Source organism: Raineyella antarctica, assembly GCF_900092135.1.
In the GTDB taxonomy this organism is placed as follows: domain Bacteria; phylum Actinomycetota; class Actinomycetes; order Propionibacteriales; family Propionibacteriaceae; genus Raineyella; species Raineyella antarctica.
Genome location: NZ_FMYF01000003.1, coordinates 280,339 through 335,538 on the forward strand (window position 1 = coordinate 280,339; position 55,200 = coordinate 335,538).

Here is a 55,200-nt window from a genome sequence, read left to right on the forward strand (position 1 = left end):
CCTGGACCCGCGGCACTACAAGCGGATCGCCGACTTCGACGCCCGCTTCCCGGCCGGGGCCCCCTCGCTGCGGAACGCGCGCCGGCTGGTGGTGGAGGGCGACTGGACGTTCGGGGCCGGGGTCGTCGCTACCGGTGACGTACGCCTGAGGGACCCGGGCGAACCGGCCACGATCCCCGACGGGACCGACCTGGCCGAGTTCGCCGCCGGGCAGCGCCGGGACGCTGACGGCACGGACGACACGGTCGAGCAGGACGAGGACGGGAGCACGGCATGATCACCCCCAGCCCCACCGGGCGCCAGTTCACCCTCTCCCACGGCGACCAGGAGGCCGTCGTGACCGAACGCGGCGCCGGGCTGCGCGAGTACCGGGTCGGCGGCCGCGACGTGGTGGTGCCGTACGAGGCGGACGAGGAACCGCCGGCGATGCACGGCGCCATCCTCGCGCCCTGGCCCAACCGGCTCGCCGACGGGCGGTACACGTTCGACGGGGCCACCCACCAGCTGCCGATCGACGAGCCGGAGCGCCAGGTGGCCATCCACGGCTTCGTCCACAAGGAGACCTGGCAGCTGCTCGGCCACTCCGCCGACCAGGCCGAGCTGGGCCTGCAACTCACCGGCCGCCCGGGCTACCCCTTCGCGCTCCACCTGCGGGTGCACTACCAACTGGATGCCGGCGGCCTGACCATCCGGCTGGCGACGAGCAACACCGGCGACGACCGGGCGCCGTACGGGGTGGGCTTCCACCCCTGGCTCTCCCCCGGCGCCGCCGCTGTCGACGACTGCCGGCTGGCGGTGGACGCAGGCTCGTGGATCCGCACGAACGAGCGGCTGTTGCCGGTGGATACCGTGCCGATCCCCGCGGAGATGGACTTCACCAGGTCGCGGCGGATCAGCACCGCGTCGCTGGATGAGGGGTACGCCGACGCCACGTACCGGCGGGGTCGCTCCTGGGTGCGGCTGGCTGCGCCGGACGGGTCGGTCGCGGCGGTCTGGATGGAGCCGCCGCTGGCGTTCTGGCAGGTGTGCACCGGCGACTTCCCGGAGACGGGCAGCTACGAGCGCACCGGAGTGGCCGGTGAGCCGATGTCGTGCCCGGCGAACGCCTTCGTCAGCGGTGACCACCTGGCCGTGATCGAGCCCGGCGCGACCCATACGGTGACGTGGGGGCTGCGGCTCGAGCGCGAGGGCACGAACGACCCGGCGTCGGAGGGGGACTCCGAGGAGACGGAGGTGGGGTGATTCCGGATCCAGTCCCGCCCCGGGGCTCGGTGTCGATGGGTGACGTCGCCAAGCTTGCCGGGGTGTCCGCCCAGACCGTCTCGCGGGTGGCGCGAGGCGAGGCTTCGGTGCGGCCGGAAACGGCCGAGCGGGTACGCCGGGCGATGCTCCAGCTCAGCTACGTGCCGAACCGGGCGGCGCGCGCCCTGCGGTACGGGGCGTTCCGGACCATCGGGGTGGTCGGCCACCGGATCGCGCGCACCGGCGAGGCGCACATCATCGAGGCGATCATCACGGCACTGCGAGCTGTCGACTACGAGGTGATGCTGATCGACACCCCGACCTCCAGCGCCGAGCACCTGGTCGAGGCGTTCAGCAAGCTGGGCCGTTCGGTCGACGGGATGGTGGTGCTGCGGTTGGAGACCCCCGTGCCGGCACAGGTGGCGCTTCCCCCCGGGATGCCGATCGTGGTGGGCGACTTCCGCTTCGCCGACAGCCACACCGCCGTCGGCACCGACCAGGCCGGAGGCACTCGGCAGGCGGTCGAGCACCTCCTGGGCCTGGGCCACCGGACCGTGCACCACGTCTCCGGCCCGACCACCTCGGTCCAGGCCGCGGCCCGCGAGCGCGCCTGGGCCGCCTGCCTGGCCCGGGCCGACCGGCCGGTCCCCGAGGTCCTGCGCGGGGACTGGACGCCGAGATCGGGCTACGCGGCCGGACAACTGCTGGCCGCCGACCCCGACGTGACTGCCGTGTTCTGCGCCAACGACGAGATGGCCCTGGGGCTGCTGCGGGCCTTCCACGAGGCCGGTCGACGGGTGCCGGACGAGGTGTCCGTGGTCGGCTTCGACGACATCATGGCGGAGTGGCTGTGGCCACCGCTGACCACGATCGCGCAGGACTTCGCCGCGATCGGGCGCGAGCTCGTCTCAGCGCTGATGGGCCAGCTGGCCGAGCCCGAGCGGGCCAGCACCGAGCGCGTCCTGGTCTCGACCCGGCTGGTGGTCCGGCGGAGCACCGGCCCGGCGAGGTGAGGGCCTTCATGACCACAGCCGAAGGCAACCTGACCTGGACGCCCGCCAGCACGCCGGAGGCGACCGCCCTGCTGGCCGGCGCGACCGCCTCCGTGATCACCGACTATCCCTCGGCGAAGGTGGCCCCGATCGATGCCGCCCTGGCCGACACCGCCGCGTTCTGCGAGGCGTACGACTCCCCGCCCAGCCACTCCGCCAACTGTGTGGTCGTGGCCGGCAAGCGGGCCGGGGCCGTGACGTACGCCGCGGTCCTGGTACTGGCCAGCGACCGGGCCGACATCAACGGCGTCGTCCGCCGGCACCTGGGGGTGCGCAAGATCAGCTTCGCCCCGCAGGAGGAGGCGGTGGAGCTGACCGGGATGGAGTTCGGCGGCATCACGCCGATCGGGCTGCCGACCGAGTGGCCGCTGCTGATCGACGCCGCGGTGATGGATCGCGACCAGGTGGTGATCGGTTCAGGGATCCGGGGCAGCAAGATCGTCGTCGCACCGGGTGACCTGGCGGCGCGGAACGGCGCGCTGGTGCTGGAGCTGACGAAGGCGGAGTGAGGGCAGGCGCGCTGGCGCCAGCGCGAGGGGCGTCGGCTAGGGCAGGTCGCCGATCGAGCTGATGTCGTCGGGCACGTCCGCCGCGACGCCGGCAAGCTCCTCCAGGGTCACGTACTGCAGGGCCGCCTCATGGGTGGCGGCCAGCACCACCGGCGCGATCACACCGGCCCGGTAGGCGTGCACCCAGCGCGGGGCGACGACGCACCAGGGGTCCCCCGGGTGCAGGCCCGGGAACCCGTACTGCGGCATCGGGTCGACCAGGTTGTTGCCGGTCTGCCGCTGGAACTCCAGGAACTCCGCCGTCATCAGCGCGCAGATCGTGTGGCTGCCGACGTCCTCCGGGGACGTGGCACAGTACCCGTCACGGAAGAAGCCGGTGACCGGGTCGGTGCCACACGGCACGAGGGGTTCGCCGAGAACGTTGCGGGCCTCCATGCCGCAAACTCTAGGGCCGACGGGCCCGGGTGACCAGAGGCCACCCGGGCCGGCGTCGCGACCTAGTCGTCGGGGCCGGCCGGCGCCAGCGGGCCGAGCACCTCGACGTGCGCCGCAGCCTCGCGGCCGAAGGCGTACAGGGCGAGTTCCGTGGGGGTTCCGGTGACCGTGACCACTCCACCCTGGCCGGCCTCCACCTTGCGACCGGTCTTCGCATCCACCAGCACCGTACGGACACCCCGGCGGCCGAGCTGGAGCATGGCGACCTGCCGCAGCCGGTCCATGATCTCGGCGTCGTCCTCGGCCGACATCTCGCGCGCGGCGATCGATGCGTCGGCGCCGCGGCGGACGTCCTCGTGGTGGACCAGGTACTCCAGGGTGTTGGCGACGGCGTCCATCGGCCGCGCCCAGGAGACCTTCGGCGGCCCGGAGCGGACCATCCCGACCAGCTCGGCGAACGGGTGCTGCTTCTTCGCCTTGGCGATCCTGGCCTCGGTCACGCCGGCGAGCGGCGGCACGGCGATACCGACGGCACCGACCGGGTCGGCTTCGCGGACCCACAGGTGGGCGGCGAGGTCGTAAGCGGTCCACCCCTTGCAGAGGGTGGGTGCATCGGGGCCGACCTCGAGCATCAGGTCGGCCATGGCGTGGCGTTCGCGCTGGGCAAGCGTGCTGGTGTCCATGCTGCACGCTAACCCGGCCGGGCCCGGTTGGGTAGCCCCGACGGACGACTCCCTGCGGACCATGTGTCGGGGTTCCGGGGCGGGCCATAACCTGTCAGGCTGGGACCGACGGACGACACCACCACCTGGAGGCGGCATGCCCACCACTGCTTGGACCTACATCTCCTTCCCCGGCAACGCCCGCGAGGCCATGACCCTGTACCAGGACGTGTTCGGCGGCGAGCTGCGCATCATGTCGTACGGCGACATGCCGATGGAGGGAATGCCCTTCGAGCCGGACCCGACGTCGGTCGCGCACGCCTCGCTGGAGTCCGGAAACATCCGGATCGCCGGCGGCGACAACCCCGGCCAGGAGCAGGACTCGCTGCGCAGCGACGTCTACTCGATGCTCGTCGGCACCGACACCGCCGAGGAGGGCCAGCGGCTGATCGACGCGCTGACCTCCCGCGGCGGCGAGGTCACCATGCCCTTCGTCCGCGCCCCCTGGGGCGACACGTACGGCCAGGTCCGCGACAGGTTCGGGGTGATCTGGGCGTTCGCGGCCCCGGGCACCGAGGCCGCGGGCTCGGAGGCGCCTGGCTCCGACGCCTGACGTACGGCTCAGGCGCCCGTCGGCCACCGGTTCCACGGTGTCGGCGGCGCCGGGGTGGGCGGCAGGGCGCTGCTGACGTGGCCGAACCGCTCGGCGCGGCGCTCCGGGTCGTTCCAGATCTCGGTGGCCTCGTCCATCTCCTCGCGGGTACGGCCGACGAAGTTCCACGCCATCTGCACCGGCGAGTCGAAGGGCACACCGCCCAGCAGGATCGCGCGGGACAGCTCGTCCACGCTGATCCCCAGCTCGTCGCGCCCGGGCGCCAGGTAGCCGAGGTGGCCGGGGGTGAGGGACTCCCCGTCGGCACCGGCGCGGCCGCGCAGCACGATCAGCGCGTACTCGTAGTCGGGCCGCAGCGGTAGCGTCGTCTGCCGCTGCAGGTCGAGTTCGAGCCCGACCAGGTCGGTGTCGCGGCGGGCCGGACTCGTACGCCCCAGGAACTCGCCGGTGATCACCGTCGCCGCTCCCCCGTCCAGGTCGACGACCGGCAGGTCCGCGTGGTGCGCGAAGTCCTGGTCGCCGTCCCGGGTGGCGTCGGGCTGGGCGATCCACAGCTGGATGCCCTCGAGGGTTCCGGCGTAGTGTCCGGTGGCCTCCTCGGAGTGGGAGATGCCGCGGCCGGCCGTCATCAGGTTGAGCTGGCCGGGGGCGATCACCTGCTCCGAGCCGAGCGAGTCCTTGTGCAGGATCTGACCGTCGAGCAGCCAGGTCGCGGTCTGCAGGCCCATGTGGGGGTGCGGGGCCACGTCGATGCCGTGCTCCTCGGTGACCAGGGCCGGACCCATGTGGTCGGCGAAGCACCAGGCCCCGACCGTACGCAGGCTGCCATGGCGCTGCGGCAGGATGCGGCGCACCTCGAACGAGCCCAGGTTGGCGGTGCGTGCGTCGAAGAGTTCCATGATCAGGTCCTTCCGGAGGTGTTGACGACCCCGGAACCATCATGCACCCGAGGAGTTGAAAGATCAATCATCCATTGCGGGGTCAACCCCGCGATCCGGCCAGGCATCAGCCATCCGGCTCGCGCCTGGCTCATCTGGGCAGGACGATGCCGAGCCGGGCCACCCGCCGGTAGATGGTCGCCCGGCTGAGGCCCAGTTCCGCGGCCGCGGCGCTCATGGTCACGCCGGGCCGGGAGAGGCAGCGGACGATCTCGTCCCGCTCGACCGCCTCGATCCGGGTCAGGGTGCGGTTGCTGCGCCCGATCAATGCCGAGGGCAGGTCCCGTACGTCGATGGTCTCCGAGCGCAGCGCTGCGGCCTGGACCATGCTGAAGAGTTCGTCGACGTTGCCGGGCCAGTCGTAGGTGGTCAGCGCATGCTCGGCCGCCGACGTGAAGTCCACCTCACGCAGCCGGGTCTGGCGGGCGGCGAAGCGGGCCAGGGGCAGGACGTCTGCGACGCGTTCCCGCAGCGCGGGGACCGGCACCACGGTCTCGACCATGGCCGCGAGCGGCTGCGGGATGCCGCCGAACCCCTCGGCCGTGACGGCCCAGACCAGGGCCGGAGGGTTGCCGGAGGACGCGAGCAGTGCCCGCAGGGCGTGATCCGCTCGGGCACGCAGTTCCTCGGCCGCCCAGGCGGGCAGGGTATCGACGTTCTCGACGATGACAGCGGTCCCGGGCTTGGCCAGTTCGGGGGTCCACAGGGCCAGCCAGTCGTCGACGTCGTCGGGCGCGGGGACGGCCGCGGAGAGGATGCGGCTCCTCGGGTGGGCCCGGCGCAGCGCTTGTGCCAGGAGGGTGGCACGTCCGGCCCCGTCCTCGCCGACGGCAGCGACCATCCGGCCGGTCGCCAGCGCTTGCGCCGCCCGTTCGAGTGCTTCGGTCCACCCAGATGACAGGTCCCGCAGGGTGCCGGCCCCGGGTTCGAGGCCGCCGGACTGCACCCGGAACACCCCGCCCTTCGGGGTTCGTTTCGCCCTCCGCCCCTGCGATCGGGCCAGCATGAGCGCCGAGGTGTTGGCCGCCGCGGACTGCGCCAGCGCCAGCAGCAGGCCGGAGGAGGAACGGGACCAGGTCGTGATGTTGATGCTGCCCTCGATCCGGCCACTGAAGGGGTCGAGCACCGGTACCGCGGCGCAGGTATAGGTGCGCAAGCAGGCGCTGTAGTGCTCCTCGGCCCGTACGAGGCTGGGGGTCCGGTCCGCCAGGGCAAGGCCCAGTCCGGTCGTTCCGGCCTCCCGCTCGGAGAAGGCGAAGCCGGGTGCAAGATGCACGTCGTCGAGCGTGCGCAGCAGTGACCGATCGCCGCTGAAGCGGTTGAGCACGAGACCGTCGGCGTCGGTGAGCATCAGGCTCAGCGGCTCGTTCGCCAGTGTCCGGTACAGGCCGCCGAGCACCTCCTGCCCGCACCGGAAGAAGAGGGAATCGGTGGTGACGGAGCCGGCCCACGCCGGATCCACGCTCTCGATCGAGACCCCGTACTCCTTGCTGCGTTGCCACGACGCGAGCAGACGCTTGGGCGCTGTCGCCAACGTGCCCGAAGCCTTCCCCTGGGCTCGCCCCGGAAGCGCTGCCTCGTGCTCCGACGCCATCACAGACCTCCCTGTCCCGGTCCATCGAGCGTAATCCGCGGGTACAAACATCCGCGCCATTACTTGTCTCAAAGTGAGACACGGGTCACATGTCGACCAGTAGCGCCAGCACCTACCTTCGATCCCAACAGCGACTACGGCAGTCGCGGGAGGAGCAGACCCATGTACACCAAGGACGGCGAGAAGTACTTCATCGTCGACGCCCACGTCGCCCTGTGGGACGCACGGCCCGAGAACCAGCGCAACATCCACGGCAAGCAGTTCATCGACTGCTTCTACGACTACCACCGCAACCTCTCCCCCGACGAGGAGCTGTGGCCGTACGAGGACTACCTCTACCAGGGCGGCGAGCGCCTGATGAAGGACCTGTTCGAGGACGGCTACGTCGACCATGCGATCTTCCAGCCGGCCTACCTCAGCGAGTTCTACAAGCGGAACTTCGGCCAGACCGAGGAGGCGTACGGCCTCGCCACCGAGCACCCGGACAAGCTCACCTACAACCACCGCTTCGATCCCCGGGACGGGGAGAACGGGCTGGAGCGGCTGCGGGCCGACCACGAGCGGATGGGCTTCAGGGGAGTGAAGCTCTACACGGCCGAGTGGAACGGGGAGTCTCGCGGCTACAAGCTGTCGGATCCGTGGACGTACCGCTACTTCGAGGTGTGCCGCGAGCTCGGTATCAAGAACATCCACATCCACAAGGGCCCGACGATCCGTCCGCTCGACCGGGATGCCTTCGACGTCGCCGACGTGGACCACTGCGCGTCGGACTTCACCGACCTCACCTTCGTCGTGGAGCACGTCGGCCTGCCGCGGCTGGAGGACTTCTGCTGGATCGCCAACCAGGAGCCCAACGTGCACGGCGGGCTGGCCGTGGCGATGCCGTTCATGCACACCCGGCCGCGGTACTTCGCCCAGATCATCGGCGAGCTCATCTACTGGATCGGTGAGGACCGGATCGAGTTCTCCAGCGACTACGCGCTGTGGACGCCGCGCTGGTTGGTCGAACGCTTCGTCGACTTCCAGATCCCCGAGGACATGACGGAGTACGCCCCGCTCACCGTCGCCCAGAAGAAGAAGATCCTCGGGCTCAACGCCGCCAAGCTGTACGACATCCCGGTGCCGGAGGAGCTGCGGCTGCCCGACGCCGACGAGACCGAGACCGGACCGCGCCAGCCGGAGCGGGCCGACCTGGGAGCCCAGCAGTGACCGCCACCCGAACCGAGGCCGCCGCCGGGGTGATGGCCGCACGCGGGGAGGACGTACGGCAGGGCGGCGGGCGGGAAGGCGGCGGGCGGGAGGAGGACGTACGGGAGGCGCTGTCCGTCGTCCTCGACCCGGAGCTGGACGAACCGATCACCGATCTCGGCTTCGTCCGCTCGATCGAGGTCTCCCCCGCAGCCGGGACGGACGCCGATCCCGACGACCGCTTGGATACCCACGCTGCGGGTGCGCTGGTCGTGGTGCACCTGCGGCTACCCACCTCGTTCTGCTCACCCAACTTCGCCTACCTGATGGCCTCCGACAGCAAGGACGCCCTCTCGGCGCTGCCGGGGGTGGGGAGGGTCGTGGTGGAGCTCGACGACCACCACGACTCGGACCTGATCAACGCCGGCCTGGCGGCCGACGCCGGCTACCGGGGCACCTTCGGGCACGAGGCGGAGGAGAGCCTGGACGAATTGCGGTGGATCTTCCGCCGCAAGGCGCACACCGCCGCGATGGAGCGCTGCCTGACCGCCCTGCTGCGTGCCGACCGGTCGCTGGCCGAGTCAGCCGTGGGGACCGTACGACTGCAGGACCTGCCCGCCGGACGCGAGAAGGACGCCCTGCTGCGACGCCGGGTGACCATCGGACTTCCCACCGAACCCCGGGACCTGGTCCTGGTCGACGAGGCAGGATGTCCCTATCCGCCCGAGGCGGTACCGATGGCGCTGCGCCGCGCGCGGTCCACCCGGATCTCGGTCGACGGCAACGCCCACTTCTGCCGAGGACTGCTGCGCACCCGCTACGCGGGGGCCGGCGCTGACCAGGTCGACCGCCCCGAGGGCGCCGAACCCTCCGACCACCACCTTCTTCCGCTGATCGTCAAGGAGATCCACTGATGAGCACCATGCGAACCGTCAAGGTCGTCGGCTACCACGAAGGCCTCCAGATGCGGGAGGCCCCCGTCCCCGAGGCGACCGGCCCGTGGGACGTCGTGGTCAGGATCGGCGGAGCGGGCGTGTGCCGCACCGACCTGCACATCCTCGAGGGCCAGTGGGCCGAGAAGTCCCAGGTCCAGCTGCCGTACACGATCGGCCACGAGAACGCCGGGTGGGTGCACGCGGTGGGCAGCGCCGTCACCAACGTGAAGGAGGGCGACAAGGTCATCCTGCATCCCCTGGTCACCTGCGGCCTGTGCCGGGCCTGCCGTTCCGGTGACGACGTGCACTGCGAGAACAGCAGGTTTCCCGGCATCGACTCCGACGGCGGCTACGCCGACTACCTGCTCACTTCCGCGCGCTCGGTGGTCCGGATCGACGACTCGCTGGAGCCTGCCGACGTCGCGGCGCTGGCCGACGCCGGCCTGACCGCCTACCACGCAGCCGCGAAGGCGGCCAAGCGGCTGACCCCCCGGGACACCTGCGTGGTCATCGGTGCCGGCGGCCTGGGCCACATCGGGATCCAGGTGCTCAAGGCGCTCACCCCGAGCCGGATCGTCGTCGTCGACCGCAACCCCGCGGCGCTGGAGCTCGCGAGGTCCATCGGGGCCGATGTCGGCGTGGTGGCCGACGGCAGCCAGGTCGACCAGGTCCTGGCGCTCACCGGCGGCAAGGGGGCCGAGGCGCTGATCGACTTCGTCGGCGAAGGCGGCGCGACGTCGGAGGGCATCGCGATGCTGCGCGAGGCCGGCGACTACTACGTCGTCGGCTACGGCGAGGACATCTGCGTACCGACGATCGACATGGTCTCGAACGAGATCAACATCATCGGCAACCTCGTCGGGTCCTACAACGACCTGCAGGACCTGATGGCCCTCGCGGCGCGCGGGGCGGTCACGCTGCACACCCAGAAGTACGCCCTCGACGACTTCCAGCAGGCGATCAGCGACCTCGATGCCGGCAAGGTCCGTGGCCGCGCGATCCTGGTGCCCTGAGCGGGAACGCAGCTGATCATGGACGGAGGCCTCCGGGACCCGACCGGTCCCGGAGGCCTTCCGGTCGTCCGGCCCCACCTCACCAGCGCGGCCCCGGACGGTAGGCCTCCCCCACCTCGTGCGAGGCGTACTCCGAGATCGACTCCGGGCCCGCGAGCACCCGCCGCTTGACGTGCAGGTAGCGCTCCGCATCGGGCTCGACCCGCCACCCGACCATCTGGATCTGGCCGCCGACGATCTCGATCCCGGTGATGTACGAGGGGAACGTGCAGCACCCGGTGTTGAAGTAGGGCACCCCGTCGCGGGGGAACTTCTGACGGTGCGTGTGGCCGCAGATCAGCGCCGTCTGGTTCTGCAGGATCCACCGCCGATAGTTCCGCTCGACCTTGTGCCGCTTGAACATGTTCCGCACCGGGCTGGAGGGGCTGCGGATGCCGAACGCGTGCATGTACTTCCAGAACAGGCGGAAGGTCCACATGGTGAAGCGCCAGTTCTGGTCGTTCGAGAAGTCACCCTGGTGCCCGTGCACCACCAGGACCTCCTGCCCGGTCTCGCGATGCCGCAGCACCAGCGACTCGATCGGATGCAGGTCGGGCATGAACGGGGTGGGGCGCCCCAGGTCGTCCGGGATGGTGGCGAAACAGGCGTGGGCGTACTCCGGGTCCTTCAACTGGATGTTGTGGTTGCCGTAGAGGTAGATCAGGCGGTCGTCGTCGTAGAACCGCTTGAGCCGTCGGTACGGCGACCCGTTGGCCCACAGGATGTGCTTGAAGTCCGCGTTCTCCCACAGTTCGTCGCCGTCCCCGACCTCGACGTACGTGTAGCCCTCGGCGTGGTACCACTCCAGCGCCCCGATGTAGATGTTCTTGTTCTTGCCGAACTCGTCGGCCATGCTGCCGTCGCCGCGGTGCACGTCGCTGAGGAACACGAAGCGTGAATCGTCGTCGAACTCCTGGACCTGCGCGGTCCGGTAGGCCTCGGTCAGGCGCCCCATCGTCTGCATGCCCTGCTCCTGTCTTCCTAGGCCCGGCGGAGCGTGTTCGCGCTCGCCGCCCGGCCGAACATCGCCAGTCCGGCGATGATCCCGATGGCGCACCCCACGATGCTGACGATCAGCACCACCCGCGTGACCAGCGCCCAGTCGAACGCGTAGCCGGTGAAGTCGAACGGGAACACCCTCAGGACCTTGATCGAGGCGGCCAGTCCGACCGCCGAGGTGACGACCCCGCCGATCGCCTGCAGTCCGCGGGACCTGACCACCGCGTACAGGATGCCAGCCACCAGTGACACGACCAGGGTCGCGTTGACGATGCCGATCACCTGGGCAGTGTCAGGGGTCAGGAACGAGATCCGCTCCCACCCCGGCCGGCCGTTCAGCAGGTACAGCAGCACGCCGTTGACCAGCGACCCCATCACGTTCCCGCCGGCACTGGTGCTCGGCGCGGAGCGCTGCGTTCTCGTCTCACCCGACATGTTTCCTCCCAGAGGTCACGTCCTCCACAAGAGTAGGACAACGGCCCTGAGGACTCCTAGGGGTAGATCGAGACGGAGGGCATGGGGCGGCGGAGGATGTGCTGGCGGTGTCGGGGCGGTGGCGGGGTTGGGGTGGCGGCGGGGATGGGGCCTCGGCGGGTCCGGCGCGGGTCGGACGGCCCGACACCAGCACGCGTAGCCCTCGGGGTGCAGCGCCCTGGCCCGCCCGGTGTCTAGGGTGGCGGCGAAGACCCGTCGGGTGCCCCGATCTCGTAGGTAGGTGAGCCATGTCGATCGAACGTCCATCCCTGAGCCGCCGCGTCGTGTTGACGGGCGGACTGGCGGCCGCCGTGGGAGCCGTGGCAGCCGTGGCAGCCGTGGCCGGTTGCTCCCCGCGCACCGCGGACACCACCGCCCCGGCGCGTACGGATGCCTCCCCCACGCCCAGCCCGACGCCGACGCCGACCCCCACGCCGGCGACCGCGCAGGAGATCGCCGCCCGGGCGACCGTGCCGGTGCTGTGCTACCACCAGGTCCGCCCGTACGCGGCCAACGACACCTCGTACAACCGCCAGCAGCTGATCATCCCGCCCGACGCCTTCGGCCGGCACCTCGACGCGATCCGGGAGGCGGGCTACACCACGATCGACCCGGCCGCCTATCACGCCCACCTGGCCAACGGGGCGAAACTGCCGGACAAGCCGCTGATCATGAGCTTCGACGACGGCAAGGACAACCAGCCCCAGAACGCCCTGCCCGCGCTCACCAAGCGAGGCATGGTCGGCACCTGGTTCATCATGAGCGTCGTGATCGGCAACCCCGGCTGGACCACCGCGGACCAGATCCGCCGGGCGGCCGACGCGGGGCACACCATCGGCTGCCACACCTGGGACCACCACGACGTACGCAAGTACACGGCCGCGGACTTCACCAAGCAGTTCGACGGGGCCCGGGCCACGCTGCAGAAGTACTCGGGCCAGCCGGTGGACTCGTTCGCCTTCCCGTACGGGGCCTGGAACGAGGCCGCGCTGCCGCACCTCGCCAAGGCCGGGTTCACCACCGCCTACCAGCTGACCGAGAAGCCCCTGGACCCGAAGCTGCCCCAGCTCACGCTGCGCCGCCAGCTCGCGGTGTCGACCTGGTCGGGCGCGGAGCTCGTCGCACAGCTGGAGAAGCTGACCGCGTAGGAGTCCCGCCCTACAGCCGGATCCCGACGTACTTGGTCTCCAGGAACTCCTCGATGCCCTCGTGCGAGCCCTCACGACCCAGGCCCGACTGCTTCACGCCGCCGAACGGGGCGGCCGGGTCGGAGATGACGCCGGAGTTGAGCCCGACCATGCCGCTCTCGAGGCGCTCGACCACGTACAGGGCCTCCGACAGGTTCTCGGCGAAGACGTACGACATCAGGCCGTACTCGGTGCTGTTGGCCAGCGAGATGGCGTCGTCCAGGGTCTCGAAGGTGGTGATCGGCGCGACCGGGCCGAAGATCTCCTCGGTCCAGACCCGCGCCTGCGGGCCGACGTCGGCGAGCACCGTCGGGGCCAGGAAGTAGCCCGGGCCCTCCGGTGAGGTGCCGCCGACCACTGTCCGGGCGCCGTTGGCGAGCGCATCGTCGAGGAGTTCGCGGACCTTGGCCAACTGCTTGCTGCTGACCAGCGGGCCGACCTGGGTGCCCTCCTCCAGACCGTTGCCGATCTTCAGCGCACCCATCCGCTCGCCGAGCCGCCGGGTGAACTCCTCGGCGACGTCGGCGTGGACGTAGAAGCGGTTGGCGGCCGTACAGGCCTCACCGATGTTGCGCATCTTGGCGTCCAGCGCGCCCTGGACGGCCTTGTCCAGGTCGGCCGAGGGCAGCACCAGGAACGGTGCGTTGCCGCCCAGTTCCATCGACGTACGCAGCACCTGGTCAGCAGCCTGGCGCAGCAGGATCTTGCCGACGGCAGTGGAGCCGGTGAAGGTGACCTTCCGCAGCCGCGGGTCGGTGATGATCGGTTCGGTGACCTCGGCGGAGTGGGTCGAGGTGAGGCAGTTGACGACGCCGTCCGGCAGCCCGGCGTCCTGCAGGGCCTGGACGAACAGCAGCGTGGTGAGCGGGGTCTCGTGGGCCGGCTTGATGATCGCGGTGCAGCCCGCGGCCAGGGCGGGCGCGAGCTTGCGGGTGGCCATGGCGAGCGGGAAGTTCCACGGGGTGATCGCGTACACCGGGCCGACCGGCATCTTCATGGTCAGGATGCGCTGGCCCGAGACCGGCGCGGTCCCGTAGCGGCCGGCGACCCGGACCGCCTCCTCGGAGAACCAGCGCACGAACTCGGCGCCGTAGGTGACCTCGCCGTACGACTCGGCCAGCGGCTTGCCCATCTCACGGGTCATCGTGCGGGCGAAGGCGTCCCGACGCTGGATCACAAGGTCGAACGTGGAGCGCAGCAGTTCGGAGCGCTCGCGCGGAGTGGTCGCCGCCCAGGCCTCGGCCGCCTCGCTGGCGGCGTCCATCGCGGCCCGCGCGTGGTCGGGGCCGGCGTCGGCGACGGTGGTGATCGTCTCCTCGGTGGCGGGGTCGACGACGTCGAAGCTCTCGTCCGCGTCCAGCCATGTGCCGGCGATGAAGATGCCGGACGGGTAGGTGGTCTGCTCGGTCACTGTGGTCATCGGTCCGTCCTTCCGTTGTCCATGGTCCCGTTGTCCATTGTCCCGTCGTCCATGCTTGCGTCGTCCATGCTTGCGTCATCCATGCTTGCGTCATCCATGGTCACGACGATGTTCCCGGTGGCGTGCCCGGCCTCCACGGCTGCGATGGCCTCGGCGGCCCGCTCGAACGCGAAACTGCGCGAGATCACCGGGTGCAGCGTCTTCGTGGCGATGTCGTGGGCGACGGCCTCGAAGACCTCTGTCGTACGTCGCCGGGTGATCCCGCCGCCGCCGTGTCCGGTAGCAGCCGCGGGGGCGGCGAGGCTGATCACGCGACCGCCGGGCCGCAGCAGCGGCAGGCCGGCCTCCAGCTCGGCCTCCCCGACCAGGTCGACCAGGGCGTCGACCTGTCCGGCCACCTCGTCGGCGGCCCGGACCGGCCAGCCGGGGCCCGAGGCGATGGGTACCGCGCCCGAGTCGGTGAGCAGTTCGGCCTTCTCCGGCGAGGCGACGCCGACCACGGTGATGCCGCGGTGGACGGCCATCCGGACCAGGCCGGTGCCGACCCCTCCCCCGGCGCCGATGACGAGCAGCGTGGCGCCGGCGGGCAGGTCGAGGTCGTCGAGGACGTCGCGGGCGGTGCCGAGCGAGACGGAGATGCAGGCTGCCTGGTCGGGTCCGACGGAGTCGGGGCGATGGGCCGAGGAGGCCGCAGAGAGCAGCACCCGTTCGGCCAGTCCTCCGGTACCCGGAGCCGTGGCACCGAACACCTCGTCACCGACCGCGAAGCCGGTCACCCCGTCGCCGACGGCGAGCACCGTGCCGGCCGCCTCGCGGCCCAGGGCCATCGGGAGGGTCTCCGCGACCTCGGGGCGCTGGCCGTTGCGCACCTTGATGTCTGCGGGGTTGACGCCGGCCGCGCGCATCGCGACCAGCAGCTCGCCCGGCCCTGGAGCCGGCTCGGGGACGTCGAACCATTGCTGCACCTCGGCCGGGCCGTGGTGGTCGTATCCGTAGATCCGCATGGTTCATCCTCTCTCCAAGCGAGCCGGCGCATCAGCGACTTGGTCGGGTGAGCCGCTCAGTGGGCGCCGGGGCTCGGGGCGGCGCGGTGTGGTTGCACCGTCCGGGGTGGCACGGTCGGGCGGCACGGTCCTGGGCGCAAGGTCCGGGAGGTGGCTCTGTACTGAATCCCAACCGAGAGGCTCGATTCGCGGAGCATCGTCACGGAGTGGCGTCGATCGAGCGTGCCGGTTGGGAATCAGTACAGAGCCATCAGGCGCACTTGCTGCATCGGCCTCGCGATCGGCGGACTCGAGGCCTGCGTCGAGTTGCGTTCAGCGGTCCCATGGCATGCGTGCCCGGGTGGGCGACAGATCGCTGACAACGTGCAATCGCAGCCGACTGCATCCCTCGCCCACTCACCGCTCGCGAGCGATTAGTTATGCGTCTGCCCGCAGGGCAGCCAGATCCATAATTAACGGCGGCAGTTAGTTATGGATCCCGCCTCAGGAGCCCTCCGACCGCCTTGGCCATCTCGGCGAGGGCAGGCTTCCTGTCCACATCGGACATCAAATCACCCAAATGGCAGCACCCTGCTCGCTGCACCGGGCGCCTGCACCGGCATCTCCACACCGGGCGCCCTGCCGCCGCGCACGAGCTCTGTACTGAATCCCAACAGCGACGCTCGATCCGCGGTACATCGTCACGGAGTTGCGTCGATCGAGAGGCTCGGTTGGGAATCAGTACAGAGGCGTGCGCAGCCCTGGCTCCAGGCCGGCGTCCAGCAGGACCGGGGCATCACAGCCGCCTCCTAGACTGAGGCTGGGTGCCGCCTGAGCGGCAGCCTCATCGAATGAAAGACGCGGGGGCAGACGGTTGTCGGAGCAGGAAAGGGTCGTCCTGGAGCACGAGCAGGACGTCAACACCGCCTATCTGGCCAACCTGGAACGCCGCTCCGCGGGCTACCAGATCGACGACCGCGTGCACTGGCGTCCCCGGATCACGATGGGCCCGCTCATCGGCCGGGTCCGGATGCGCTACGACGGCGACGCGGCGGACGAGGAGTTCTACGTCGCCGAGACCGCCGCCGACCTCGACGGCACCGAGGTGATCAGCTGGGCCGCTCCGGCCGCGGCGGCCTACTACGGCAAGCGCTTCGGCGCCGAGTCCGGCCTGCGGATCCGGCGACGGTTCGCCAAGGGCGCCGGCCACGCCATCGAGGCGTACGCGGACGAGTGGGTGGTCCCCGCGGACGGGCCCGCGTTCAGCACGCCGGTCGCCCCGGCCTCCGAGAGGGTCGCCACAGAGCCGGCCGTCAGCGACCACACCGCCCCTGAATCCCCCTCCCCCGCTGTGGCGGTCCAGGACGCACTGCCCGACGTCGTCCCCGGCACCGAGCAGGAACTCCGCAAGCCCCGGACCTCGCTGCGGGCGCTGCTGCGTACGCTCCAGCCCGAGCAGTACGACCTGGTCGCCGCCTCCCCCACCAAGCCGCTGACCATCCAGGGCTACGCCGGCACCGGCAAGACGGTCGTCGCCACCCACCGCGCCGCCTGGCTGACCCACACCGACCGCGAGCAGCCGTTGCGCAACGTGGCCCTGATCGGCCCGACCACGACCTGGGGGCGGCACATCCGCCCGGTCATCGACGAACTGGCCACCCCGGGAACGGTGACGATCACCTCGCTGCCCGAGGTGATGCGTACGATCATCGGGGCCCCGGAGCGGAACGCCTCCAGCGACGACTTCATCGACGCCTACTCGGCCCCGCTCGGCACGACGCTGGCCAAGCTGGTCACCAAGCAGCGCAAGGCCGATCCCGGCCTGACCCCCCAGCGGGCGTACGAGGTGTTCCTGCGGACCAACGAGGTGTCGATCCCGGTGTCGCGACGCACCGAGTTCCTGCAGTGGCGCCGCACCCTGCCGCTGTCGTACGAGGCGGCGCTGGGCGACCGCAAGCTGTGGCCGCTGCTGACCTACCTGTCCGTGCTGCTGGAGCCGCAGGCGACCTACGACCACGTGATCATCGACGAGGCCCAGGACCTGCGGCCGCTGGAGTGGCTGATCCTGGCCCACCTGAACAGCGGCACCTGGACCCTGGTCGGCGACGTGCACCAGCGCCGGACCAGCCACGCGACCCGCGGCTGGAAGGAGATCCGCAAGCTGCTCGGGCTGCCGACCGGGGAGGAGGAGTCGCTGCTGGGCGGCTACCGCACCACCCGCGCGATCATCGACTTCGCCGGCTGCCTGCTGACCGGGACCAAGGGCCACCGGGCGTACGACGTGCTGGGCGAGGGCGAACCGCCGCTGATCCTGAACGCGATGCAGCTGGACCGCGAGCTGGTCGAACTGGCCATCGCCGAGGCCGCCCGCCTGTCCGCCGCCCACCCGAAGGGCAAGGTCGCGGTGATCACGCCCCAGGTCCGGCCGGTCGGTTCGTACGCCAAGCGGCACGGCTGGAGCGAGGGCGAGGACCACTACTGGTCGGGGCCGGATGGGCGCCGCTTCACGCTGCTGACCTCCGAGGAGGCCCGGGGGCTGGAGTTCGACGCGGTCGTCGTGGTCGAGCCGTCCGACTTCAAGGCGATGCCGGGCGACAACGGCCCGCTGTACACGGCACTGACCCGGGCGAACCTGGAACTGGTGATCGTGCACGAGCGGGTGCTGCCGCCGGCGATCGTCAGACACCTGCGCAAGACTGCCAAGCGCTGACCGGCGCGGGCCACCGCCCCACCCCCTCCATCCGCACCCAGTCCAAGGAGCAACGTCACGGTATGACGCACGTCATCTCAGTCCTCAACATGAAGGGTGGGGTGGGCAAGACCACCACCACGGTGATGTTGGGCGAGTTCCTCGCCGCTGAGAGCGGCAAGAAGGTGCTGCTGGTCGACATGGATCCGCAGGTCAGCCTGTCGATCACCATGCTCGGGGAGCGGCAGTGGAAGCTGGTCAAGGACGGCGACCACACGCTGGCGGCGCTGTTCCGCGAGGCGCTGGACACCGCCCGGGTCGGCGGGTTCGACATCGCCCGGGCCGTCTACCCGAATGCCTCGAACGTGAAGAACGTCACCGACGTCGACCTGCTGCCGCTGTCGCCGGAGGTGATGGACCTGCAGCCCCACCTGGACGCGTTGAGCGTCGCCAAGCGCAGTTCGGTGAAGGTGTGGGACATCCTCGCGCTGGGCCTGGAGCCGATCCTGGACGACTACGACTACGTGCTGATCGACTGCCCGCCGAGCCTGGACGTGATGACCAAGAACGCCCTACGCGCCTCCGATGGCTACGTCGTGCCGACGATCCCGGACGTGCTGTCCACGTACGGCATCCCGCTGCTGCAGGAGAAGGTGACGTCGTTCGCCGCCCAGGCAGGGATCGAGGCGCCGGAGGAGCTCGGCGTGATCGTCACCAAGCACCAGAAGATCTCCCCGACCCACCGCCAGCAGATCGCCCGGCTGCGCAGCAACCGGAGTCTTCCGCCGCTGCTGGCCCCTTGGGTGCCGGAGACCAGCAAGATCTCGGGGGCCGCCGAGTTCCAGGAGTACCCGACCCTGAAGACCAAGTACGGGGCGACCAACTACAAGGGCCTGTGGGAACTGACCGAGGCGTTCCGCCAGCGGGTGGAGGACGGCGAGTGAGCACGAGGATCGACGCGGACCTGGCCGGCTCGCTTGCAGCCGCCCCGATCGCAGCCGCCCCGGGCGCGACCGATGACCTCACCGCCGCCTCGGTGGCCCTGCGCGCCCTGGCGGCGGCCGATGGTGGCGAGGTGCTGGCCGGCCAGCTGTCCCGGCTGGTGGCGGTGATCGCCAACGAGGCTGTGCGGACGAGGCGGTTCCGGACCGACCTGCTGGCCGCGCTCGTGCCGGCACCAGAAGGCGAGGCGGCAGGGGGAACCGGTTCGCGCCCTGACCTGGAGCGGATGACGAAGGCGCAGTTGCAGAAGCTGATCGACAGCAACGGCATGGATCCCCGGCAGGTGATCAAGACGCGGACGACCAAGGGCGAGATGGTCGACCTGATCGTCGCCTTCCAGCAGGCAGCAGGCAGGGAAAGCACGGGGCCTGCCGACACCCCCGGCGCTGCGCCTGACGAGGCGGCTGAGACTGTCACGAAGAGCGCCGCGTCGCCGGCAATTGACCAACCGCCGGCGAATCCGCAGAAGCGGCGCCGGCAGCCGAGTTTGATCGACCCGTACGAGGTCGCGGCGCGGGACGGCCTGGACGGCCTCCGCGCGGAGCTGCAACGTCTGGATGTCGAGCAACTCAAGGACGTCATCGCGGAGTACGGGATGAACTACGACGGACGGGCGATGGGGTGGAAGGATCACCACCGCTTCGTCGAACGCGTCCTCGAGAAGACAGGCTTCGGCACGACTCAGGGCGACGCCTTCCGGTCCGCGAGGTAGCGCAGGAAGCCGGTCAGGCGGACAGTCCCAGACGCCTGATCAGGGCGCCCACGGCGAGGGTCACCGGTCCTGCCACACCCCGCCCCTAGACTGACCAACGGGCGCCGCGCCGGCGTCGACCGCACTTTGCACTGCAACTCTTCGAAGGAGAACACCGCCGCATGACCCACGTCATCTCCGTGCTCAACATGAAGGGTGGCGTGGGCAAGACCACCGTCACGATGATGCTCGGGGAGTTCCTGGCCGGGGAGTTCGGCAAGAAGGTGCTGCTGGTCGACATGGACCCGCAGATCAGCCTGTCGATCGCCATGCTCGGGGAGTCGCACTGGAGCCAGGTGAACGAGGCCAACGCGACCCTGGTGCCGCTGTTCCTGGACGCGCTGATCGAGGGCCGCCGCTCGGCCCCGCAGTTCGACGTGATCAAGACCCGCCAGCAGAACGCCTCCAACGTGCAGGACGTCACGACGGTCGACCTGCTGCCCTCCTCCTACGACGTGATCCCGCTGCAGCGCCACCTCGCGGTGATGACGGTCGCTCGGCACAGCGAGATCAAGGCCTGGGACATCCTCGGCCCCGGCATCGCGCCGATCATCGACGAGTACGACTACGTCCTGATCGACTGCCCGCCCAGCCTCGAGGTCATGACGATGAATGCATTGCGGATCTCGGAGGGCTTCGTGATCCCGACCATCCCGGACGTGCTGTCCACGTACGGCATCCCGCTGGTCCAGGAGCAGGTCGGGGCATTCGCCGAGGAGGTCGGCATGGAGCACCCGCGCGAGCTCGGCATCGTGATCAACAAGTACCGCATGCTCGCGTCGATCCACCGCTCCCAGATCGTACGGATGCGCGGCGACGCGAGCCTGCCGCAGCTGTTCGAGCCGTGGATCCCCGAGACCGGCAGGGTCTCCGCCTCGGCGAGCGACGAGGGCTTCCCGTCGCTGCGGACCAAGTACGGCTGGGACACCTACCGCGCGATGAAGCAGCTGACGGAGGGGTTCGTACGGCGGGTGGAGGCATAGTGGCCATGGCCGAAGAGGACTCGCTCGCTGAGGGAATGTACGACGCGCTGCTCACCCGCGCGATGCAAGACCGCCTGACGGCGAGCACCCTTGAGGCCAACCTCATCAAGCTGGCCGAGGCGGAACGCCCCGCGCGGTTGGCCGACCACGTCGGACGAGCGTTGAATCGCCGGCTTGCGGCCGAAGACGCCTCGGGCCAGGTATCGCTCGCCAACTCTCTCCTGAAGGGGCTGGGTGCCGACGGAGACGAGGTAGCGGACGAGCCGTATATCCTGACGTCGCTGCTGCACACCCCTGGTCCGGGCGCTCCCCCGCGCTACACCGGGCTTCCGCGTACGCCGTTGTCCGAAGCCGATCTCATGACGAACGGCACCGGCGAACCCTCGCTCGCCGCAGAACTGATCTCAGAGCTCTCCAGCGCGGACGAAGTCCTCCTCCTTTCCGCCTTCATCAAGTGGTCCGGGCTGCGGACGATGCGGAAGGCTCTGGGTGACGCTGCCAGCCGCGGCGTTCCTCTGCGCATCATCACCACGACGTACATGGGTGCGACGGAACGAGGCGCACTGGACCGTCTGGTGCGAGAGTTCGGTGCGGAGGTCCAGGTGTCGTACGAGACCCGCCGCACTCGGCTGCACGCGAAGGCGTGGCTCTTCAAGCGGCTGACGGGCTTCGACACGGCGTATGTCGGCTCCTCTAACTTGTCCGCCCCGGCGCTCCTCGATGGCCTGGAATGGAACGTCCGGCTCTCGACACATGCCACACCTCAACTGCTGCGCAAGTTCGAGGCGACCTTCGCCCAGTACTGGAATGACTCCTCGTTCGAGCCCTACGACCCCGATCGCGATGCCGAGCGGCTGGATGAGGCTCTCGCCGTGGCCGGCGGTCGGAGGGCATCGTCTGGTCAGGTGGTAAGCGTCTCCGGCCTGGAAGTACGGCCATTCCCGTATCAGGCGGAGATGCTGGAGGCGCTGGAAACCGAGCGTGAAGTCCATGATCGGCACCGCAATCTTGTTGTTGCCGCAACAGGCACCGGCAAGACCGTGGTGGCGGCGCTGGATTACCGCAATCTCTGCAACACCCTCGGGAGGGGCTCCTCGCGACCCACGCTCCTGTTCATCGCCCACCGCAAGGAGATCCTGACCCAGTCGCTGCGGACCTTCCGGGAGGTCCTCAAGGACGCCAACTTCGGAGAGCTGTGGGTCGATGGAGAACGGCCACGCGAATGGCGGCACGTCTTCGCCTCGATCCAGTCACTCAACGCGGGTGACATCGCGCGGATGGCCCCCGACGCCTACGACGTGGTGGTTGTTGACGAGTTCCACCATGCCTCGGCACCCAGCTACGACCGGCTACTTCAGCACGTCCAGCCGCGCGAACTCGTCGGCCTGACGGCGACGCCCGAACGCGCCGACGGGCTGGACGTACGGTCCTACTTCGGCGGACATATCTCGGTGGAGATGCGGCTGTGGGAAGCACTCGATGCCGAGCTCCTCAGCCCGTTTCACTACTTCCTCATCGCGGACAACACCGACCTATCGCGACTCTCATGGAAGCGGGGCAGCTACGACGTCCGTGAGCTGGAGAACCTGTACACGGGTAACCGAGCGCGAGCGGCGCTCATTCTCGATCAGGTACGAGATCTCATCGATGATCCGACGAGCATGCGCGCGATTGGTTTCTGCGTAGGTATCGGCCACGCTAACTGGATGGCGGAGGTCTTCAATGCTGCAGGGCTTCCGGCCAAGGCAGTGGCCGGCAACATCTCGACAGAGGAGAGGGCGAAGGCACTGGCCGATCTGCGTGACGGTCGACTGAAGGTCATTTTCGCCGTGGACATGTTCAACGAGGGCATCGATCTGCCAGACATCGACACCGTGCTCTTCTTGCGGCCCACCGAGTCAGCGACCGTCTTCCTCCAGCAGCTCGGTCGAGGGCTGCGGCGAACGAAGGACAAGGCGGTTCTCACCGCCCTCGACTTCGTCGGGCATCAACACAAAGACTTCCGCTTCGATCTGCGATTCCGGGCCCTGACCGGCTCCAGCACTACTCGACTGCGCCGCCAAGTCGAGGAAGGCTTCCCCTACCTGCCGTCGGGTTGCCAGATCGTCATGGATCGAACCTCGCAGGAACGGGTACTGAACAGCCTGAAACGCCAGATAGGAAGCCGCTGGACTGACATCGTCGCGGAACTTCGCCGCATCGGCGACGTTCCGCTCGAGAAGTTCCTCTCGGAGTCCGACATCCCCCTGACGGAGTTGGTCGGCAAGATAGGCCGCAGCTGGACGCAAGCCCGCCGCGAGGCAGGCTTTTCCGTCCCTCCTCCGGGGCCCCACGAGGAGGCGCTACTCAAGCGCACCCGTGCCTTTGTCCACGTCGACGACCCCGATCGAGCCGCCGCCTACCGCGACCTACTGTCGGATGACGCCGCTCCCTACTCCGACCTCTCCGAGTCCGAACAACGCTGGGCCCGCATGCTCTACTTTTCGTTGTGGCTGGGGCAGAACACATGGCCGTCCTATGATGCCGGCCTTCGCGCCCTGGCCGACGAACCCGCCGTGCGCCAGGAAATCTCCGAGACCGTGCAGCTCGGTGTCAACCAAGCCGAACACCGTACGCGGCCACTAGACGGGAGGCTCGCGGAGACAGGCTTGCGCTCGCATGCGCGCTACACCCGCGAGGAGCTCGCGGCAGCGCTCGACTACGCAACCCTCAAGCGCAAGCCAGACACCCTTCGCCAGGGCGTCTTCTACTCGGAGGACTTCAACACGGATGGTCTGCTCGTCACACTGCAGAAGTCCGAGGAGGACTACTCGCCGACGACGATGTACCGGGACTACGCCATCAGCCCCGACCTCTTCCACTGGGAGAGCCAGTCCATGACGACGGTCAGTTCGAAGACCGGACAGCGTTACATCCAGCAGCGTTCGAAAGGCAATCATGTGCTGCTGTTCGTCCGCGCTGGCAAGACCTGGGAGTACGGCAAGGGCGTGCCCTACATGCTATTGGGCGAGGCAGACTACGTCGAACACCGCGGGGAACGGCCGATTGCTCTCACGTGGCATCTGCGACGGCCGATGCCTGCCGATGAGTTCCGAACGGCAAGCGTGGCCGCGGGCTAAAGAGGCCCATGTGACGCAACTCTTCTCGGTCATGCAGCGTCGGGTTTCTTGATCGCTTCGTACTCCGCCGTCGATATCCCCGCGAACTACCTTTGGCGCATGAAGGCCTTCGGTCCGACGCGGATCCCGAACACCGTCCCCCGGCCCGTTCTCGTGGTCGCCCGGACCCGTCCGGGGACCGGATATCGCCGGGCCGGAGCGTTGCGGGGCGTCGTCGTCCTGGCGGACTCCCTTCCCGGCCCACGGCTCAGGCTGGGCCGTCGGCGGGCCCGCCGCAACTCCGGCCGTACGGTCCTCGGTTTCGTTGTCCTGGCCCTCCTCACCCTGGCGGCCACGCGCATCGTCCGGGCCTCCGCGCCCTTCGAGGCCTTGATTCCCATGGCCATCGGTGGAGGCGTCGCCCTAGTGGCTGTGGCCTTCCTGTTGGCCGGATGGGCGGCAGTGGCGCGGCTGGTCAGCAGGAGCCCCGGTTCGTTCAGCGTCGTCGGCCGTGATCATCGACTCGATCTGGAAACCATCGACCGGGTCAGCGCCTCCTGGTCGGACCGAGAACGGTTCGACACCCTCCAGTGCGCGGGCCAGGATCCGCGGTGGGGCCGCTGGACCGCCACCGGGATGCGGGAACGCCACGAGGACGACCGCTAGGTACAGCCACCGGCTCGTACGCCGATCCCCGCACCCTCACTTCCGCCGCGGCACCACGCACACCATCGCCGGCGACAGCTTCACCAGCCGTGTCGCCACCGAACCGAGCATCGCCCGTCCCACCGCGCCCCGGCCGTGCGAACCGACCACGAAGCACCGCACCGGGTGCTCCTTGGCGTACGCGGCCAGCGCGTGCGCGGGCTCTGCCCCGTCCAGTGCCACCAACTCGGTGTCCGGAACGGCGATCGCGGTCGCCGCGGCGGTCAGGACCTGGTCGGCCTGCTCGGCCCACGACCGGCGCAGGTCCTCGGCGATCACCCCATTGCCCAGTTCGACGTCCGGCACCGGCCTGACCATCGCGACCGCTGCCGGCAGGTCGGGGGCGAACAGCCCGACGGCGATCCTCCCGGCCTCCACCGAGCGCTCCGACTCGTCGACGCAGAGCACGATCGGTCCGGTCGGTTCGGCCGGCAGTTCCTCCCCGCCGACCAGCACCGGGCAGGGCGAGTGCTGCAGCACATGGTCGGACACCGAGCCGAGGAACAGCCGGGCGGCCCCGCCCAGCCCACGGGTGCCGAGCACGGCCAGACCGGCTTCCTTCTCCCGCAGGTAGTCCACCAGAACCGGGCCCGGCTTCCCGACCAGCACCTCGATGCAGGACTCGTCCAGCCCCAACTGGTCCGCGACCCCGCGGGCGCGGCTGACGCCCATGTCGATCAGCTGTTCCTGCTCCTTGACCACGTTGCGCGGCAGGTGGGGCAGGCCGAGCGTCGCTGGCGTGACCCCGGGCCCCGTCCCGGGCACCACCCCGTCACTGATCTCGTACGTCACCTCCGGCACGCTGATCGCCAGCACCACCTGCCAGCGCTGGCGGTCAAGCAGCGCCAGGCCGGCCCGGATGGCCCGCGTCGAGACGTCCGATCCGTCCGAGCAGCACACGACGATGTCACCCATGTCCGCCCACTCCCTCGTGGTTCCGATGACTCGACGGTAGCCCCGCCGGAAGGGCTCCGTCAGGGGGTCGCCGCGTGATGTCGTCGGCATCCCCACCTCCTGGGATGGCCAGCAACCCCAGCCCGATCGGAGTCACCGGATGGCGCGGATCCTGGTCGTCGAGGAGGCCGCTGCTTCTCGCCTCCCACTTCTTGATCGTGTACCGCAGACGGTGCACGATCAAGAAGTGGGGCCCTCTGCGGCCCGCTCAAGGTTTCCTCCGGCACCTCCGGCAAGGTCTGAGCGTGCCCTGCCAGCCCTCCTGGCGCAATACCTCGGCGATCCCCCGCGCGGTGTCGCACGGGTTCAGTCGGATGTCCCACCACCCGAGCCGCAACGTACGGAACCCGCGCAGGGTGTGGGCATTGTCGCGGCGCATGTCCCGGAACCTGCCCTCACCTTCATGTCCTGCGCGACCGTCTGCCTCCAGTACCAGCCGGTACTCCTCGAGCAGCCGGTCCACCCGGGTCCCAGTGCCGGTGACCACCTGCGTACGGCCGAGCGGCAGTCCGTGCGGTCGCAGCACGTCGGCCTCGAGGTGGTACTCCAGCGTGCTCTCGAACCCTTTCCGGCTCGAGACCACGTCGGTGAGCAGGGCGCGGTGTCGGATGCGCGGACGTCTGGCCAGGGCGGCCAGCATCCGGCCCTCGTGCGTACGCCCCTCGGCCAGGGCCCTTGTCAGTACTGCCAACGCACCGTCCACGTCGGCCGCGTCGGCGAGATCGAGCACGGTGTCCTCCACCGTGGTGGTCATCAGCTGACCCCAGGCCCCGGCCAGCCGTCCCACACCGTCATAGCGCAGACGCCATCGGGGACGTGCTGGGCGGTGACTGGCCTCCAGTGGCACCCAGATGTCGATCAGTGCGGGCCGTGGCACCAGCCCGTAACGGAAACCTGCTGCCTCCCCGCCCAGGGCGGCGGGTTCGCCCGCCCACAGCAGTCCTCCGCGTGCCCATTGGTCCCAGGTGATGGGGGCGCTCCCGACCACGAAGATCCCGTTGTCGAGTCGTTGCCAGGAACCGTCCGTCACCAGTCGCTGGATCACGCGGTCGCTCACTCCGTAGGCCAACGCCTGTGATCGGGTGATGATCCCGTCCTGCTCGTCCACCAGCGCTCGGGCCCTGGCGGACAGCTGCTCTCGTCGTCGCATGGCTGAGGGTGGGACGTCCACGCAGCCGTGAGGCCCGGATGCGGACGAGCTGTGCATCGCCCCGACGCCCATCTCGGTCCTGTGGACGGTCCAGGCTCCTCGCCCACTTCTTGATCCTGTACCGCAGACGGTGCACGATCAAGAACTGGGGGCCGCTTCCGGAGGCACCCCGGGAGGCCGGTCCGGTTCGAGCACCGCTTCCTTTGCGCAGCGCCGCGGGACCACGTGCCTGGGAGGATGCCGGCCCAGCGGTGACGTCGGGTCACGTCGCGTAGGCACAGGACGCCCACCGTACGTCCGTCGAGTTCGATGTCCGACGGAACCGTGCTGAGTCCCCCGCGGCTGGGCCCGGACCGTGCCCAGCGAGCCGACCGGCGCCCGTACGTATCCGGTGCTGGGCCGGGCCCCGGGTGCAAGCTTCCACTTCTTGAACGTGCACCGTCTGCGGTACAGGATCAAGAAGTGGAGCCCTTTCCAGCGCAGCGCCCGCTGTTTGTTCCAGAGCGAGCGCCGATTCGTGTCAGGGATGCCGGGGAACCACGCGGAAACGGGGATCCGGACATGACAATGTTCTTGGTCATCCGTCAGCTACGACGGACGACCAAGAACTGTGCGGCCGATGACCGGCGATCGCCGCCGACGCTAGGCGCGTCGTACGGCGGTCTTCTTCATCCTCAGCTCGAGCAGGACCTGCACCAGCGCCATCACCATGACCACCGCACCCACGGTCCAGGTGGTCAGCGCCAGCGCATTCATTCCGGCGAAGCCACCGATGATCGGAGCGACGATGATCAGGGCACCGATGACCGCCACCACACCCTCGGCAGCCTCGGACAGCTTGTCCCAGATCTCCGACCCGAGGGCCATCAGGATCAGCAGCACGCCCAGCGGGACGAGCCAGATCGCCCGATTCGAGCTGTTCCACACCGGGGTCAGGGCCAGGACCAGACCGGCCACGAGCGTGACCCAGTCCTCCCAGTGCTTCCGCGCGAGCATCACCATCACGGGATGCTTGGCAGCCGTCTGACGAGTACTCATGACAACCTCCTCGCGCTGTTCGATGGCCGTCGGGGACATCGGGACGTGCCTCGAAGAGCTAACTTCAAGGGTAGTTCCGGAGCCTGTGAGCAAGGCCACACCAGCCGCATTTTCGCGGGTCTCCCGGCCAACCTTCCACCGCAGCACCACCCCGGGCAGACTGGGCCGCACAGCAGCGGCAATGCACCGGCGCGGAGCGTCCGCCGGAGGCCAGGAGAGGAACGCCATGGAGGATTTCTGCGAGCACGTCGACCAGGTCCGGGAGGTCACCCCGTCCGCCGACGGCTGCGAGGACTGCCTGCGGATCGGCGGCCGCTGGCTGCACCTGCGGCTCTGCCTGACCTGCGGCCACGTCGGCTGCTGCGACCAGTCACCCAACAAGCACGCCACGGCGCACTTCCACGCGACGCAGCACCCGTTCATCCGCTCGCTCGAGCCCGGTGAGGAATGGTCCTGGTGCTACCCCGACGAGCTGTTCTTCGAGACCGTTCCCGCCCCGCGGGCCCGCCCGCAGGGGTGACCGTGACCGGGTCGTCGAACCCCTGGCCCGAGCTGCCCGTCGCTGCCTGGCAGCCGACCCGGGACACGTTCATCCTGTGGCTGCAGGTCATCGGCAAGGTGAAGATCGCGCGCACCCCGCTGCTGCAGCACTGGTGGAACTCGACCCTCCACCTCACCGCCCGCGGGCTGACCACTTCGCTGATGCCCGCGGGTCCGGGCCGCTCGTTCTCCGTCGACCTCGACCTGCTGGACCACCACCTGGACGTACGGACCACCACTGGCGACGAATGGCGCCTGCCGCTGGCACCGATGTCGGTCCGGACGTTCTACACCGAGTTCATGGCCATGCTCGCGGATCTCGACCTGGGCACCCCGATCTGGCCGATGCCGGTCGAACTGGCCGACGCCATCCCGTTCACCGAGGACGACCGGCACGAGGCGTACGACCCGGTGGCGGTGACCGCCTACTGGCGCACGCTGGTGGAGGTCCAGCGGGTGTTCGACCGGTTCCGGGAACGGTTCGTCGGCAAGGCCAGCCCCACCCACCTGTTCTGGGGCGCCCTGGACCTGGCCACCACCCGCTTCTCCGGCCGGGCGGCGCCCCCGCATCCTGGCGGCGTCCCCAACTGCGGTCCGCACGTGATGCACGAGGCGTACTCGCACGAGGTGAGCAGCGCCGGCTACTGGCCAGGCGGTGGCGGCGAGGGCATGTTCTACTCGTACGCCTACCCCGAGCCGGACGGGTATCGGACGTACCCCGTACGTCCGGCGGCGGCCGGCTGGGACGAGGACCTGGGCGAGTTCGTCCTGCCGTACACGGCTGTCCGGACCGCACCCGACCCGGACGCCGTCCTGCTGGAGTTCCTCCAGTCCACGTACGAGGCAGCCGCCGAGACGGCCGGCTGGGACCGCGCCGCGCTGGAGCGGCCGAGGGAGTTCAGGACCGGAGTCCGGGCCTGATCCCGGGTACCGCCCCGAGGAGTTCCACTTCTTGATCGTGTACCGCAGACGGTTCACGATCAAGAAGTGGAGCCCTCTCCGGCTCGACGGCCGGCGATTCTTCTCCGCGCGAGCACCGGTTCGTCTCCGCGCGAGCGCCGGTTCGTGGGGGATCGCCCGCTCGGCGTCGGGATTCTATCGATGCGCGCTCCGCGGTAGAGAACTTCCTGCCACGTACCGTGGAGGGATGAAGGCCTTCGGTCCGACCCGGATGCGGATCCCCGACACCGTGCCCCGGCCCATCCTGGTGGTCGCCCGGACCCGTCCGGGGTCCGGCTACCGCCGCGCCGGGTCGGTGCGTGGCGTCGTCGTGCTGGCCGACTCCCGTCCCGGCCCCCGGCTCTCCCGGCGGCCCCAGTCGCGGTCCCGGACCGACCCCGGCCGTCCGGTCCTCGGCTTCCTCCTCCTGGCCATCCTCACCCTGGCAGCCACCCGCATCGTCCGCTCCTCCACCCCCTCCAACGCCTGGATCCCCTTGGCCATCGGTGGGGGCCTGGCCGTGGTGGGTGCCGGAATCCTGCTGGCCCGCTGGGCGAGCGCGGCCCGGCTGGTCCGCAGCCCCGGTTCGTTCATCGTCGTCGGCCGCGATCATCGACTCGACCTGGAGACCATCGACCGGGTCACCGCCTCCTGGTCCGACCGGGAACGGTTCGACACCCTCCAGCGCGCGGGCCAGGATCCACGCTGGGGTCGCTGGACCGCTGCCGGGATGCGGGAACGTCACGAGGACGACCGCTACGCGTGACCCTCGGACGCCTCGGCGTACCAGGGTCAGGGCCAGCCGCACGGGGTCAGATCGGCAGGCGTACGCCGGTGAGCTCCTCGGAGACCCGGACGAGACGCTCCCCCGCCTCGGGGTCGAGCGCATTGGCGGCCGGGCGCAGCACCCCCGGGCGGCCGGCGAGCTGGAACAGCCCGCCCGGCCCCCAGTAGTCACCGTTCGCCGCCCGGGGCGAGGCGAGGGCGGTGACCAGGGATCGGGCGCCCCCATCCTTGCCCTGCGCGACCACCGAGGCGGCGGCCCGCAGCCCCGGGACGCGTACGGTCGGCTGGTTCCGGCTGATCCCCGGCCGGACCGGGTCGAGGACGTCCATGGCGACCCCGGGATGGGCGACCAGGGACGTCGCCCCGCTGCCCGCCGCGGAGAGTCGCCGGGCCAGGGTGAACCCCAGGCTCATCACTGCGAGCTTGGACCGGGCGTACAGCTGCAGGTCCGAGGCGGTCGCGGGTTCGGGGAGGGAGTCGGCCGGTTCGCGTACGTTGCGGTGCGAGAGGCTGCCCACCAGCACCACCCGACCCTGGCTCTCCAGCAGCGCCGGCAGCATCGTGGCGACGAGGGCGAAGTGGCCCAGGTAGTTGGTTCCCCAGTGCAGTTCGAAGCCGTCGGCGGTGGTCGCCGGCAGGGCCGGCAGGCCGGTAGGGGGCCATGCCGGGTAGCCGATCACGCCCGCGTTCGCGAGCAGCGCGTCGACCCGGCCCTCCCGCAGTTGCCGGCCGGCGTCCCGGACCGAGGACAGGTCGGCCAGGTCCAGCGGCTGGTAGCGGACGTCGGCGCCCGGTACGAGGTCGCCGATGCTGCGGATGGCCGCGGCGGCGCGCTCCGGGTTGCGGGCGGCGATCACGACCGACGCGCCGAGGGCGGCCAGGTGCTCGGCGGCGAAGTAGCCGATGCCGCTGGCGCCGCCGGTGACCACGACCGTACGACCATCGAGGCGCGGCAGGTCGAGCGGTGCAGGCGAGGTCATCGCGGCTGCGGACATCTGGCGGGGCGGATCCTGCCGCCCGCCGGACCGGCGAAGGGGACTGCGCGACATGGACGGCTCCCGGTTCGTGGGCGATCGGCCTGATCACTGGCACCCGAAGGTGATCCGGATCATAGCCTCGCCCGGGTCCGGCCTCAGGCAGGTGCGAATGCCTCGGGCCGGGTGGCTGGGAACCGGGAGGGTCGGAGGACCGGACATCACACATAACTCTCAACATCTCTCAACCTTGGTTATGTTGGGTGTTATGTCGGCGTGAAGTCACCGGATCGGGACTCTCCAGGACCGCCGTCCTGCGCCAGGTGAGGGCCCTCATCGACGAGCGACTCGTGGAACCGACCGAGCCGCTGCGCAGCCCGCGACAGCGCTACCGCCGGACCTGACACGGCACAACATCACACATAGCTCTCAACCCTGGTGATGTTGGATGTTGTGTTCTCGGTCGCCGACCAGCGGCCCGGGTGCCGACGTACGACCCCGACTCACCCCTGCGTCTACCGCGACACGCGCACGAAGAGATCGCCGCGCTCCGCCGGCTTCGTATCGAGGACGCGGGAGCGCGGCGGTCGCGGGGTCCAGTGCCGGTGGCGGGATCTTAGGTACGCCGTATCTACTGATAGACCACCAGATACAGCGCACCCAAGCGACCCGAGGGGGCCGTCATGCCCGCCCGACCAGAGGGGCGGGACCCGGGCGCCGACGGTCCACCCCACCCCCGAGCCGACGTACGCCCGTCAGATCGAGCGGAACAGCGGGCTGCGGACCTGCTGGGCATCCGCGGCCGAGATGAATTTCTCGGTGTAGATGTCCTTCTCGAACAGCCGTCCCTGCATCAGGGCCGCGATGCAGGACTCGATCATCAGCGGTGGCCCGCACAGGTAGGCCTTGTGGCCGCGGAAGTCGTTCTCCATGACCTCCTTGGCGACCTCGTGCACGTATCCGCGCTCCCCCGACCACTCGCTGTCCTCCGGCTCACCGGAGAGCGCCGCCACGTACCGGAAGTTCGGGTGCTCCTCGGCCAGCTGCCTGAACTCCTCGTGGTAGTACAGCTCCTCCCGGTTGCGCTGGCCGTAGACCAGGACGATCGGCCGGTCGAAGTCCTCGGCCAGCAGGTCGAGGATCATCGACCGGGGACTCGACAGGCCCGAGCCACCCGCCATGAAGATCACCGGCTTGTCGGCCGACTTCTTCACGAAGAACCGCCCGTACGGCCCCGTCACGTGCAGCTGGTCCCCCACTGCCAGCCGATTGTGTACGTAGCCGGTCCCCTGGCCGCCCGGCACCAGCCGGATGTTCAGCTCGATCTCGTCGGACTCGCCCGGCGGGCTGGCGATGGAGAACGGACGGGATCCGATGTCCTCGGGCAGCTCGAGGTTGACGTACTGCCCGGCCTGGAAGGTCAGCGGCCGGTCCAGCCGGAGCCAGACCGCCTTGATCGTCGGGGTCAGGGACTCGATCCGGCTCACCGTGGCCCGGTAGTCCTCCACCGGGAGGTTGAGCGCGTCCGGGTCGTCCTCGATCTCCGCCTCGATGACCAGGTCGCTCTCCGGGGTGGCGCAGCAGGCCAGGGTCTTGCCCTCCTCGCGCTCGAAGTCCATCAGCGCGAAGGAGGATGCCGCCCCGTGCTCGACCTCACCCTCGAGCACGTCGATCTTGCAGGTGGCGCACAGGCCGTGGGTGCAGGCGTGCGGCAGGTAGATCCCGGCCCGCAGGGCCGCGTCGAGGATGGTCTGGTCCTCCTCGACCTCGATGGTGCGCCCGATCGGCTCGATGGTGACGTCGTAGCTCATCGTGGATCACACCCCGCAGAGGCTGTTCAGGCCGGCAGTCTCGAACCGCAGCCAGCTCTTGTGGTCGATCCCGTTCTCGGCGAGGCTCTTCGCCGGGTCCGGCGAGAACGGCTTGCCGCCCTTGGTCCACACGACGGTGTCCCAGTCGACGGCCGCCGCGTCCGGGTCGGGTCCGATGAGCATCGTCAGCGGGCCGTGCACCAGGTCGCCGAAGGTCATCTGCGGCGGCACGCAGAGCATGAACGGGGCCGCGAAGAGCAGGTGCTGGTGCCAGGCGATGTAGACGAGCTGCTCACCGCGGAAGTGTTCGACAGAGTCGCGGGGCACGCCCACGTATTCCTTGGTCGAGGTGAAGGTCATGGTCGTTCTCCCTACGAGTTCGAAGTGGTCTGCCGGCGCCAGGCCGTGAAGTTCTGCTCGTCGCCCGAGCCCACGTACTCACCGTTGTCGGTGTCGTTGATCAGTCCGACCCACTGCATCCAGTCCGGCACGCTGCCGGCGAGGTCCTCCTGGAACAGGTGCGGCATCGGCAGCCACGACTGGATGAACTTCTCCGGCTCGTTGTCGAACACGTCCTGGCAGCCGTCGGAGCAGAAGTGGTAGTGCTCGCCCTTGTACTCGACCTCGCGGTGGCACAGCGTGGTGGGGTCGCCGGGCTCGGTGAAGACGCACGGCAGCTGGCAGGTCTGGCAGAGCTGGGCCAGGCCGACGTTCTTGAACGGCGTGCCGGCCGCCTCGAGCTTCTTGATGTGCTCCCACCGCGGGCGGTAGTAGCGGTCGAAGGTGGTCGGATACTTCTCCGACAGCCAGTCCATGTCCTCGTCGCTGGGCACCCAGGTGTGGAAGGAGGTGCCGAAGTTCCACTGGTGGAAGGCCAGCATGAACTGGTGCGACATGTGGTCGATCGCCTGCTCGGCGTCGTCCCAGCCCTTCGGAGGCTTGATCCCGTAGCGGGCCAGGTCGCGGAACAGCGCGGTGCCGTTCTCGATCCCGTAAATGTTCCACGCCTCGCGCCAGGACATGACGCGCTTGGGGAGCATGTAGTCCATCATCGTGCTGACCAGGCCGAGGACCCGGAACCCCCGCCAGAACCACTTGTCGATCCAGGCCTGCACGATCGGCAGGTTGTCGGGGTCCTGCTCGAGCATGAACTTGATGCACTCCAGGCCGAGCGTCATGTGCCGGGCCTCGTCGGACTGCGCGGAGAAGCCGAAGGTGACGGTGGCCAGGTCGCCGTTGTACGCGGCACCGGACATGAACGGCACGAACAGCAGGTTGGTCAGCACGTACTCGAACGAGAAGCCGATCGCGATCATGAACTCGAACGGGCCGGCGCTCATCGCGTCGTCGAAGAAGGAGCGCGGCACCGAGGTGTACCACATCCGGTCCCGGGCGTCGGCGAAGGCGTGGAAGCCGTCGTAGAACTTGTTGTAGTTCGACAGCGCGTGCACCTGGGTCTGCGCATGGCGGATCTCGTCGATCGCCTGCATCTGGCAGGCGACCTGGGTGCCGACGCCGGCGAACTCGCGGCCGGCACGGGCGAAGCCGCGGTGGGCGGCGTACTCCCCCGGGCTGATCGCCTGCAGGAAGATCTTCAGCGCCGACAGGTAGCGGCCGTCGGTGATGTGCAGGTGGCCGTTGTTCTGGGCGTGGGCGTCCACGATGGCGTAGAACTTGCGTTCCTTCTCGGCCTGGAACTTCCAGTACGCGTCCATGGTCAGCCGGAAGGGATCCTCCCAGGCGTCCCAGTCGTGCACCTTGATGCCCTCGTACTCGACGTACGGGTAGATGGCCTCGCGGCTCTGGTAGGTCGGCTCCCAACCGAGGTCGCGCGTCATCACGCGATAGCGGTCCTTCATGTTGAGCTTGGCGCCCGGAGCGCCGGACTTCGCGGTGGGGGTCTTCGCGGTGGTGCCGGAGTTGGCAGCGGTGGTGGTCATGGAGGTCTCCTCACTCATTCCAGGTCAGGGTGAGGGAGTCTTCGTCCTCATCCATGTTGCCCGACAGCGTGATCAGGTTGATCTGAAGTTCCTGGAGGTCATAGGGACGGCCCATGAGCTCCTCGATGCTCTCGCGGTTGATCGTGAGCATGTGCTCGGCGTCGATCTTGACCATGGCCGGTTCACGGTTGACCACGGCATGGGGGTTGTCGGCCTCGATGGCCTCGATGACGGGACGCGTCTCCTCGTTCGCCTGCAAGGCGATGAACACCTTCGACATCTCAGTTGCCACCTTCCGTGGTGAGTCCGACCTTCTGCAGTCGTGCCGCCAGGTCGACCGCGGAGGCCTCCAGCGCGCCCTCTCCGTCGTCGCCTAGCGCCAGCCGCGCCAGCGGGAGAAGGGCCTCCTGGGCCCGTACCGTCCAGTGGCCCAGCCCCTCGTTGAGCACTGCGGCGTTCTCCGGGGACTCGGCCGCCATGGCCTTGAGGGTGGCGTCGAGCCACTTGCGGGACTCCACGAACCAGTCGGCCTGGAACTGGGTGACCATCGCGATCCCCGCCCCGCCGCGCTGGGCGAGGTACTGGTCGACGAAGCGCTCGTACACGAGCGGGTAGAGCAGGCCGTCGAGGGCGACATTCTGGGCGACGAAGAGCTCGACCGGGTCCCGGACCACGAGCAGGTCCTCGACCAGCCGGCGCAGGCCCTGCCAGGTGTCCTCCTCCAGCCAGGCGAGCTTCGCGGCGTCGAGGGCCTCGGTGCCGCCGAACAGCAGACCGAGCCGGGACAGGTACTGGGCGATGCCCAGGTTGTCCATCGCGTGGTACATGCAGGGCTGGGTGAACGGGACGCCGTAGCCATAGCCGCACACGAAGGTGTTGTTCTGGTTGGCGCCCCAGGCCAGGTGGCGCAGCGGGACCAGGACGCGCTCGGCGAGCGTACGCAACTCGTCGTCGACCAGGTCGATCAGGCCTCGCGACTCGACGAAGCCGAAGTTCGTCTCGGTCGCCTCCTGCTGGCGGGCGCGGGTCAGGGTGTAGGTGCTGTAGTAGTACTGGCGCGGATCCTTGAGGACCTGCCAGTCCTGCATCCGGATGCGGGACAGCTCCGGGTCGTAGAGCTCCTGCTCGGGGGCCCAGGTCGGGCGGTAGTGCAGGTTCTCGGTGGCCTGGAGGTCGTAGCTGCCCTCCTGGTAACGGGAAGCCGGCTTGTCGCCGAACCGGCGGACCAGGTGGTCGAAGGCCTTGCGGCGCGGTTCGATCGAGACGGTGCGCAGATCGATCTGCATGGTTGTCCTCCTCGTGACGTCGTTGTCGCTGGATGGGTTTGGGTCAACTGGGTGTCAACTGGGGGGACGGACGTCCGCCAGCCGCCAGTGGGTCGCGTCGGCCGGGTCCTCGGTCGAGGGCGCCTCCGGCTGGAGCGTGATGGCGTGGTGTTCCTGGCGGAACTCCTCGAAGGCCGCTCGGGGCAACACCATCTCGACGAAGATCTCGGGCTCTCCGATGGCGAAGTCGAACTCGACCAGGTCGTTCTCCCGTACGTGCGTGACACGGACGAAGCGACGCGTGGTGTCGAAGCCGGGAACGGTCATGTCGGCGGTTGCCGAGGCCGGAGCCTCGGCCCCGAGCGGGTTCTCCGTTGAACTCATGGGGCACCTTCCGTAGGGCTTTCCACGAAACTAAGTGGGCCGTCGGCCTCCTGGGCGGCCCCGGCGGCATGCCGGAACGTGACGCCGTTCACATGCCCGGGCCGTTCCGGATACCCGAATCCGGGGTATCGGCGGCCATTGGCACCAGAGGCTGAAGCCATCAAGGACCAGCGCCGGATCCCGGGAGGGCCAGATGCCTACAGAAGAACTGCACATCGTGGTGGGAGCGACCGGGGCGGTCGGCAGTGCGGTCGTCGCGCGGCTGGCCGGGGCGGGGCGTCGCGTCCTGGCCGTCGCCCGGACCGCCCGGGCCCTGGCGGACCTGTCCGAGCGCCATCCCCAGGTGCACACCTGTGTGGCCGACCTGTCCCGGGACGCCGCCGTCGACGCGATCCGCTCCAGGATCGACGCCCCGGTCCGGCTGGCGCTGTTCGCCGGCGCCCTGGGGATCTCCGGATCGGTGGACCAGATCCCCCTCGCCGACCTGGCCGCCGGCTTCGACCTCAAGGTCGGCGGCACGATCAGGCTGCTGCGGGCCGTACGGGACCGGCTGGCCGAACCGGCGAGCTTCGTGTCGGTCGCCGGTTCGCTCGGCTTCGAACCGGGCCCCCTGGATGCCGGACCGGGCGCGGTCAACGCCGCGCTCGCCAACGTGATGCGCCAGGTCAGCCTGCTGTACGGTCCGCGCGGCCTGGCCGTGCACACCATCGCGCCGGGCCCTCTGGAGACCCCGCGGCTGCACGCGCTGGCCCGGAGACGGGCGGAGGAGGCGGATCGGGAACCCGAGGAGGTGCTGGCCGAGTACGCGGCGAAGACGTCCTCCGGGCACCTGCCGTCCGCCGACGACGTGGCTTGGCTGGTCGAGATGCTGCTCGCACCACAGGCGCGGGCGCTGCACGGCTCGGTGCTGACCCCCGACGGCGGCGTACGCCACACCATCCTCTGACCGACCGATCCACTGCACACCACTCGCTGAGCAGAGCCTCACCGCGTACCGCACCGCTGAGCAGAGCCCCACCCAGCAACGACCGACCAAGGAGTCCCATGCCCGTCGCACACTTCCACCTGACCGACCCCACCCCCGAGCAGCGCCGTGAGATCCTGCTCCGCGCTTCCAGCCTCTACGCGCAACTGCTCGAGGCGCCGATGGACCGGGTCCGGATCTTCGTCCAGAGCTACCCCGCCGAGGCGGTGGCGACCAAGGGCGAGGTGGTCGCCGAGGGAGGCTCCCCCGCGCCGTACTTCACCGCCCTGACGCTGGCCGGTCGCCCGGCGGCGCAGCGGTCCGCGATCACCCGCGCCTTCACCGACCTGCTCGCCGAGGTGCTGGAGGTGGACGTCGCCCTGGTCCGTGGCCAGATCATCGAGGTCGCCCCGGAGAACTGGTCGATCGGCGGCGTCCCCGCCTCCGAGGTCCGGGCGGCGGAGATCGCGGCCCGGCAGTCGAAGTCCTGAGCCGGCGCCCATCCGTAGAACGGCCGCCCGAAGAACCACCACAGGCCCCCGCTCCCGGATGGAAGTGGGGGCCTGCGGCTGTCGCCTGGCACCCGAACCGATCGCACCCCGAACCAGCCGCGGACGTAATGCTTGGTTGCGGACGTTGTATGTACGGTCCGCAACGGCGATCAACGTCCGCAACCGTTTTGGAGCGAGACGGTGAGACGGTGAGACGGCGGGACGACGGCACGACGCCTACGGCGTGACGCTGCGGTACTGCGTCGGGGTGTCCAGCACGGCCATCGTGCAGCGGCTCACGCACACGAGCTTGCCGGCCTCGTTGGTGATCCGTACGTCCCAGACCTGGACCGTACGTCCCAGGTTGAGTGGCCGGGCTTCCCCGTAGAGGGTGCCGGGCAGCCCGGGGCGGACGTGGTTGGCGTTGATCTCCAGGCCCACCGTGTACTGCCCGGCCTGGTCGACGGTGTACTGGGCGGCCCAGCTGGCCAGCGTCTCGGCGAACAGCACCGAGGCACCGCCGTGGACCACGCCGGCGGGCTGGACGGTCCGCTGGTCGACCACCATCCGGCCGCGCAGGGAGTCCTCGGTGGCCTCGGTGATCTCGATGCCCAGGTGCTCCACCGCTGATCCCCGGCTGCGCTCGTTGATCTCGGCCACGTCCGGAGGCCCGTCGAACCATGGCCGGGTGAGGGCAGGGGCCACGGACGCCTGCGTCACGACTTGCCTCCCGGCCGGACGCCGAAGGCATTCAGCCCGGTGATCGAGCGGCCGATGATCAGGGACTGGATCGAGTCAGTGCCCTCGTACGTGTGCAGGGCCTCGATGTCGGCCATGTGGCGGACCACGTCGTTCTCCAGCAGGATGCCGTTGCCCCCGAGCATGTCCCGGGCATCGGCGGCGATCCGGCGGGCCCGGCGGGTGTTCTGGACCTTGGCCAGGGAGGCCTGCGCCTCGCTCACCCCGCTGGCCGCTTCGAGCTCGGCCAGCCGGCGGCAGTAGAGCGCCATCGCGACCAGGTCGCCGAGCATGTCGCCGAGGCGCTGCTGGATCTGCTGGTTGGCGGCGAGCGGACGGCCGAACTGGATCCGCGTGGTCGCCTGGTGGACGGCGGCCTCGTAGCAGGCGATCGCGTGGCCGAACGAGGCCCAGGCGATCTCGATTCGGGTGGCCCGCAGGATGCCGGCGATGTCGCGGAACGACCGGGCGCCGGGCAGCTGGGCCGACAGCGGGACACGTACGTCGGTGAGGGTGATGTGCGCCTGCGGGATGGCCCGCATCGACACCTTGCCGGTGATCGTCTCCGCCACGTAGCCCGGCCGGTGCTGCTCGACCAGGAAGCCGCTGACGCCGCCGTTCTCGGTCCGGGCCCAGACGACCGTCAGGTGGCCCACCGATCCATTGCCGATCCAGCGCTTGGCACCGTTGATGACCCACTCGTCGCCGTCCCGGCGGGCCGTGGTCTCCAGCGCGACCGCGTCGGAGCCGTGGTCGGGCTCGGTCAGCCCGAACGCCCCGAGGAGTTCGCCGCTGGCCAGCCGGGGCAGCCAGGCCTGCTTCTGCTCCTCGCTGCCGAGCATGGCGATCGAACGCATCGCGAGTCCGGGCTGCACGGCGACCACCGTCGCCACCGACCCGTCGTAGCGGGCGAGCTCCATGTGGACCAGTCCGGCCGCCAGGGGCGACATCTGCTGGTATCCGGGGATGTCCACTCCGGTGGTCAGCAGGCCGGCCTCGGCGAGCCGGGCGACGATCTCCAGCGGGTACTCGGCGGCCTCCCAGGCCTGGTTGATCCGGTCCAGTGCGCCCGGGTAGGCCGCGATGGCGCGGGCCCGGTCCCAGACCTCCCGGTCGGCGCCGCTGACGTCTGCGAAGACCTCGTACAGGTCGGTGGTCGGCAGGAAGGCGCCGCCCGGCACCCCCTCCGGGGTCGTCGTGGGGGCGTAGTCCTCGGTCATCCGGGAGCTGTCCTGTTCCTTGAACATCGTCGTTCCTCTCATGCGGGTGGGCGCTCTCAGGCGGTGGTGGAGTAGTCGTAGAAGCCGGAGCCGGACTTCTTGCCGAGGCAACCGGCCTCGAGCATCCGCCGTAGTCCGTCGGGAACGAGGAAGGCGGGGTCCCCGGTCTCGGAGTGGATCGCGTCGCCGATGTGGGCGACGACGTCGAGTCCGATCAGGTCGGACAGCTGGAGCGGACCCATCGGGTGTCCGCAGCCCAGGCGCATGCCGGCGTCGATGTCCTCGGCGCTGGCATAGCCCTGCTCGTGCATCCGCATGGCGGAGAGCAGGTACGGGACGAGCAGGAAGTTCACCACGAAGCCCGGCCGGTCCTCGACCACGATCGGGGTCTTGGCCAACTGCTCGGCGACGAACCGGCGCACCTGCTCGGTGACGTCGACCCGGGTGCTGGAGGGGGTGATGACCTCGGCCAGTCCCATCCGCGGGACGGGGTTGAAGAAGTGCAGGCCGAGGAAGCGCTCCGGCCGTTCCAGCGCCTCGGCCAGCCGGGTGATCGGGATCGAGGAGGTGTTGGAGGCGATCACCGCCTCGGGTCCCACCACCGCCTCGATCGCCCGCAGCACCTCGAGCTTGATCTGCAGGACCTCCGGCACGGCCTCGATGACCAAGCCGGGCCCGGCCAGGCCCTCCGGTGAGTCGACCAGGGTGAGGGCCTCGAGCCAGGCCGCGGCGTCGGTCGCCTCAGCCTGACCCTTCTGCACCGACTTCGCCAGGTTGCGCTCGATCGACGCGCGGGCGTCCGCGAGGGCGGCGGGGCGGGTGTCGTACAGGCTGACCCGGGCACCGCTGCGCAGGATGCTCTCCGCGATGCCGCGGCCCATGGTGCCGGACCCGACGACGCCGACATGCTCGTAGATGCTCACTGCGGATACCTCCGGAACAGGGCGGCCAGTGCCTGGCCACCGCCGATACACAACGCCACGATCCCGTACTCCAGGTCGCGTCGCTGCAGGTCCAGCGCCACGCGCAAGGCCAGGATCGCACCGGTGGCACCGATCGGGTGGCCCAGCGCGATGGCCCCGCCGTACGGGTTGGTCCGCTCGGGGTCGATCCCGCTGTCGCGGACCACCGCCAGCGCCTGGGCGGCGAAGGCCTCGTTGAGCTCGTACGTGCCGACCTGGTCGGGATCCAGCCCGGTCTCGGCGAACAGCTTGCGCAGCGCCGGCACCGGGGCGTAGCCCATGATCTCCGGCTCCAGCGCGGCGACGACCACGTGCTCGAGGGTGGCCAGGCCGGTCAGTCCGGCCTCCTTGACGTACGACTCGGCGGCCAGCACGACCGCGGCGCCGCCATCGTTGACGCCCGAGGCATTGCCGGCGGTCACCGTGCCCTCGGGCAGGAAGACCGGCCGCAGGCGGGCGAGGGCGGCCGCGTCCACGTCGGGGCGCGGATGCTCGTCCCGGTCGACCGTCCGCGGCTTCCGGCCGCCGATCCGGACGGGGACGATCTCCTCGGCAAAGGCCGCCTGGGCCTCCTCCGAGGCCGCCCGGCGCTGGCTGCGCAGGGCGAACGCGTCCTGGTCGGCGCGGCTGATGTCGAAGCGCTCCGCGACGTTCTCGGCGGTGATGCCCATGTGGTCGCCGCTGAACGGGTCGGTCAGCATCGCCACGGTCCCGTCGACCAGGGTGCGGTCCCCCAGCCGGGCGTTGGCCCGCTGCCCGTACGCCAGGAACGGCATCCGGGACATCGACTCGTCGCCACCGGCGACGACGACCCGGGCGGCGCCGGTGACGATCGCCTGGGCGCCGGACCAGATGGCCTGCAGCCCGCTGCCGCACAGCCGGTTCACCGTCAGCGCAGGCACGTCGGCGGCCAGGCCGGCCTCGAGCGCGACCCGGCGGGCGTTGTAGGCGTCGGTGCCGACCTGGCCGACACAGCCCATCATCACCTCGTCCACGTCCCCGGCCGGGACGCCACTGCGCTCCAGGGCGGCCCGGGCGGCGGTGGCGCCCAGCACGTGGGCATCGACGTCGGCCAGCGAACCGGCGTACGATCCGACCGGCGTACGTGCCCCGTGGACCAGGACGACGCGCTCAGCGGTCATCGTGCGACCCCGACGGTGGCCTTCTGCAGCCGGGAGCCGGCCTGGTCCGGGAGGGCGCGGCCGGCCAGTTCGGCGGCGACGTCGACGATCATGTCCTCCTGGCCGCCGATGATGCCACGTCGTCCCAGTTCGAGCAGGATGTCGCGGGCGGGGACGCCGTACTTGGCGGCGGCGCGCTTGGTCGGGTGGAAGAAGGTCGAGTAGACGCCCGCGTAGCCGAGCAGGAGCGCGGTCTCGTCGATGATCTGCGGGTCCTTCATCAGCGGGGCCAGTACGTGCTCGGCGGTGTCGATCAGCGGCCAGATGTCGGCGCCGGTCACCCACCCGGCCCGCTCCAGGGTCGCGGCCATCACCTCGGTCTGGGCGTTGCCTGCGCTCGCGCCGAGGCCGCGCAGCGAGCCGTCGACCCAGGTCGCCCCGTTCTCCACCCCGGCCAGGACGTTGCCGATGGCCACGCCGAGGTTGTTGTGGGTGTGGATGCCGATGTCACCGGGGATCGCCTGGCGCAGCGCGGCGACCCGGGCGGCGATGCTGCTGGGGACCAGGTAGCCGGCGGAGTCGACCACGTACACGACGTCGGCGCCGTACGAGGCGAGCTTGGCGCCCTGTTCGGCGAGCGGTCCGGCCTCGAGCTTGTGGCTCATCATCAGGAACGACATGACGCGCAGGCCCTTGTCCTTGGCCCATTCGATCGGCTGCTGGGCGCAGTCTGCCTCGGTGCTGTGGACCGCGACGCGCACCGTGCCGATGCCTGCGTCGATCGCCTTCTGCAGGTCGGGCAGCGTCGCGACGCCCGGCACGTACAACACGGCGATGTCAGCGTTCTCAGCCGCATCGCGGGCGGCGCGGACGTACTCGGCGTCAGTGGCGGCGGCGAAGCCGTAGTTGATGGACGAGGCGCCCAGCCCGATGCCGTGGGCGACCTCGATCAGCTCGACGCCGCCGGCGTCCAGGCCGCGGGCGATGTCGGCGACGTTCTGGGTGGTGAACTGGTGCGAGACGCTGGACATGCCGTCGCGCAGGGTGGTGTCGACGAGGTGGAGCTTCGGCCGCTGGGTCGTCATCGGCTCCTTCCCTGGGGTGGTCTGCGAGGTCATCGGAGGGCTCCGTTCAGGCTGGTCGAGGCGAGGGACTTCTCCGCCAGGGTCTTCTCGGCGATGACGTCGGCGACCCGCGCCGCGGCGGCGGTGATGATGTCGAGGTTGCCGGCGTACGTCGGCAGGTAGTCGCCCGCGCCCACGACCTCGACCATCACGGTGACCAGGTCCCCGTCGACGTCGATCATTTTCAGGGTGTAGCCGGGCACGTAGCGCTGGACCTCGGCGACGACGTCCAGGACGGCGCGCTCGATGGCCTCGGCGTCGGGCCGACGGACCTGCGCGTACACGGTGTCACGCATGTTCATCGGCGGTTCGGCCGGGTTGATGATGGCGATGGCTTTCGTACGATCGGCGCCGGCGACCTTGGCGAGGGCGCGGCTGGTCTTCTCGTTGAACTCGCTGAGGTTCTGGCGCGTGCCGGGGCCGGCGCTCTTCGAGGCGAGCGCAGCGACGATCTCGCCGTACTCGACGTCCGCGGCCTGGTTGATCGCCCAGAGCAGCGGAATCGTGGCCTGGCCGGCGCAGCTGATCATGTTCACGTTGGGGGCATCGAGGTGCTCGTGCAGATTGACCGCCGGCACGACGTACGGTCCGACGGATGCCGGCGTCATGTCGATCGCCCGGATCCCGGCCTCCAGGTAGCGGGGGGCCGCGGCGGCGTGGATCTTCGCCGAGGTGGCCTCGAATACCAGGTCCGGCAGCTCGTTGCGCCCGAGCAGCCAGTCGATGCCCTCGTGGGATGCCTCCAGCCCCATCTTCCGGGCCCGCTGCAGGCCCTCGCTGGTCGGGTCGATGCCGACCATGTAGACCGGCTCGACGAGTGGGGAACGGAGCAGCTTGTACATCATGTCGGTCCCGATGTTCCCCGAGCCGACGATGGCTGCCTTGAGTTTCGGCATGCCGCCTCCTTTGGCGTCCGTGTGGTCCAGCCACCCAGCAAGTGCCGGGGCTGGGAAGTCTGTGTCCCCGACTCTGTCCGGCCCGATGGCCTGCGCGGGGCGACGTCCTGCCGGTCCGTACGGGTGTGAGCCCGATCACGCGAAGTGTTCGGCCATCCCGAACGGCGGGGGGCACGGGCATTATGAACGCGCGGCGGCACGGCCCTCTGGTCAGGCCCGGCGGGATCGGGCACCCTGTTCCGAACGTCCGTCTACGCTGGAAGGATCACCCGTCCGGCGGATGGGTGACCGACGAAGGAGTTGGCGGTGGCGACCCTCAATACGATCGACAAGGTCGGCCTGGTGCTGGACCTGTTCACCCGCGAACGCCCCGAGTGGGGCGTCTCCGAGGTGGCCGCGGAGCTGAAGTCACCGCGCTCCAGCGTGCACGCGCTGCTGGCGAGCCTGGCCGAGATCGGGCTGCTGCGCTGGCGGCCCGGCGGCCGCTACCGGGTCGGCTGGCGGGTGCTCGAGCTCGCCGACGTCCACTACAGCTCCCGGGACCTGCGCGCCGTCGCCCGCCCCGTGCTGGAGCGCCTGGTGGCCGAGCACGGGGAGACCTGCCACCTGGCCGTGGCGCAGCAGCGCCAGGTGATGTACATCGATCGGTACGTCGGCACGCACAACGTCACGGTCAGCGGGATGCCGGTCGGCAAGCGCTCGGACCCGCACTGCACCGGGGTCGGCAAGGTCCTGATGGCCCACATCGACGCCGCGGAGATGGCGAACTACCTCGCCACCACCCCGCTGAAGCGCTACACCCCCAACACGATCACCGACCCGGAGGCGATGACCGCCGAGCTGGCCCGGATCCGTGCCCGGGGCGTGGGGTACGACCTCGGCGAGGCGGTCTCGGACGTCTACTGCGTCGCCGCCCCGATCCGGGACGACCTGGGCGACGTCATCGCCGCGATCAGCCTGAGCTCGCCGGTGAGCCGCTTCGAGAAGAAGAAGGAGGCCTACACGCGTTCGGTCAAGACCGCCGCCGACGAGATCTCCCGCCAGCTCGCAGCTTCGCAGGCGATCGAGCACGCGGAGGTCGCCCACGACTTCTCCGGGAGTCCGGTGCCGGCGGAGCCGCCGGCGGTGACGGCGTGAATCGGGGCCTGACCCGGGCGGCGTGAGGCGGGCGTGGGCCGGCGGCGCCCAGGGCCCCAGGCCCTGGGCGCCGATCCGCGTACAAGGCCGGATCGTACGAAGGCCAGATCTCTACGAGGGTCAGATCTTGATGCAGACGTTGGAGGTCTCGGTGTAGAACTCCAGGCCGTGCACGCCGCCCTCGCGGCCGATCCCGGAGTGCTTCATCCCGCCGAAGGCAGTGCGCAGGTCGCGCAGGAACCAGTCGTTGACCCAGATGATGCCGGCCTGGAGCCTTGGTGCGACGCGCAGGGCGCGGCTGACGTCGGTGGTGAAGAAGGTGGCCGACAGTCCGTAGTCGGTGTCGTTGGCCATCCTGATCACCTCGTCCTCCTCGCTGAACGGGATCAGTGCGGCGCACGGGCCGAAGATCTCCTCGCGGCAGGTCCGCGCGTCGTGGGCCAGTCCGGCCCACAGCGTCGGCTCGACCCAGGACCCGTTGTCCCGCTCGTCCCCGAAGTGCGGGACGCCACCGCCGACCAGCACCTCGGCCCCCTCGTCGCGGGCCACCTGGTAGTAGCCGACGATCTTGTCACGGTGCTCGTCGGAGACGACCGGACCGAGGGTCACGCCCTCCTCGTCGGGGTAGCCGGGCTTGAGGCCCTCGGCGTACGCGACGAGCCGGTCCTTCATCTCCTCGAAGACGGACTCGTGGACGTAGACCCGTTCGGTGCCGAGGCAGACCTGGCCGGTGTTGAGGAAGATCGACCGACCCAGGATCGTGGTGGCGAGGTCCAGGTCGGCGTCCTCGAAGACGATGCCCGGGTTCTTGCCGCCCATCTCCATCGAAGTCGCCTTGAGCGTCGGCGCGACGGCCTGCAGGATGCGGCTGCCGGTGACGGTCTCGCCGGTGAAGGTGATGCCGTCGACGCCGCGGTGGGTGGTCAGCATCTCGCCGACCTTCCCGCCGCCGTGGACGACGTTGTAGACCCCTGCCGGCACGCCCACGTCGTTCATCACCTGACCGAGCAGGGCGGCGGTCGAGGGCGTCACCTCGGAGGGCTTCACCACCACGGTGTTGCCGAATGCGAGGGCCGGTCCGACCTTCCAGGTCATCAGCAGCATCGGCGCGTTCCAGGGCGAGATGACTCCGATCACGCCGCGGGGGTGTCGTACGCCGAAGTTGAGCGCGCCCTGCCCGTCGGGGGTCTCCATCCGGAAGGCCTCGGTCGCGTTCTCGCGCAGCGTGTGGGCGAAGGCACGGAAGTTGGCCGCACCGCGCGGGATGTTGACCCGCTTGGCCATGTTGTACGCCTGGCCGGTGTCGGTGACCTCGGCCTCGACGAACTCGTCGAACCGCTGGGCGATGCCGTCGGCGACCCCGATCACCAGGTCGATCCGCTCGTCGGCGGTGAGTCTGCCCCAGAGCCCGTCCAGCGCGGCCCGGGCCGCGGCGACCGCGCGGTCGACGAGGGCGGCGTCCGCCTCGTGCACGTGGGCGGCGACCTGGCCCGTCACCGGGTAGTGGACGTCGAAGGTGTTGCCGGTCTCGACGTAGCTGCCGTCGACGAAGTTGGCGACCGTACGGGTCTGGATGGGCATGGGGCTCCTCCTCGAGAAGTGGGTGGGTCGCGCCTGGGCCAGACCGGGCCGGTCGGGCAGGGACGCTGGTACGGGCCGGGTCAGTCGCTGTAGGCGTAGATCGAGCCGAGGGTGGTGAAGTGCACGCCGACGGACGTGCCGGGGGGTGCGAACCAGGCGGTGGTGATGCCGCCGGTGAGCACGATCCAGCCTGGCTCGAGGGCCAGTCCGCGCTCGGCCAGGACGTTGACGGCAAGGGCAAGTGCCTCCCCGGGGTGGTCCTGGATCGCGGCGCCGGTGGCGGAGTCGACGATCTCGCCGTTGACCTCGACCAGGACGGCCTCGGCGGCGAGGTTGATCCGGTCCGGAGGGACGCTGACCGGGCCTGTCGTGAAGCGGCCGGACGAGTTGTTGTCGGCGATGACGTCGCCGATCCTGAACCTGAAGTCGCGGTAGCGCGAGTCGATGATCTCGACCCCGCCCAGCACCGATCCCACCGCGGCCATCGCCTGGGCGGCGGTGACGCCCGGTCCCTCGAGCCGGTCCTTCATCACGAACACGATCTCCGGCTCGACCCGCGGGTGGATCAGCTTGTCCTGGGGGATCGGATCGCCGGCGGGCAGGACCATGGCGTCGGTCAGCCAGGCCACCCCCGGGGAGTCGATGCCGACCATCGCCTGCTTGGCGCGCGAGGTGACGCCCAGCTTGATCCCGATCAGCGTCTCGCCGCGTGCCAGGCGCCGGGCGAGGTTCTGGTCCTGGATGGCATACGCCAGGGCAGTGTCGGTCGCCAGCTCGGGCCACTCGTCACTGAAGGGCGTACGATCCCTGACCTCGTCCTCGCAGGCGAGGAGCTCGGTGCCGACGCTCTCGGCGTCCCAGACGCTCTGCACGGTCTCCACGGCGTTCTCCCCCGTCGTCATCACGGCCTTCCCTACGCTCGTCTCAACGGTCATGCTGCTGCTCCTTCGTTCCCGGCGAAGACCGCTGTCACGCTGCCGAGGCCGCCGAACTGGGCGGTCACCCGGTCGCCGGGTGCGATGTCGATGGCCCGCATCACCGAACCGGGCAGGATCACGTTGCCGGCCTCCAGGGTGACGCCAAAGCGGCCGAGGGTGTTGGCCAGCCAGACCAGGGAGTTGAGCGGTGAGCCGAGGACCGCACCACCGGCACCGGTGCCCACGATCCGGCCGTTGCGATACATCGTGCAGCCGACCAGGCGCAGGTCGAGCCCCTCCAGCCGTCGCGGCGGCCCGCCGAGGATCACGCCACCACCGGAGGCGTTGTCGGCGATGGTGTCGACGATGCCGATCCTCCAGTCCTGGATCCGCGAGTCGACCACCTCCAGGGACGGCAGCACGTACGCGACCGCGTCGATGGCGTCCGGCAGCGTCACGTACGGGCCGGCCAGGTCCTTGCGGAGCACGAAGGCGATCTCCGGCTCGAGCCGCGGCTGGATGTGCTCGTCCAGCGGGATCGGCATGTTCTCCAGGTAGAACTGGTCGGCGAAGAGGTGGCCGTAGTCGGGCTGGTTGACGCCCATCTGGCGCTGCATCGCCGCCGAGGACAGGCCGACCTTGTGGCCCTTCACGATCCGGCCGTCGGCCAGCCACTTCTTCACTGTCAGCAACTGGATCTCGTACGCGTCGGTGACGTCGATGTCCTCGTACGTCTCGACCAGCGGCGGAATGGGCTGGCGGGTGCGGTTGGCCTCGAACAGCGCTTCCGCTGCTCGTTCACGCAATGCGGTGTGCACGGACGTCTCCTGTCGGTCCTGGTGTTCGATGAGCAGAGCCAACCACCACGGGGGCACCGGCAGGGGTTTGTGCTGCCGCTGGACGAACGCAGCGGACCGAACCGCCGCTGTCGTTCGGCTATCCCGAATGTGATGCCGATCACCTTGCGGCGTGGGGTGGACTGTTGTCACGGGGCTCGGCAACGACGCCGGCCCGCGATCACAGGAGGACACAATGGCGCTCACCGGTGTCACACGACTCGGCTACGTCCACGCCAAGGTCACCGACATGGCCGACGCCAAGCAGCACTACTGCGAGAACCTTGGCCTGCTCCCCACCACGGAGGAGGACGGCAAGCTCTACCTGAAGGGCTGGGACGAGTGGGACCACCACTCCGTCCTGCTCGAGGAGGGTGGCGTCGGGGTCACCAAGATCGGCTTCAAGGTCAACAAGGTCGAGGACCTCGACACCATCGAGAAGAAGGCCCAGGCGTACGGCGACGTACCGACCGAGCGGATGTCGGCCGGGGAGAACGCCGAGGTCAGCGACGGCCTGCGGTTCCGGTTCGGCGGCCACACGATCGAGCTGTACCACGACATGACCGAGGTGGGCGTCGAGGTGGGCGTCATCAACCCGGACTCGTTCCCGCAGGAGATCAAGGGCATCGGCGCCCCGATCCTCGACCACGCCCTGCTGGCACTGGACGACGTGGACGGGATCGAGCGGTTCTTCATGGAGGTCCTGGACTTCTACCCGTCCGAGCGGATGGTCGCCGACCACAGCGAGGGGGCGCCGGTGATCGCGACCTGGCTGAGCGCGGGCAACAAGACCCACGACATCGCCTTCCTCAAGGGCCCGGACGCCAAGCTGCACCACTTCTCGTTCTACCTGAAGGACTGGGGCGCGGTGACCGCGGCGGCCGACCTGCTGGTGCACCGCGACGTGCCGCTGGACCTGGTGCCGACCCGGCACGGCATCACTCGCGGTGAGACCACGTACTTCTTCGACCCTTCCGGCAACCGGAACGAGACCTTCTCCGGCGCGTACGTGATGTACCCCGACCGCCCCTGCGTGACCTGGACCATGGACCAGCTGGGCAAGGGCCTGGACTACTACCGCCGCGAGGTGACGGACACGTTCCTGACCGTGTTCAGCTGATCGGCCGGTCGGGCCCACGACGCTGGGTACGTCCCACGGGTCGCGGCCACGATCCATGGCCTGGGCACGACCCATGCCTCTAGGGTGCGCCGTATCTACGGATAGACCACCAGATACGGCGCACCCAAGGGAGCCGATCGCCGGCGTCACCGGGCCACCGGGCCACGCCAGCGACGCCCGATATTCAGGAGCGCGGGGCATCTCCTTCGGGCCGACGCGTGATCGCTGCGAGGCGCCCGGCGGACGGCCCGACCAGCCAACAGCCCGACGCCACTACTAACCCGAGCGCCCCGACCACCCCCAGCCATGTCCAGAGGAATCCGGCCAGGGCGTCGAAGTAGGCCCCCGCGACGACTGGGCTGACGGCTTCCGCGGGCGTGGTACCGACGAACCAGCCCCGCAGCAGCGTCAGCGCGATGCCGAACGCGAGCATCGAAGCGGCGACGCCGAGCCCGACCAGGAGACCTGCCCGACGCCGGTCCCTCGCCAGGACGACCCCCGCAGCAGCCACGACAAGGGTGACCACCGGGGACCACCCGCCGAGCGTGTCCAACAGGCGGAAGACGTGCTGCCCGCGGGCGATGGCTCCGGAGTGCACGAGGACGAAGGACCGGTCCACCACCGGGATGATCCGAGCCAGCCCGAATCCGCGGCTCTCCAGGTCCGCCTTGGCCGCCGCGACGATCGGGGCCACGTTCACCGTGATGGCGCCGCCCGGGGCACTCAGCGTGCCGTCCTGGTTCCCCTCCAGCAGCCCGACGACCTGACGGTGTCCGTCCCGGTTGAGCTGCGCCCACAGCTCCGGGAACCGGGGGCTCGCGAGCAGCGCATCCACCTGCTCGCGCGTGAGTGCCTCGATCCGTCGGTTGATCGGGCCGGTGATTGCCTCCGGCACACCCCTCCCGGCCTGCTCCAAGGCGTCGGTCACCGTCGTCGTGGCCGCCTCGGCGAGGGCGTCCCTGACTGCCGGGTCCTCGGCGAGTGGGGCAACCGTCGCCACATAACGGTCGGTATCGGACAGCACTGTGCTCACCCAGACCGACGCGATCGACAGCGGAGCCATCAGGCACGCCAGCGTCAGGAGGATCACCGAAGCGGTGCGTCTCGCAAACCGCCTCGTCGATCCGCTCGCAGGCGGTCCGGCAGGGACTCCGGTGGGCGGTCCGCCTGGCGCCCTCGTGCCGCTACTGGAGACCCGAGCGGCCTCGAAGGCCGCCTCGAGCTCGGCCAAGCGTGCTTGCAGACGCTCGACCTCAGGCGTATCAGGCATCTGTCTCCTCCCGTACGACGACTCTGGCGTGCGCCCCACGACTCTTGGATGCGCCATATCTACGGATAGACCTCAGATACAGCGCACCCCAGCGAGCGGAGACGACGTACCAACGCCCCGACTCATGGGTTCCTGACGATGTCGACCGAGATCTCGATCGCCGGGACCGCTCCCTTGTTCTCCAACCAATGGGTCGTGTGGCGGTCCTCGGGCCAGCCCACTCCCGGCCCGTACTCGGTGTCGACCCCGTTGCGGTGGTCGGTGATCGTTCCCTGCAGGACGTAGACGGTGCCGGGTCGGCCCTTGTGGTCGTGGATCGGGCCGAAAACCCCTCCCGGATCGATCGTCACCATCCGCATCCGGAGCTGACGCCCCTCCATCCCCTCGATCTCGCCGGCGAGATCAACCGTCGTCAGGAATTCGATCGTGACGCCCTTGGTCTGGGGACCCACCTGTTCGCTGCTCATCGTGCTCTCCTCTCGGGAGGTCCAGCCCCGCCGGCGCCAAAGCGGGGTGCGGAACGTATGCCAGGGCTGTCCCCTGATCACTCACGTTGCTCCGCCATCGTCGGCCGGTCAAGGGATCAGTGGGTGGATCAAGGGATCGGCGCGTGGCCCAGGGATCAGCGCATGGCCAACGGTTCGACGAGGCTCCCGAACTGGAGGGAGCCCAGCGGGCCGGCCGCCCCGGGTGAGACGCGGATCGCAACCGAACCGGAGGACCGGCCTGCCGCAGGGTGCCAGCATGGTGCTCGACGCGGAATCGCCGCGCCCCGGACCAGGAGTGCCTCATGCGCCGTCTCCGTCTCTTCGCCCTGCTGCCGGCAGTGGCACTGCTCGCACTGGGGCCCGCGCCGGCCGCGAATGCCGCCACCAGCACGACCGCCACCATCAGCTGGCGCTCGGACTGCTACGTCGGGGCGCGCGTGCTGTGCGCCGACCAGACCAACAACAAGCTGGCGTACTTCAAGAACGGCGTGCTGATCTACGAGCTGGACGCCCGCTTCGGGCCGACCGGCTCCACCACCATCAGCCCGACCAGGAACGGCGACGACACCATCTTCCGCAAGGTCAGGAACGACTGGTCGACCCTCTACAACTCCCCGATGCCCGATGCCATGTACTTCGACGGCGGGGAGGCGGTGCACTACTCGAGCGACTTCGCCACGTACGGCTGGACGGACACCAGCCACGGCTGCATCAACATCCGCGACCGGGCCGCCCTCGACGTGATCTACAAGGAGATCAAGCTCGGCGACCCGATCCACATCTGGGGCACTCCCCCGCCGCCGACCAGCTGACCGGGACGTACGACAGGAGCCGGCGAACGTCGTACGCCCAGAGGCGCTTCAGCGTCGGAGGGTACGGGCCGAGGGAACCGCAGGTCAGCCGCCCTCGATCTCCTCCGGCGCGACCGCGGCGGTGCGTTTGGTCGCCGTGAGGTACAGCCGGTGCGCGGTGATCACCGCGACCAGCCAGGCCGTGCCCAGCAGCCAGGCGCCCAGCACGTCGGTGAGCCAGTGGTGGCCCAGGAACACCCGGCTGACCCCGATGGTGAAGGCGAAGAGGGCGGCCACCACGACGGTGAGGATCCGGGTGCGGCGGCTGTGCTGGCGCAGCAGCAACAGGTAGGCGACGATCCCGGCGATCACCAGCGAGTTGAGCGAGTGCCCCGAGGGGAAGGCCGGGGAGTACTCGTACGGCGGGACCGCATCCACCAGCGGCGGCCGGGCGCGGCCGAGGAGCTGCTTGCCGGCGATGGTCATCAGCAGGGAGCCCGCCCCTGCGGCGGTGATCAGGATGACCGGGGTCCAGGATCGTCGATGGACCGCCAGGATGACCATGATCACGGCCGCCACGATCGGCATGCCGACCGCGCCGCCGATGTTGGTGTAGTCGGTGGCAAGGCTGTCCAGCCAAGGGGAACGCAGATTCATCATGGCCCGCAGCACCGGCTGGTCCAGCAGCGCGATCCCGTTGGCCTGGGCGATGTTCTCGTACAGCTCGGACGTCACCCAGGTCAGCGTGGCGCTCACCGCCGCACCGATGGCCAGGATGATGATCAGCACGGTCCTCGGACCCAGCACCAGGCTGATCCGCTGCACGGTCCGGGCCAGCCAGCCGCCTACCGGGGTCTCCCAGTGGGTCAGGTCGCGGCCGCCGACCTGGCGGTCCTCCCGCAACTCCCCTTCGGTGCCCTTGTCGGGGTCCTCGGAGTCATCCGGCCGGTTCGACATGTACATCACCTCGTTCCTGGTCTCGCGGGACTGCTCGTTGCACGAAGCTGTCGGAGTCGTACGTACGATCCGCCGAACCTACGCCCCGTCGCACGTACGATCCTGGGCCTCGGGGCTCTCGCACCCTCGGCTACGCCGGCCGCAGCTGGCTGCGGAGTTCCTCGAAGTCCATGTGGGTCCAATGCTCCACCAGCTTGCCGTCCTTCACCCGAAAAATGTCGATGAACTCCCATTCCACCCGGTTGCCGCTCGGCGGCAGACCCCACAACTCGCCGCGGTGGGTGCCGCGCAGGGTCTTGCGGGTGGCGACCAGGTCCCGCTCCGCGATCTGCTCGTCGATCTGCATGGTGGCGTCCGGGAACGCCTCGAGCAGCATCCCGTAGAACCGCTGGAAGTGCTCCACCGGCCCCTCACCGGGGGAAGCCGGACGGCCCTCGGGGGCGTAGTGGTTGATGAAGTCAGGATGGAAGATCTCCTCCGCGAAGGCGAGGTCGTGCCCGTTCTGGCAGACCTCCACGAAGGTCCGCACCACCCGCTTGTTCTCCTCGGTGGACATCGCCGTCACCTCCGAAATCCTCGTCAGCATCCCTGACATCCTTGCCACTCCAAGGGTGCGGCGCCAGTCCTGAGCGGGGGCGGTGTCCTTGATCTATGCGCTCATCCTCCATCTACCACTCGTCGCGACCTCCAACTCGTCGCGCCCCTGACATCACCGAGGCAGCCGTACGGCGCGCAAGCACGGCACTCACCCTCTGGTCCGGACCCCGTCTGGACAGCGGCCACCCCCACCGGAGCCACAACGGACGTGGGAGCCACAACCGAGGGTGAGATCGACGCGATCGGCGAGGATCGGACGCACTTGCGTGCCCCCTTGACATTGAACCGGTTCAGGAGCATTCTTCTCTTAGTTGAATCGATTCAAGGGCACAGGACAAGGAAGTCAGATGACCCCTCCCACACTTGAGCTCGAGCAGATGCTCAGCTCCACCCCCGCCGGCTCCCGGTACCGCGACTGCTTCCTGCTCCGCGTGCGCCCCGAACGCCTGGCCGAGTACGTCGACGTTCACCAGGCCGTCTGGCCGGAGATGCTCGCAGCACTCTCCGCAGCCGGCTGGCGCAACTACTCGCTGTTCCTGCAGCCCGGCACCGGCATGGTGGTCGGCTACTTCGAGTCCGATGACGTCGAAGCAGCGCGCAGAGTGATGGCAGACACCGAGGTCAACACCCGCTGGCAGGCCGAGATGGCCCCGTACTTCCAGCTTCCCGACGGAGGCACCGACGAGCGCCTGCGCCAGTACTTCTACCTGCAGTGAACCGGCAATCCCTTTCTCAAAGGTGAGGAAACCATGAAGATCCCCGCGAAGCACATTACCGGCTGGAAGGCGACGATCGCCGTCTCCATGTCCAACTACATCGAGGCCGGCTCGATCATCGCGATCGCCACGTCCATGGGCTTCTGGCAGAAGTCCTTCATGCTGTCCAACGGCCAGGTGGGCATGCTCGCAGCCTTCAGCGCGAACGCCTTCGGTGCCGCGATCGGCGCCATCATCGGCGGCCCGCTGTGTGACAAGTACGGCCGCAAGTTCATCTACACCTACGACCTGATCATCTACATGATCGGTGCGCTGCTGGCGACGTTCTCGCTCAACTTCCCGATGCTGATGACAGCCTTCCTGCTGACCGGTCTCGCGGTCGGTGCGGGCGTCCCTGCCGGATGGACGTACATCGCCGAACAGGCACCTGCCGGCGAGCGCGCCAAGCATGTAGGGACTGCCCAGCTCGCCTGGTCGATCGGCCCGCTGATCGGCTTCGCCCTGGCGGCGGCGCTCGTGCCGCTCGGCCTGATCGGCAGCCGGCTGATCTTCGCGCACCTGTTCGTCATCGCCTTCGTCACGTGGTGGATCCGCCAGGGCCTGGATGAGTCGGCCATCTGGAAGGAATCCAAGGAGGCCCCGCAGAAGATCTCGACGCTACGCAGCATGCGGACCCTCTTCACCCGCAAGGCCAACCTCACCGCCCTGCTCTTCCTCTTCCTCGTCTACGGCCTCTGGAACCTGGTCGCCGGCCAGGCCGGGATCTTCATGCCGCGGATCTACGCCAGTGCCGGCATCTCGTCCGTGGTCCAGCAGGACCTCCTGCAGATCCTGGTCTGGGGCGTCACGGTGGCGGTCACTTACTTCGGCTTCATGAAGTACGCCGACCGCTTGCCACGGCGCTGGCTCTACATCGGCGGCGCCGCCCTCGGCATCATCGCCTGGCTGATCCTCGTGTTCGCCCACGGCACCCTACCCATGC

Annotated in this window: 56 protein-coding genes (2 of these 56 cut by a window edge); 25 read left to right on the forward strand and 31 right to left on the reverse strand. The window is 69.5% G+C overall.

What is annotated here, in order from left to right; translation table 11 throughout:
* The 4 genes in view from GA0111570_RS06130 to GA0111570_RS06145 are tightly spaced (at most 8 nt apart) and all read left to right on the forward strand, a layout consistent with a single transcriptional unit that may run on beyond the window.
* Positions 1-277, forward strand: partial view of a UTP--glucose-1-phosphate uridylyltransferase gene (locus GA0111570_RS06130; protein WP_092607881.1) — the end only. It extends 1,181 nt beyond the left edge of the window; only the last 277 of its 1,458 coding nucleotides appear in the window; its start codon lies beyond the left edge, outside the window; it ends in the stop codon at positions 275-277.
* Positions 274-1,242, forward strand: a complete 969-nt coding sequence (locus GA0111570_RS06135) for an aldose 1-epimerase family protein (RefSeq protein ID WP_092607884.1) — start codon at positions 274-276, stop codon at positions 1,240-1,242. The genes GA0111570_RS06130 and GA0111570_RS06135 overlap by 4 nt, the downstream gene beginning before the upstream one ends.
* Positions 1,239-2,255, forward strand: a complete 1,017-nt coding sequence (locus tag GA0111570_RS06140) for a LacI family DNA-binding transcriptional regulator (protein WP_245703038.1) — start codon at positions 1,239-1,241, stop codon at positions 2,253-2,255. Before GA0111570_RS06135 ends, GA0111570_RS06140 begins: the two co-directional genes overlap by 4 nt.
* 8 nt (positions 2,256-2,263) lie before the next feature.
* The gene (locus GA0111570_RS06145) at positions 2,264-2,803 is read left to right on the forward strand and encodes a YbaK/EbsC family protein (protein WP_092607890.1); all 540 of its coding nucleotides are present in this window, start codon (positions 2,264-2,266) and stop codon (positions 2,801-2,803) included.
* 36 nt (positions 2,804-2,839) lie between these two features.
* Here GA0111570_RS06145 and GA0111570_RS06150 read toward each other — a convergent pair whose 3' ends face one another.
* On the reverse strand, positions 2,840-3,238 hold the full coding sequence (locus tag GA0111570_RS06150; RefSeq protein WP_092607894.1) for a DUF2237 family protein: 399 nt from the start codon (positions 3,236-3,238) through the stop codon (positions 2,840-2,842).
* A 62-nt stretch (positions 3,239-3,300) separates the two neighbouring features.
* Entirely contained in the window at positions 3,301-3,921 is a 621-nt protein-coding gene (locus GA0111570_RS06155; RefSeq protein WP_175557350.1) for a TIGR03085 family metal-binding protein, read from the reverse strand.
* A 136-nt stretch (positions 3,922-4,057) separates the two neighbouring features.
* Here GA0111570_RS06155 and GA0111570_RS06160 point away from each other — a divergent pair, with 136 nt between their 5' ends.
* Positions 4,058-4,513 (forward strand): VOC family protein, encoded by a 456-nt coding sequence (locus GA0111570_RS06160; RefSeq protein ID WP_092607900.1) that lies wholly within the window; start codon positions 4,058-4,060, stop codon positions 4,511-4,513.
* Between the two features lie 8 nt (positions 4,514-4,521).
* On the opposite strand, the gene GA0111570_RS06165 is transcribed toward GA0111570_RS06160, so the two are convergent.
* Positions 4,522-5,412, reverse strand: coding sequence for a pirin family protein (locus tag GA0111570_RS06165; RefSeq protein WP_217634040.1), 891 nt, complete (start codon positions 5,410-5,412; stop codon positions 4,522-4,524).
* 130 nt (positions 5,413-5,542) lie between these two features.
* A complete protein-coding gene (locus GA0111570_RS06170) occupies positions 5,543-6,985 on the reverse strand; it encodes an AAA-type ATPase lid domain-containing protein (RefSeq protein ID WP_217634041.1) in 1,443 nt (480 codons plus the stop codon).
* Between the two features lie 222 nt (positions 6,986-7,207).
* On the opposite strand from GA0111570_RS06170, the gene GA0111570_RS06175 reads away from it, so the two are divergent.
* The 3 genes from GA0111570_RS06175 to GA0111570_RS06185 are packed head-to-tail and all read left to right on the forward strand — an operon-like array spanning position 7,208 to position 10,181.
* On the forward strand, positions 7,208-8,254 hold the full coding sequence (locus GA0111570_RS06175; RefSeq protein WP_092607906.1) for an amidohydrolase family protein: 1,047 nt from the start codon (positions 7,208-7,210) through the stop codon (positions 8,252-8,254).
* Positions 8,251-9,147, forward strand: coding sequence for an iron-sulfur cluster assembly protein (locus tag GA0111570_RS06180; RefSeq protein WP_217634042.1), 897 nt, complete (start codon positions 8,251-8,253; stop codon positions 9,145-9,147). The genes GA0111570_RS06175 and GA0111570_RS06180 overlap by 4 nt, the downstream gene beginning before the upstream one ends.
* Positions 9,147-10,181, forward strand: a complete 1,035-nt coding sequence (locus GA0111570_RS06185; RefSeq protein ID WP_245703039.1) for an NAD(P)-dependent alcohol dehydrogenase — start codon at positions 9,147-9,149, stop codon at positions 10,179-10,181. Before GA0111570_RS06180 ends, GA0111570_RS06185 begins: the two co-directional genes overlap by 1 nt.
* Before the next feature lie 79 nt (positions 10,182-10,260).
* Here the strand turns inward: GA0111570_RS06185 and GA0111570_RS06190 are convergent, their stop codons facing one another.
* Positions 10,261-11,184, reverse strand: coding sequence for a metallophosphoesterase family protein (locus tag GA0111570_RS06190; protein ID WP_092607909.1), 924 nt, complete (start codon positions 11,182-11,184; stop codon positions 10,261-10,263).
* A 17-nt stretch (positions 11,185-11,201) separates the two neighbouring features.
* Positions 11,202-11,654 (reverse strand): hypothetical protein, encoded by a 453-nt coding sequence (locus GA0111570_RS06195; protein WP_092607912.1) that lies wholly within the window; start codon positions 11,652-11,654, stop codon positions 11,202-11,204.
* 287 nt (positions 11,655-11,941) lie between these two features.
* On the opposite strand from GA0111570_RS06195, the gene GA0111570_RS06200 reads away from it, so the two are divergent.
* The gene (locus GA0111570_RS06200) at positions 11,942-12,841 is read left to right on the forward strand and encodes a polysaccharide deacetylase family protein (RefSeq protein ID WP_092607915.1); all 900 of its coding nucleotides are present in this window, start codon (positions 11,942-11,944) and stop codon (positions 12,839-12,841) included.
* 10 nt (positions 12,842-12,851) lie between these two features.
* Here the strand turns inward: GA0111570_RS06200 and GA0111570_RS06205 are convergent, their stop codons facing one another.
* Together GA0111570_RS06205 and GA0111570_RS06210 are read right to left on the reverse strand one after the other, a co-directional pair.
* On the reverse strand, positions 12,852-14,300 hold the full coding sequence (locus tag GA0111570_RS06205) for an NAD-dependent succinate-semialdehyde dehydrogenase (protein ID WP_092607918.1): 1,449 nt from the start codon (positions 14,298-14,300) through the stop codon (positions 12,852-12,854).
* Complete coding sequence (locus GA0111570_RS06210; protein WP_092607921.1) at positions 14,297-15,304, reverse strand: NADP-dependent oxidoreductase; 1,008 nt, start codon at positions 15,302-15,304, stop codon at positions 14,297-14,299. Before GA0111570_RS06210 ends, GA0111570_RS06205 begins: the two co-directional genes overlap by 4 nt.
* An 853-nt stretch (positions 15,305-16,157) precedes the next feature.
* Here GA0111570_RS06210 and GA0111570_RS06215 point away from each other — a divergent pair.
* The 6 genes from GA0111570_RS06215 (at position 16,158) to GA0111570_RS06240 (ending at position 24,472) form a co-directional block, all read left to right on the forward strand.
* A complete protein-coding gene (locus GA0111570_RS06215; RefSeq protein ID WP_092607924.1) occupies positions 16,158-17,993 on the forward strand; it encodes an AAA family ATPase in 1,836 nt (611 codons plus the stop codon).
* A 62-nt stretch (positions 17,994-18,055) separates the two neighbouring features.
* Positions 18,056-18,916 (forward strand): ParA family protein, encoded by an 861-nt coding sequence (locus GA0111570_RS06220; protein ID WP_092607927.1) that lies wholly within the window; start codon positions 18,056-18,058, stop codon positions 18,914-18,916.
* On the forward strand, positions 18,913-19,686 hold the full coding sequence (locus tag GA0111570_RS06225) for a hypothetical protein (protein WP_092607930.1): 774 nt from the start codon (positions 18,913-18,915) through the stop codon (positions 19,684-19,686). Before GA0111570_RS06220 ends, GA0111570_RS06225 begins: the two co-directional genes overlap by 4 nt.
* Before the next feature lie 161 nt (positions 19,687-19,847).
* On the forward strand, positions 19,848-20,708 hold the full coding sequence (locus GA0111570_RS06230; RefSeq protein WP_092607933.1) for a ParA family protein: 861 nt from the start codon (positions 19,848-19,850) through the stop codon (positions 20,706-20,708).
* A 5-nt stretch (positions 20,709-20,713) separates the two neighbouring features.
* On the forward strand, positions 20,714-23,827 hold the full coding sequence (locus GA0111570_RS06235) for a DEAD/DEAH box helicase (protein WP_092608271.1): 3,114 nt from the start codon (positions 20,714-20,716) through the stop codon (positions 23,825-23,827).
* A gap of 99 nt (positions 23,828-23,926) precedes the next feature.
* A complete protein-coding gene (locus GA0111570_RS06240) occupies positions 23,927-24,472 on the forward strand; it encodes a hypothetical protein (RefSeq protein ID WP_092607936.1) in 546 nt (181 codons plus the stop codon).
* A 36-nt stretch (positions 24,473-24,508) separates the two neighbouring features.
* Here the strand turns inward: GA0111570_RS06240 and GA0111570_RS06245 are convergent, their stop codons facing one another.
* The 3 genes from GA0111570_RS06245 to GA0111570_RS06255 form a co-directional block, all read right to left on the reverse strand.
* Positions 24,509-25,426, reverse strand: a complete 918-nt coding sequence (locus GA0111570_RS06245; protein WP_175557351.1) for a universal stress protein — start codon at positions 25,424-25,426, stop codon at positions 24,509-24,511.
* Between the two features lie 247 nt (positions 25,427-25,673).
* Positions 25,674-26,615: a PDDEXK family nuclease gene (locus GA0111570_RS06250; RefSeq protein ID WP_139283160.1), complete on the reverse strand. Its 942-nt coding sequence runs from the start codon at positions 26,613-26,615 to the stop codon at positions 25,674-25,676.
* A 642-nt stretch (positions 26,616-27,257) separates the two neighbouring features.
* Positions 27,258-27,653 carry an SPW repeat domain-containing protein gene (locus GA0111570_RS06255; protein ID WP_139283161.1) on the reverse strand — a complete coding sequence of 132 codons (396 nt, stop codon included), beginning with the start codon at positions 27,651-27,653 and terminating at the stop codon, positions 27,258-27,260.
* 226 nt (positions 27,654-27,879) lie between these two features.
* On the opposite strand from GA0111570_RS06255, the gene GA0111570_RS18030 reads away from it, so the two are divergent.
* The 3 genes from GA0111570_RS18030 (at position 27,880) to GA0111570_RS06270 (ending at position 29,898) form a co-directional block, all read left to right on the forward strand.
* Entirely contained in the window at positions 27,880-28,173 is a 294-nt protein-coding gene (locus tag GA0111570_RS18030; protein ID WP_092607948.1) for a ubiquitin carboxyl-terminal hydrolase 14, read from the forward strand.
* Positions 28,174-28,175: 2 nt separating this feature from the next.
* Positions 28,176-29,114: a DUF5996 family protein gene (locus GA0111570_RS06265; protein ID WP_175557352.1), complete on the forward strand. Its 939-nt coding sequence runs from the start codon at positions 28,176-28,178 to the stop codon at positions 29,112-29,114.
* A 226-nt stretch (positions 29,115-29,340) separates the two neighbouring features.
* Positions 29,341-29,898 (forward strand): hypothetical protein, encoded by a 558-nt coding sequence (locus GA0111570_RS06270; protein WP_092607954.1) that lies wholly within the window; start codon positions 29,341-29,343, stop codon positions 29,896-29,898.
* A 46-nt stretch (positions 29,899-29,944) separates the two neighbouring features.
* On the opposite strand, the gene GA0111570_RS06275 is transcribed toward GA0111570_RS06270, so the two are convergent.
* The 7 genes from GA0111570_RS06275 to GA0111570_RS06305 all read right to left on the reverse strand — a co-directional run bounded on the left by GA0111570_RS06275 (position 29,945) and on the right by GA0111570_RS06305 (position 36,292).
* The gene (locus GA0111570_RS06275) at positions 29,945-30,913 is read right to left on the reverse strand and encodes an SDR family NAD(P)-dependent oxidoreductase (RefSeq protein WP_175557353.1); all 969 of its coding nucleotides are present in this window, start codon (positions 30,911-30,913) and stop codon (positions 29,945-29,947) included.
* A gap of 734 nt (positions 30,914-31,647) precedes the next feature.
* Entirely contained in the window at positions 31,648-32,703 is a 1,056-nt protein-coding gene (locus GA0111570_RS06280; RefSeq protein ID WP_092607960.1) for an NADH:ubiquinone reductase (Na(+)-transporting) subunit F, read from the reverse strand.
* Positions 32,704-32,709: 6 nt separating this feature from the next.
* The gene (locus GA0111570_RS06285; RefSeq protein ID WP_092607963.1) at positions 32,710-33,063 is read right to left on the reverse strand and encodes a phenol hydroxylase subunit P4; all 354 of its coding nucleotides are present in this window, start codon (positions 33,061-33,063) and stop codon (positions 32,710-32,712) included.
* Between the two features lie 11 nt (positions 33,064-33,074).
* Positions 33,075-34,643 (reverse strand): YHS domain-containing protein, encoded by a 1,569-nt coding sequence (locus GA0111570_RS06290; RefSeq protein WP_092607966.1) that lies wholly within the window; start codon positions 34,641-34,643, stop codon positions 33,075-33,077.
* A 10-nt stretch (positions 34,644-34,653) separates the two neighbouring features.
* Positions 34,654-34,923 (reverse strand): MmoB/DmpM family protein, encoded by a 270-nt coding sequence (locus GA0111570_RS06295; RefSeq protein ID WP_092607968.1) that lies wholly within the window; start codon positions 34,921-34,923, stop codon positions 34,654-34,656.
* Between the two features lies 1 nt (position 34,924).
* Complete coding sequence (locus GA0111570_RS06300; RefSeq protein WP_092607971.1) at positions 34,925-35,929, reverse strand: ferritin family protein; 1,005 nt, start codon at positions 35,927-35,929, stop codon at positions 34,925-34,927.
* A gap of 54 nt (positions 35,930-35,983) precedes the next feature.
* Complete coding sequence (locus GA0111570_RS06305) at positions 35,984-36,292, reverse strand: phenol hydroxylase subunit (protein WP_217634044.1); 309 nt, start codon at positions 36,290-36,292, stop codon at positions 35,984-35,986.
* Between the two features lie 193 nt (positions 36,293-36,485).
* Between GA0111570_RS06305 and GA0111570_RS06310 the strand changes: the two genes are divergently transcribed.
* Positions 36,486-37,238, forward strand: a complete 753-nt coding sequence (locus tag GA0111570_RS06310) for an SDR family NAD(P)-dependent oxidoreductase (protein ID WP_092607974.1) — start codon at positions 36,486-36,488, stop codon at positions 37,236-37,238.
* 98 nt (positions 37,239-37,336) lie between these two features.
* Positions 37,337-37,747 carry a tautomerase family protein gene (locus tag GA0111570_RS06315; RefSeq protein WP_092607977.1) on the forward strand — a complete coding sequence of 137 codons (411 nt, stop codon included), beginning with the start codon at positions 37,337-37,339 and terminating at the stop codon, positions 37,745-37,747.
* A 237-nt stretch (positions 37,748-37,984) separates the two neighbouring features.
* Here the strand turns inward: GA0111570_RS06315 and GA0111570_RS06320 are convergent, their stop codons facing one another.
* Genes GA0111570_RS06320 through GA0111570_RS06345 form a run of 6 tightly spaced genes read right to left on the reverse strand, consistent with a single transcriptional unit; the run spans position 37,985 to position 43,808 of the window.
* The gene (locus GA0111570_RS06320) at positions 37,985-38,467 is read right to left on the reverse strand and encodes a hotdog fold thioesterase (protein WP_217634045.1); all 483 of its coding nucleotides are present in this window, start codon (positions 38,465-38,467) and stop codon (positions 37,985-37,987) included.
* The gene (locus GA0111570_RS06325) at positions 38,464-39,732 is read right to left on the reverse strand and encodes an acyl-CoA dehydrogenase family protein (protein WP_092607980.1); all 1,269 of its coding nucleotides are present in this window, start codon (positions 39,730-39,732) and stop codon (positions 38,464-38,466) included. Before GA0111570_RS06325 ends, GA0111570_RS06320 begins: the two co-directional genes overlap by 4 nt.
* Positions 39,733-39,761: 29 nt before the next feature.
* A complete protein-coding gene (locus GA0111570_RS06330; protein ID WP_217634046.1) occupies positions 39,762-40,628 on the reverse strand; it encodes a 3-hydroxyacyl-CoA dehydrogenase family protein in 867 nt (288 codons plus the stop codon).
* Positions 40,625-41,809, reverse strand: a complete 1,185-nt coding sequence (locus tag GA0111570_RS06335) for a thiolase family protein (RefSeq protein ID WP_092607983.1) — start codon at positions 41,807-41,809, stop codon at positions 40,625-40,627. The genes GA0111570_RS06330 and GA0111570_RS06335 overlap by 4 nt, the downstream gene beginning before the upstream one ends.
* Positions 41,806-42,906, reverse strand: coding sequence for a 4-hydroxy-2-oxovalerate aldolase (gene dmpG, locus GA0111570_RS06340; protein ID WP_217634047.1), 1,101 nt, complete (start codon positions 42,904-42,906; stop codon positions 41,806-41,808). Before dmpG ends, GA0111570_RS06335 begins: the two co-directional genes overlap by 4 nt.
* Positions 42,903-43,808 carry an acetaldehyde dehydrogenase (acetylating) gene (locus GA0111570_RS06345; protein WP_092607985.1) on the reverse strand — a complete coding sequence of 302 codons (906 nt, stop codon included), beginning with the start codon at positions 43,806-43,808 and terminating at the stop codon, positions 42,903-42,905. Before GA0111570_RS06345 ends, dmpG begins: the two co-directional genes overlap by 4 nt.
* A gap of 306 nt (positions 43,809-44,114) precedes the next feature.
* Here GA0111570_RS06345 and GA0111570_RS06350 point away from each other — a divergent pair, with 306 nt between their 5' ends.
* Positions 44,115-44,945, forward strand: a complete 831-nt coding sequence (locus GA0111570_RS06350) for an IclR family transcriptional regulator (protein WP_092607988.1) — start codon at positions 44,115-44,117, stop codon at positions 44,943-44,945.
* Positions 44,946-45,065: 120 nt separating this feature from the next.
* Here GA0111570_RS06350 and GA0111570_RS06355 read toward each other — a convergent pair whose 3' ends face one another.
* The 3 genes from GA0111570_RS06355 to GA0111570_RS06365 form a co-directional block, all read right to left on the reverse strand.
* Positions 45,066-46,526, reverse strand: a complete 1,461-nt coding sequence (locus GA0111570_RS06355) for a 2-hydroxymuconic semialdehyde dehydrogenase (protein WP_092607991.1) — start codon at positions 46,524-46,526, stop codon at positions 45,066-45,068.
* A gap of 80 nt (positions 46,527-46,606) precedes the next feature.
* Entirely contained in the window at positions 46,607-47,461 is an 855-nt protein-coding gene (locus tag GA0111570_RS06360) for a 2-keto-4-pentenoate hydratase (protein ID WP_217634048.1), read from the reverse strand.
* Positions 47,458-48,261, reverse strand: a complete 804-nt coding sequence (locus GA0111570_RS06365; RefSeq protein WP_092607994.1) for a 2-keto-4-pentenoate hydratase — start codon at positions 48,259-48,261, stop codon at positions 47,458-47,460. Before GA0111570_RS06365 ends, GA0111570_RS06360 begins: the two co-directional genes overlap by 4 nt.
* Before the next feature lie 214 nt (positions 48,262-48,475).
* On the opposite strand from GA0111570_RS06365, the gene GA0111570_RS06370 reads away from it, so the two are divergent.
* The gene (locus GA0111570_RS06370) at positions 48,476-49,399 is read left to right on the forward strand and encodes a VOC family protein (protein WP_092607997.1); all 924 of its coding nucleotides are present in this window, start codon (positions 48,476-48,478) and stop codon (positions 49,397-49,399) included.
* A gap of 184 nt (positions 49,400-49,583) precedes the next feature.
* Here the strand turns inward: GA0111570_RS06370 and GA0111570_RS06375 are convergent, their stop codons facing one another.
* Both GA0111570_RS06375 and GA0111570_RS06380 read right to left on the reverse strand, forming a co-directional pair.
* On the reverse strand, positions 49,584-50,462 hold the full coding sequence (locus GA0111570_RS06375; RefSeq protein ID WP_139283162.1) for a hypothetical protein: 879 nt from the start codon (positions 50,460-50,462) through the stop codon (positions 49,584-49,586).
* 329 nt (positions 50,463-50,791) lie between these two features.
* A complete protein-coding gene (locus GA0111570_RS06380) occupies positions 50,792-51,136 on the reverse strand; it encodes a cupin domain-containing protein (RefSeq protein WP_092608003.1) in 345 nt (114 codons plus the stop codon).
* 323 nt (positions 51,137-51,459) lie between these two features.
* Here GA0111570_RS06380 and GA0111570_RS06385 point away from each other — a divergent pair, with 323 nt between their 5' ends.
* On the forward strand, positions 51,460-51,969 hold the full coding sequence (locus GA0111570_RS06385) for a L,D-transpeptidase (RefSeq protein WP_092608006.1): 510 nt from the start codon (positions 51,460-51,462) through the stop codon (positions 51,967-51,969).
* A gap of 84 nt (positions 51,970-52,053) precedes the next feature.
* Here the strand turns inward: GA0111570_RS06385 and GA0111570_RS06390 are convergent, their stop codons facing one another.
* Both GA0111570_RS06390 and GA0111570_RS06395 read right to left on the reverse strand, forming a co-directional pair.
* Entirely contained in the window at positions 52,054-52,905 is an 852-nt protein-coding gene (locus GA0111570_RS06390) for a phosphatase PAP2 family protein (RefSeq protein ID WP_092608289.1), read from the reverse strand.
* Between the two features lie 130 nt (positions 52,906-53,035).
* Positions 53,036-53,491 carry an ester cyclase gene (locus GA0111570_RS06395; RefSeq protein ID WP_175557355.1) on the reverse strand — a complete coding sequence of 152 codons (456 nt, stop codon included), beginning with the start codon at positions 53,489-53,491 and terminating at the stop codon, positions 53,036-53,038.
* A 358-nt stretch (positions 53,492-53,849) separates the two neighbouring features.
* Here GA0111570_RS06395 and GA0111570_RS06400 point away from each other — a divergent pair, with 358 nt between their 5' ends.
* On the forward strand, positions 53,850-54,218 hold the full coding sequence (locus GA0111570_RS06400) for an L-rhamnose mutarotase (protein ID WP_092608012.1): 369 nt from the start codon (positions 53,850-53,852) through the stop codon (positions 54,216-54,218).
* A gap of 33 nt (positions 54,219-54,251) precedes the next feature.
* A protein-coding gene (locus GA0111570_RS06405) for an MFS transporter (RefSeq protein WP_092608015.1) crosses the window boundary here: on the forward strand, positions 54,252-55,200 show its 5' portion. The gene runs 368 nt beyond the window's last position; only the first 949 of its 1,317 coding nucleotides appear in the window; it begins with the start codon at positions 54,252-54,254; its stop codon lies off the right edge, out of view.

Coding starts and splice junctions, on each gene's coding strand:
- GA0111570_RS06275 (WP_175557353.1), bottom strand. CDS start 30,913: ATGTCCGCAGCCGCGATGACCTCGCCTGCACCGCTCGACCTGCCGCGC.
- GA0111570_RS06335 (WP_092607983.1), bottom strand. CDS start 41,809: ATGACCGCTGAGCGCGTCGTCCTGGTCCACGGGGCACGTACGCCGGTC.
- GA0111570_RS06160 (WP_092607900.1), top strand. CDS start 4,058: ATGCCCACCACTGCTTGGACCTACATCTCCTTCCCCGGCAACGCCCGC.
- GA0111570_RS06280 (WP_092607960.1), bottom strand. CDS start 32,703: ATGAGCTACGACGTCACCATCGAGCCGATCGGGCGCACCATCGAGGTC.
- GA0111570_RS06230 (WP_092607933.1), top strand. CDS start 19,848: ATGACCCACGTCATCTCCGTGCTCAACATGAAGGGTGGCGTGGGCAAG.
- GA0111570_RS06165 (WP_217634040.1), bottom strand. CDS start 5,412: ATGGAACTCTTCGACGCACGCACCGCCAACCTGGGCTCGTTCGAGGTG.
- GA0111570_RS06205 (WP_092607918.1), bottom strand. CDS start 14,300: ATGACCACAGTGACCGAGCAGACCACCTACCCGTCCGGCATCTTCATC.
- GA0111570_RS06355 (WP_092607991.1), bottom strand. CDS start 46,526: ATGCCCATCCAGACCCGTACGGTCGCCAACTTCGTCGACGGCAGCTAC.
- GA0111570_RS06185 (WP_245703039.1), top strand. CDS start 9,147: ATGAGCACCATGCGAACCGTCAAGGTCGTCGGCTACCACGAAGGCCTC.
- GA0111570_RS06150 (WP_092607894.1), bottom strand. CDS start 3,238: ATGGAGGCCCGCAACGTTCTCGGCGAACCCCTCGTGCCGTGTGGCACC.
- GA0111570_RS06235 (WP_092608271.1), top strand. CDS start 20,714: ATGGCCGAAGAGGACTCGCTCGCTGAGGGAATGTACGACGCGCTGCTC.
- GA0111570_RS06285 (WP_092607963.1), bottom strand. CDS start 33,063: ATGACCTTCACCTCGACCAAGGAATACGTGGGCGTGCCCCGCGACTCT.
- GA0111570_RS06305 (WP_217634044.1), bottom strand. CDS start 36,292: ATGAGTTCAACGGAGAACCCGCTCGGGGCCGAGGCTCCGGCCTCGGCA.
- GA0111570_RS06380 (WP_092608003.1), bottom strand. CDS start 51,136: ATGAGCAGCGAACAGGTGGGTCCCCAGACCAAGGGCGTCACGATCGAA.
- GA0111570_RS06200 (WP_092607915.1), top strand. CDS start 11,942: ATGTCGATCGAACGTCCATCCCTGAGCCGCCGCGTCGTGTTGACGGGC.
- GA0111570_RS06295 (WP_092607968.1), bottom strand. CDS start 34,923: ATGTCGAAGGTGTTCATCGCCTTGCAGGCGAACGAGGAGACGCGTCCC.
- GA0111570_RS06155 (WP_175557350.1), bottom strand. CDS start 3,921: ATGGACACCAGCACGCTTGCCCAGCGCGAACGCCACGCCATGGCCGAC.
- GA0111570_RS06210 (WP_092607921.1), bottom strand. CDS start 15,304: ATGCGGATCTACGGATACGACCACCACGGCCCGGCCGAGGTGCAGCAA.
- GA0111570_RS06370 (WP_092607997.1), top strand. CDS start 48,476: ATGGCGCTCACCGGTGTCACACGACTCGGCTACGTCCACGCCAAGGTC.
- GA0111570_RS06175 (WP_092607906.1), top strand. CDS start 7,208: ATGTACACCAAGGACGGCGAGAAGTACTTCATCGTCGACGCCCACGTC.
- GA0111570_RS06310 (WP_092607974.1), top strand. CDS start 36,486: ATGCCTACAGAAGAACTGCACATCGTGGTGGGAGCGACCGGGGCGGTC.
- GA0111570_RS06190 (WP_092607909.1), bottom strand. CDS start 11,184: ATGCAGACGATGGGGCGCCTGACCGAGGCCTACCGGACCGCGCAGGTC.
- GA0111570_RS06145 (WP_092607890.1), top strand. CDS start 2,264: ATGACCACAGCCGAAGGCAACCTGACCTGGACGCCCGCCAGCACGCCG.
- GA0111570_RS18030 (WP_092607948.1), top strand. CDS start 27,880: ATGGAGGATTTCTGCGAGCACGTCGACCAGGTCCGGGAGGTCACCCCG.
- GA0111570_RS06375 (WP_139283162.1), bottom strand. CDS start 50,462: ATGGCTCCGCTGTCGATCGCGTCGGTCTGGGTGAGCACAGTGCTGTCC.
- GA0111570_RS06315 (WP_092607977.1), top strand. CDS start 37,337: ATGCCCGTCGCACACTTCCACCTGACCGACCCCACCCCCGAGCAGCGC.
- GA0111570_RS06325 (WP_092607980.1), bottom strand. CDS start 39,732: ATGTTCAAGGAACAGGACAGCTCCCGGATGACCGAGGACTACGCCCCC.
- GA0111570_RS06240 (WP_092607936.1), top strand. CDS start 23,927: ATGAAGGCCTTCGGTCCGACGCGGATCCCGAACACCGTCCCCCGGCCC.
- GA0111570_RS06195 (WP_092607912.1), bottom strand. CDS start 11,654: ATGTCGGGTGAGACGAGAACGCAGCGCTCCGCGCCGAGCACCAGTGCC.
- GA0111570_RS06250 (WP_139283160.1), bottom strand. CDS start 26,615: ATGCGACGACGAGAGCAGCTGTCCGCCAGGGCCCGAGCGCTGGTGGAC.
- GA0111570_RS06255 (WP_139283161.1), bottom strand. CDS start 27,653: ATGAGTACTCGTCAGACGGCTGCCAAGCATCCCGTGATGGTGATGCTC.
- GA0111570_RS06220 (WP_092607927.1), top strand. CDS start 18,056: ATGACGCACGTCATCTCAGTCCTCAACATGAAGGGTGGGGTGGGCAAG.
- GA0111570_RS06290 (WP_092607966.1), bottom strand. CDS start 34,643: ATGACCACCACCGCTGCCAACTCCGGCACCACCGCGAAGACCCCCACC.
- GA0111570_RS06345 (WP_092607985.1), bottom strand. CDS start 43,808: ATGCCGAAACTCAAGGCAGCCATCGTCGGCTCGGGGAACATCGGGACC.
- GA0111570_RS06400 (WP_092608012.1), top strand. CDS start 53,850: ATGACCCCTCCCACACTTGAGCTCGAGCAGATGCTCAGCTCCACCCCC.
- dmpG (WP_217634047.1), bottom strand. CDS start 42,906: ATGACCTCGCAGACCACCCCAGGGAAGGAGCCGATGACGACCCAGCGG.
- GA0111570_RS06270 (WP_092607954.1), top strand. CDS start 29,341: ATGAAGGCCTTCGGTCCGACCCGGATGCGGATCCCCGACACCGTGCCC.
- GA0111570_RS06390 (WP_092608289.1), bottom strand. CDS start 52,905: ATGTCGAACCGGCCGGATGACTCCGAGGACCCCGACAAGGGCACCGAA.
- GA0111570_RS06300 (WP_092607971.1), bottom strand. CDS start 35,929: ATGCAGATCGATCTGCGCACCGTCTCGATCGAACCGCGCCGCAAGGCC.
- GA0111570_RS06385 (WP_092608006.1), top strand. CDS start 51,460: ATGCGCCGTCTCCGTCTCTTCGCCCTGCTGCCGGCAGTGGCACTGCTC.
- GA0111570_RS06395 (WP_175557355.1), bottom strand. CDS start 53,491: ATGCTGACGAGGATTTCGGAGGTGACGGCGATGTCCACCGAGGAGAAC.
- GA0111570_RS06135 (WP_092607884.1), top strand. CDS start 274: ATGATCACCCCCAGCCCCACCGGGCGCCAGTTCACCCTCTCCCACGGC.
- GA0111570_RS06245 (WP_175557351.1), bottom strand. CDS start 25,426: ATGGGTGACATCGTCGTGTGCTGCTCGGACGGATCGGACGTCTCGACG.
- GA0111570_RS06360 (WP_217634048.1), bottom strand. CDS start 47,461: ATGACCGTTGAGACGAGCGTAGGGAAGGCCGTGATGACGACGGGGGAG.